Annotated in this window: 53 protein-coding genes, 1 tRNA gene and 1 riboswitch (2 of these 55 running past the window's edge); of the genes, 35 read left to right on the top strand and 19 right to left on the bottom strand. The window is 68.0% G+C overall.

Translation table 11 applies throughout. The features are described from left to right. The 5 genes from MKK54_RS04860 to carA all read right to left on the bottom strand — a co-directional run. Positions 1-24, bottom strand: partial view of a hypothetical protein gene (locus tag MKK54_RS04860; RefSeq protein WP_244009556.1) — the beginning only. It extends 492 nt beyond the left edge of the window; the window shows 24 of its 516 coding nt (coding positions 1-24); its start codon is at positions 22-24; the stop codon falls past the left edge of the window. A gap of 7 nt (positions 25-31) precedes the next feature. Continuing rightward, positions 32-508, bottom strand: a complete 477-nt coding sequence (gene greA, locus MKK54_RS04855) for a transcription elongation factor GreA (protein WP_244009608.1) — start codon at positions 506-508, stop codon at positions 32-34. A 125-nt stretch (positions 509-633) separates the two neighbouring features. Next, on the bottom strand, positions 634-4,119 hold the full coding sequence (gene carB, locus MKK54_RS04850) for a carbamoyl-phosphate synthase large subunit (RefSeq protein WP_244009555.1): 3,486 nt from the start codon (positions 4,117-4,119) through the stop codon (positions 634-636). A gap of 165 nt (positions 4,120-4,284) precedes the next feature. Further along, positions 4,285-4,662, bottom strand: a complete 378-nt coding sequence (locus tag MKK54_RS04845; RefSeq protein ID WP_244009554.1) for a hypothetical protein — start codon at positions 4,660-4,662, stop codon at positions 4,285-4,287. 222 nt (positions 4,663-4,884) lie between these two features. Next, entirely contained in the window at positions 4,885-6,138 is a 1,254-nt protein-coding gene (carA, locus tag MKK54_RS04840) for a glutamine-hydrolyzing carbamoyl-phosphate synthase small subunit (RefSeq protein ID WP_244009553.1), read from the bottom strand. A 225-nt stretch (positions 6,139-6,363) separates the two neighbouring features. Here carA and MKK54_RS04835 point away from each other — a divergent pair, with 225 nt between their 5' ends. From MKK54_RS04835 to rpoD, 3 genes are all read left to right on the top strand, one after another. After that, complete coding sequence (locus MKK54_RS04835) at positions 6,364-6,825, top strand: GatB/YqeY domain-containing protein (protein WP_244009552.1); 462 nt, start codon at positions 6,364-6,366, stop codon at positions 6,823-6,825. A 102-nt stretch (positions 6,826-6,927) separates the two neighbouring features. Continuing rightward, the gene (gene dnaG / locus MKK54_RS04830; protein WP_244009551.1) at positions 6,928-8,847 is read left to right on the top strand and encodes a DNA primase; all 1,920 of its coding nucleotides are present in this window, start codon (positions 6,928-6,930) and stop codon (positions 8,845-8,847) included. Positions 8,848-9,046: 199 nt separating this feature from the next. Beyond that, positions 9,047-11,041: an RNA polymerase sigma factor RpoD gene (gene rpoD, locus MKK54_RS04825; protein WP_244009549.1), complete on the top strand. Its 1,995-nt coding sequence runs from the start codon at positions 9,047-9,049 to the stop codon at positions 11,039-11,041. A gap of 149 nt (positions 11,042-11,190) precedes the next feature. Here rpoD and MKK54_RS04820 read toward each other — a convergent pair whose 3' ends face one another. Beyond that, on the bottom strand, positions 11,191-11,994 hold the full coding sequence (locus tag MKK54_RS04820) for a hypothetical protein (RefSeq protein ID WP_244009548.1): 804 nt from the start codon (positions 11,992-11,994) through the stop codon (positions 11,191-11,193). A gap of 150 nt (positions 11,995-12,144) precedes the next feature. On the opposite strand from MKK54_RS04820, the gene MKK54_RS04815 reads away from it, so the two are divergent. From MKK54_RS04815 to MKK54_RS04795, 5 genes are all read left to right on the top strand, one after another. After that, on the top strand, positions 12,145-13,398 hold the full coding sequence (locus MKK54_RS04815; RefSeq protein WP_244009546.1) for an adenylate/guanylate cyclase domain-containing protein: 1,254 nt from the start codon (positions 12,145-12,147) through the stop codon (positions 13,396-13,398). Between the two features lie 48 nt (positions 13,399-13,446). After that, a riboswitch (TPP riboswitch) is annotated at positions 13,447-13,575 on the top strand. 78 nt (positions 13,576-13,653) lie between these two features. Continuing rightward, positions 13,654-14,862 (top strand): glycine oxidase ThiO, encoded by a 1,209-nt coding sequence (gene thiO / locus MKK54_RS04810; protein WP_409564128.1) that lies wholly within the window; start codon positions 13,654-13,656, stop codon positions 14,860-14,862. Next, complete coding sequence (thiS, locus tag MKK54_RS04805) at positions 14,859-15,071, top strand: sulfur carrier protein ThiS (protein WP_244009544.1); 213 nt, start codon at positions 14,859-14,861, stop codon at positions 15,069-15,071. Before thiO ends, thiS begins: the two co-directional genes overlap by 4 nt. Positions 15,072-15,075: 4 nt before the next feature. Continuing rightward, positions 15,076-15,855 carry a thiazole synthase gene (locus MKK54_RS04800; protein ID WP_244009542.1) on the top strand — a complete coding sequence of 260 codons (780 nt, stop codon included), beginning with the start codon at positions 15,076-15,078 and terminating at the stop codon, positions 15,853-15,855. Between the two features lie 25 nt (positions 15,856-15,880). After that, positions 15,881-16,528, top strand: coding sequence for a thiamine phosphate synthase (locus tag MKK54_RS04795; protein WP_244009540.1), 648 nt, complete (start codon positions 15,881-15,883; stop codon positions 16,526-16,528). A gap of 7 nt (positions 16,529-16,535) precedes the next feature. Here the strand turns inward: MKK54_RS04795 and MKK54_RS04790 are convergent, their stop codons facing one another. The 6 genes from MKK54_RS04790 to map all read right to left on the bottom strand — a co-directional run bounded on the left by MKK54_RS04790 (position 16,536) and on the right by map (position 22,414). After that, a complete protein-coding gene (locus MKK54_RS04790) occupies positions 16,536-17,288 on the bottom strand; it encodes a peptidase (RefSeq protein WP_244009538.1) in 753 nt (250 codons plus the stop codon). 28 nt (positions 17,289-17,316) lie between these two features. Continuing rightward, a complete protein-coding gene (locus MKK54_RS04785; RefSeq protein ID WP_244009536.1) occupies positions 17,317-18,144 on the bottom strand; it encodes a transglutaminase family protein in 828 nt (275 codons plus the stop codon). A gap of 37 nt (positions 18,145-18,181) precedes the next feature. Next, a complete protein-coding gene (locus MKK54_RS04780; protein WP_244009534.1) occupies positions 18,182-19,126 on the bottom strand; it encodes an alpha-E domain-containing protein in 945 nt (314 codons plus the stop codon). Between the two features lie 129 nt (positions 19,127-19,255). Further along, a complete protein-coding gene (locus MKK54_RS04775; RefSeq protein ID WP_244009532.1) occupies positions 19,256-20,695 on the bottom strand; it encodes a circularly permuted type 2 ATP-grasp protein in 1,440 nt (479 codons plus the stop codon). Between the two features lie 101 nt (positions 20,696-20,796). Continuing rightward, positions 20,797-21,456 carry a RadC family protein gene (gene radC, locus MKK54_RS04770; protein ID WP_244009603.1) on the bottom strand — a complete coding sequence of 220 codons (660 nt, stop codon included), beginning with the start codon at positions 21,454-21,456 and terminating at the stop codon, positions 20,797-20,799. 127 nt (positions 21,457-21,583) lie between these two features. Then, positions 21,584-22,414: a type I methionyl aminopeptidase gene (gene map / locus MKK54_RS04765; RefSeq protein ID WP_244009530.1), complete on the bottom strand. Its 831-nt coding sequence runs from the start codon at positions 22,412-22,414 to the stop codon at positions 21,584-21,586. Positions 22,415-22,640: 226 nt separating this feature from the next. Between map and MKK54_RS04760 the strand changes: the two genes are divergently transcribed. From MKK54_RS04760 to MKK54_RS04750, 3 genes are all read left to right on the top strand, one after another. Continuing rightward, positions 22,641-22,895 carry a zinc-finger domain-containing protein gene (locus MKK54_RS04760; RefSeq protein ID WP_244009528.1) on the top strand — a complete coding sequence of 85 codons (255 nt, stop codon included), beginning with the start codon at positions 22,641-22,643 and terminating at the stop codon, positions 22,893-22,895. A 22-nt stretch (positions 22,896-22,917) separates the two neighbouring features. Then, positions 22,918-24,108, top strand: coding sequence for an FAD-dependent monooxygenase (locus tag MKK54_RS04755; RefSeq protein WP_244009526.1), 1,191 nt, complete (start codon positions 22,918-22,920; stop codon positions 24,106-24,108). A 37-nt stretch (positions 24,109-24,145) separates the two neighbouring features. Further along, positions 24,146-24,232: transfer RNA gene (locus tag MKK54_RS04750), tRNA-Leu, on the top strand. 31 nt (positions 24,233-24,263) lie between these two features. Here MKK54_RS04750 and MKK54_RS04745 read toward each other — a convergent pair. Beyond that, entirely contained in the window at positions 24,264-24,497 is a 234-nt protein-coding gene (locus MKK54_RS04745) for a hypothetical protein (RefSeq protein WP_244009524.1), read from the bottom strand. 186 nt (positions 24,498-24,683) lie between these two features. After that, positions 24,684-24,995: a hypothetical protein gene (locus MKK54_RS04740; RefSeq protein WP_244009522.1), complete on the bottom strand. Its 312-nt coding sequence runs from the start codon at positions 24,993-24,995 to the stop codon at positions 24,684-24,686. 462 nt (positions 24,996-25,457) lie between these two features. Between MKK54_RS04740 and MKK54_RS04735 the strand changes: the two genes are divergently transcribed. Next, positions 25,458-26,519: a helix-turn-helix domain-containing protein gene (locus tag MKK54_RS04735; protein WP_244009520.1), complete on the top strand. Its 1,062-nt coding sequence runs from the start codon at positions 25,458-25,460 to the stop codon at positions 26,517-26,519. Here MKK54_RS04735 and MKK54_RS04730 read toward each other — a convergent pair. Next, on the bottom strand, positions 26,455-27,861 hold the full coding sequence (locus MKK54_RS04730; RefSeq protein ID WP_244009518.1) for a GGDEF domain-containing protein: 1,407 nt from the start codon (positions 27,859-27,861) through the stop codon (positions 26,455-26,457). The genes MKK54_RS04735 and MKK54_RS04730 overlap by 65 nt on opposite strands. Before the next feature lie 332 nt (positions 27,862-28,193). Between MKK54_RS04730 and MKK54_RS04725 the strand changes: the two genes are divergently transcribed. From MKK54_RS04725 to coaA, 18 genes are all read left to right on the top strand, one after another. Next, entirely contained in the window at positions 28,194-29,672 is a 1,479-nt protein-coding gene (locus MKK54_RS04725; protein WP_244009516.1) for a SulP family inorganic anion transporter, read from the top strand. Positions 29,673-29,872: 200 nt separating this feature from the next. Next, positions 29,873-31,696, top strand: coding sequence for a phosphogluconate dehydratase (gene edd, locus MKK54_RS04720; protein WP_244009514.1), 1,824 nt, complete (start codon positions 29,873-29,875; stop codon positions 31,694-31,696). A gap of 32 nt (positions 31,697-31,728) precedes the next feature. Next, complete coding sequence (eda, locus tag MKK54_RS04715; protein WP_244009512.1) at positions 31,729-32,346, top strand: bifunctional 4-hydroxy-2-oxoglutarate aldolase/2-dehydro-3-deoxy-phosphogluconate aldolase; 618 nt, start codon at positions 31,729-31,731, stop codon at positions 32,344-32,346. 306 nt (positions 32,347-32,652) lie between these two features. Further along, positions 32,653-33,930 carry a dicarboxylate/amino acid:cation symporter gene (locus MKK54_RS04710; protein WP_244009510.1) on the top strand — a complete coding sequence of 426 codons (1,278 nt, stop codon included), beginning with the start codon at positions 32,653-32,655 and terminating at the stop codon, positions 33,928-33,930. A gap of 34 nt (positions 33,931-33,964) precedes the next feature. Then, on the top strand, positions 33,965-34,867 hold the full coding sequence (locus MKK54_RS04705) for an amino acid ABC transporter substrate-binding protein (protein WP_244009509.1): 903 nt from the start codon (positions 33,965-33,967) through the stop codon (positions 34,865-34,867). Between the two features lie 639 nt (positions 34,868-35,506). Then, positions 35,507-37,132, top strand: a complete 1,626-nt coding sequence (locus MKK54_RS04700) for a porin (RefSeq protein WP_244009508.1) — start codon at positions 35,507-35,509, stop codon at positions 37,130-37,132. A 335-nt stretch (positions 37,133-37,467) separates the two neighbouring features. Continuing rightward, on the top strand, positions 37,468-38,397 hold the full coding sequence (locus MKK54_RS04695) for an amino acid ABC transporter substrate-binding protein (protein WP_244009507.1): 930 nt from the start codon (positions 37,468-37,470) through the stop codon (positions 38,395-38,397). Positions 38,398-38,952: 555 nt separating this feature from the next. Continuing rightward, positions 38,953-39,504: a ubiquinol-cytochrome c reductase iron-sulfur subunit gene (gene petA, locus MKK54_RS04690; RefSeq protein ID WP_279597163.1), complete on the top strand. Its 552-nt coding sequence runs from the start codon at positions 38,953-38,955 to the stop codon at positions 39,502-39,504. A 33-nt stretch (positions 39,505-39,537) separates the two neighbouring features. Then, a complete protein-coding gene (locus MKK54_RS04685; protein ID WP_244009505.1) occupies positions 39,538-40,824 on the top strand; it encodes a cytochrome b in 1,287 nt (428 codons plus the stop codon). 22 nt (positions 40,825-40,846) lie between these two features. After that, the gene (locus MKK54_RS04680) at positions 40,847-41,737 is read left to right on the top strand and encodes a cytochrome c1 (protein WP_244009503.1); all 891 of its coding nucleotides are present in this window, start codon (positions 40,847-40,849) and stop codon (positions 41,735-41,737) included. A 101-nt stretch (positions 41,738-41,838) separates the two neighbouring features. Further along, positions 41,839-42,714 carry an S-methyl-5'-thioadenosine phosphorylase gene (locus MKK54_RS04675; protein WP_244009501.1) on the top strand — a complete coding sequence of 292 codons (876 nt, stop codon included), beginning with the start codon at positions 41,839-41,841 and terminating at the stop codon, positions 42,712-42,714. 88 nt (positions 42,715-42,802) lie between these two features. Beyond that, positions 42,803-43,405 (top strand): imidazoleglycerol-phosphate dehydratase HisB, encoded by a 603-nt coding sequence (hisB, locus tag MKK54_RS04670; RefSeq protein ID WP_244009499.1) that lies wholly within the window; start codon positions 42,803-42,805, stop codon positions 43,403-43,405. A gap of 37 nt (positions 43,406-43,442) precedes the next feature. After that, on the top strand, positions 43,443-43,928 hold the full coding sequence (locus tag MKK54_RS04665) for a DUF2628 domain-containing protein (RefSeq protein WP_244009498.1): 486 nt from the start codon (positions 43,443-43,445) through the stop codon (positions 43,926-43,928). Next, positions 43,925-44,587, top strand: coding sequence for an imidazole glycerol phosphate synthase subunit HisH (gene hisH / locus MKK54_RS04660; RefSeq protein WP_244009497.1), 663 nt, complete (start codon positions 43,925-43,927; stop codon positions 44,585-44,587). The genes MKK54_RS04665 and hisH overlap by 4 nt, the downstream gene beginning before the upstream one ends. 46 nt (positions 44,588-44,633) lie before the next feature. Further along, positions 44,634-45,383, top strand: coding sequence for a 1-(5-phosphoribosyl)-5-[(5-phosphoribosylamino)methylideneamino]imidazole-4-carboxamide isomerase (gene hisA, locus MKK54_RS04655; protein WP_244009602.1), 750 nt, complete (start codon positions 44,634-44,636; stop codon positions 45,381-45,383). Positions 45,384-45,400: 17 nt separating this feature from the next. Beyond that, positions 45,401-46,177 (top strand): imidazole glycerol phosphate synthase subunit HisF, encoded by a 777-nt coding sequence (gene hisF, locus MKK54_RS04650; protein ID WP_244009496.1) that lies wholly within the window; start codon positions 45,401-45,403, stop codon positions 46,175-46,177. A gap of 95 nt (positions 46,178-46,272) precedes the next feature. Beyond that, on the top strand, positions 46,273-46,596 hold the full coding sequence (locus MKK54_RS04645; RefSeq protein WP_244009495.1) for a phosphoribosyl-ATP diphosphatase: 324 nt from the start codon (positions 46,273-46,275) through the stop codon (positions 46,594-46,596). A gap of 23 nt (positions 46,597-46,619) precedes the next feature. Continuing rightward, positions 46,620-47,609: a type I pantothenate kinase gene (coaA, locus tag MKK54_RS04640; protein ID WP_244009601.1), complete on the top strand. Its 990-nt coding sequence runs from the start codon at positions 46,620-46,622 to the stop codon at positions 47,607-47,609. 18 nt (positions 47,610-47,627) lie between these two features. Here coaA and thpR read toward each other — a convergent pair whose 3' ends face one another. Beyond that, positions 47,628-48,167: an RNA 2',3'-cyclic phosphodiesterase gene (gene thpR / locus MKK54_RS04635; RefSeq protein WP_244009494.1), complete on the bottom strand. Its 540-nt coding sequence runs from the start codon at positions 48,165-48,167 to the stop codon at positions 47,628-47,630. 4 nt (positions 48,168-48,171) lie between these two features. After that, positions 48,172-48,789, bottom strand: coding sequence for an arylesterase (locus MKK54_RS04630; RefSeq protein WP_244009493.1), 618 nt, complete (start codon positions 48,787-48,789; stop codon positions 48,172-48,174). Between the two features lie 178 nt (positions 48,790-48,967). Here MKK54_RS04630 and MKK54_RS04625 point away from each other — a divergent pair, with 178 nt between their 5' ends. Continuing rightward, the gene (locus MKK54_RS04625; protein ID WP_409564127.1) at positions 48,968-49,663 is read left to right on the top strand and encodes an ABC transporter ATP-binding protein; all 696 of its coding nucleotides are present in this window, start codon (positions 48,968-48,970) and stop codon (positions 49,661-49,663) included. Between the two features lie 3 nt (positions 49,664-49,666). Beyond that, positions 49,667-52,243: an ABC transporter permease gene (locus MKK54_RS04620; protein ID WP_244009489.1), complete on the top strand. Its 2,577-nt coding sequence runs from the start codon at positions 49,667-49,669 to the stop codon at positions 52,241-52,243. A 71-nt stretch (positions 52,244-52,314) separates the two neighbouring features. Here MKK54_RS04620 and MKK54_RS04615 read toward each other — a convergent pair whose 3' ends face one another. Next, positions 52,315-53,490, bottom strand: a complete 1,176-nt coding sequence (locus MKK54_RS04615) for a hypothetical protein (protein ID WP_244009487.1) — start codon at positions 53,488-53,490, stop codon at positions 52,315-52,317. A gap of 117 nt (positions 53,491-53,607) precedes the next feature. Between MKK54_RS04615 and MKK54_RS04610 the strand changes: the two genes are divergently transcribed. The 3 genes from MKK54_RS04610 to der all read left to right on the top strand — a co-directional run bounded on the left by MKK54_RS04610 (position 53,608) and on the right by der (position 56,439). Continuing rightward, a complete protein-coding gene (locus MKK54_RS04610) occupies positions 53,608-54,213 on the top strand; it encodes an NnrU family protein (protein ID WP_244009486.1) in 606 nt (201 codons plus the stop codon). A gap of 109 nt (positions 54,214-54,322) precedes the next feature. Next, entirely contained in the window at positions 54,323-55,036 is a 714-nt protein-coding gene (locus tag MKK54_RS04605; RefSeq protein ID WP_244009484.1) for a tetratricopeptide repeat protein, read from the top strand. A gap of 44 nt (positions 55,037-55,080) precedes the next feature. Continuing rightward, the gene (gene der, locus MKK54_RS04600; RefSeq protein ID WP_244009482.1) at positions 55,081-56,439 is read left to right on the top strand and encodes a ribosome biogenesis GTPase Der; all 1,359 of its coding nucleotides are present in this window, start codon (positions 55,081-55,083) and stop codon (positions 56,437-56,439) included. A 556-nt stretch (positions 56,440-56,995) separates the two neighbouring features. Here the strand turns inward: der and MKK54_RS04595 are convergent. Then, positions 56,996-57,288, bottom strand: partial view of a hypothetical protein gene (locus tag MKK54_RS04595; RefSeq protein WP_244009480.1) — the end only. Its footprint extends 649 nt past the window's final position; the window shows 293 of its 942 coding nt (coding positions 650-942); the start codon falls outside the window, past its right edge — the gene reads right to left on this strand; its stop codon occupies positions 56,996-56,998.

Raw genomic sequence — 57,288 nt, 5'->3', positions numbered from 1 at the left:
GATCCGCAGGACCCGTGACGGCATGGTGCCGTCAGACGCCGTACTGGACGGCGACGACCTCGTAGGACTTGCCGCCACCCGGCGTCGTCACCTCGACGGTGTCGCCGACGCCCTTGCCGATGAGGGCGCGGGCGATGGGGGAGGTGATCGAGACCAGGCCCGAGCGCACGTCCGCCTCCGGCTCGCCGACGAGCTGGTAGGTCTTCTCCTCCTCAGTGTCCTCGTCGAGGAGCTTCACCGTGGCGCCGAACTTGATCTTCGTGCCCGAGAGCTTCGTCACGTCGATCACCTCGGCGCGCGAGATCATGCTCTCCAGTTCGAGCACGCGGCCCTCGTTGTGGGACTGCGCCTCCTTGGCCGCATGGTACTCGGCGTTCTCCGACAGGTCGCCGAGGGCGCGGGCCTCGGCGATGGCCTGGATGATGCGCTGGCGCTCCACCTGCTGGCGGTGCCTCAACTCCTCTTCCAGCGCTGCGTAACCGCGCACCGTCATCGGAACCTTGTCTATCGTCATCGTCTCGCGCCACAATGAATAGGCCCGGCCAGGAGCACGTCGCTCCTTCCGGGCCAGAGTAAGAAAGTCCTGAACCGCAAACGACACGGCCTCCGATCAAGACGGAAGCCGCGCCATCTTCAGGCCGCGAAGTATTCCTGCAAGGCGCGGACCTCGAGATCGCCTCCGAGATAGGCCTTGATCCCCTCGGCCGCCGCCATCGCCCCGGCAAGAGTGGTGTAGTACGGGACTTTATGCAAGAGGGCAGCGCGCCGGAGCGAGCGCGAGTCCGAGAGGGCGCCGGCCCCCTCGGTGGTGTTGAACACCAGCTGGATGTCGCCGTTCTTGATCGAGTCGACCACGTGCGGCCGGCCTTCCAGCACCTTGTTCACCCGCTCGGTCGGCACGCCCTGGTCGGCGAGGTAGCGCTGCGTGCCGCCGGTGGCGACGATGGTGAAGCCGAGTTCCGAGAGCAGGCGGATGGCCGGCAGGATGCGCGCCTTGTCGGCGTCCCGCACCGAGACGAACACCGCCCCGCTCTTCGGCACCAGGGTGCCCGAGCCGAGCTGGCTCTTGGCGAAGGCGACGCCGAAGCTCGAATCGAGGCCGATGACCTCGCCGGTGGAGCGCATCTCGGGCCCGAGCAGCACATCGACGCCGGGGAAGCGCGCGAAGGGGAACACCGCCTCCTTGACGGCGATGTGGTCGAGCACCTTCGTCCGCAGGCCGAAGCTCGCGAGCGACTCGCCGGCCATGATGCGGGCGGCGATCTTGGCGATGGGATCGCCGATCACCTTGGCGACGAAGGGCACCGTGCGCGAAGCGCGGGGGTTCACCTCCAGGACGTAGATCATGCCGTCCTTGATCGCGTACTGCACGTTCATCAGGCCGCCGACCTTGAGGGCCAGCGCCATCGCCTTGGTCTGGCGCTCCAGCTCGGCGATGATCTCGGGCGAGAGCGAGCGCGAGGGCAGCGAGCAGGCGGAATCGCCCGAATGGATGCCCGCCTCTTCGATGTGCTCCATGATGCCGGCGATGAACACGTCGGTGCCGTCGCAGAGTGCATCGACGTCGATCTCGATGGCGTCCGACAGGTAGCGGTCGAACAGGAGCGGGTTCTTGCCCAACACCGTGTTGATCTGCCCCGTCTTGTCGTTGGGGTAGCGCGCCTTCACGTCGGAGGGGATCAGGCTCGGCAGGGTGTCGAGGAGGTAGTCGGCGAACTGGACTTCGTCGCGGATGATCGCCATGGCGCGCCCGCCGAGCACGTAGCTTGGACGCACCACGAAGGGCAGGCCGAGATCGGCGGCGACGAGGCGGCTCTGCTCGACCGAATAGGCGATGCCGTTCTTCGGCTGCTTCATCCCGAGCTTGTCGAGGAGGCGCTTGAACTGGTCGCGGTCCTCGGCGAGGTCGATGGCGTCGGGCGAAGTGCCGAGGATCGGCACGCCGGCGGCCTCGAGGGCGCGGGCGAGCTTCAGGGGGGTCTGGCCGCCGAACTGGACGATGACGCCGTGGAGCGTCCCGGCCTGACGTTCGGTCTCGATGATTTCGAGCACATCCTCCTGCGTCAGCGGCTCGAAGTAGAGCCGGTCGGAGGTGTCGTAGTCGGTCGAGACCGTCTCGGGGTTGCAGTTGACCATGATGGTCTCGTACCCGGCCTCGGACAGCGCGAAGCAGGCGTGACAGCAGCAATAGTCGAACTCGATGCCCTGGCCGATCCGGTTCGGGCCGCCGCCGAGGATGATGACCTTCTTGGCCTCGGAGGGGCGCGCCTCGTCCACCACGGTGCCGGCGAAGGGCGCCACGTAGGTCGAGTACATGTAGGCGGTGGGCGCCTGGAACTCGGCCGCACAGGTGTCGATGCGCTTGAAGACCGGGCGCACGTTCAGGGTCCGGCGGGCGGCGCGGACGCTGTCCTCGTCGGTCTTTGCCAGTACGGCGAGACGCGCGTCGGAGAAACCGGCGGCCTTGAGCTGGCGAAGGGCCCCGGGGGTGTTCGGAATGCCGTGCGCCTTGACCCGGTTCTCCAGGTCGATGATCGCCTGAAGCTGCTCCAGGAACCACGGATCGATCTTGCAGGAGGCGTGGACCTCCTCGTGGCTGACGCCGAGGCGGAGCGCCTGACCGACCTTGAGCAGCCGGTCCGGCGTCGGGGTGCCGAGCGCGGCCTTGATCGCGTTGTGGTCGTCGCCCTTGCCGAGGCCCTCGATCTCGATCTCGTCGAGGCCGGTCAGCCCGGTCTCCAGGGAACGCAGGGCCTTCTGGAGCGATTCGGCGAAGCAGCGCCCGATCGCCATGGCCTCGCCCACCGACTTCATGGCGGTGGTTAGCGTCGGTTCGGCGCCGGGGAATTTCTCGAAGGCGAAGCGCGGGATCTTGGTGACGACGTAATCGATCGACGGCTCGAACGAGGCCGGGGTCGCGCCGCCCGTGATGTCGTTGGCGATCTCGTCGAGGGTGTAGCCCACGGCCAGCTTGGCCGCGACCTTGGCGATGGGGAAGCCCGTGGCCTTCGAGGCGAGCGCCGACGAGCGCGAGACGCGCGGGTTCATCTCGATGACGATCATCCGGCCGGTGGCCGGGTCGATGGCGAACTGCACGTTCGAGCCGCCGGTCTCGACGCCGATCTCGCGCAGAACCGCCAGCGAGGCGTCGCGCATCACCTGGTATTCCTTGTCGGTCAGCGTGAGCGCCGGCGCGACCGTGATGGAATCGCCGGTGTGGACGCCCATCGGATCGATGTTCTCGATGGAGCAGACGATGATGCAGTTGTCGTTCTTGTCGCGAACGACCTCCATCTCGTACTCCTTCCAACCGAGGACGCTCTCCTCGATCAGGACCTCGTTGGTCGGCGAGGCGTCAATGCCGCGCTCGACGATGTCGAGGAACTCCTCCCGGTTGTAGGCGATGCCGCCACCGGTGCCGCCCATGGTGAAGGAGGGGCGGATGATGGCCGGCAGGCCGACCTCGGCCAGCGCGATCAGCGCCTGGCCGATGGCGTGCTCGCCGTAGCGCTTGCGTCGTTCGGATTCACCCCTGTGCCACGTCTTCTCGAAGGCGGCGAGTGCGGCGGTCCGCGCCTCGCCCTCGTTCGCGGCCTCGATGCGGGCGATCTCGGCGAGGTACTTCTGGCGGTCGGCCTTCTTGGCGGCGGAGGCGTTGGCGAGCGCCGATTTCGGCGTCTCCAGGCCGATCTTGGTCATCGCGTCGCGGAAGAGGTGGCGATCCTCGGCCTTGTCGATCGCCTCGGTGGTGGCGCCGATCATCTGGACGTCGAACTTCTCCAGCACGCCCATCTTCTTGAGCGAGAGGGCGCAGTTCAGCGCGGTCTGACCGCCCATGGTCGGCAGAAGCGCGAAGCCGCCCGGAATCGCGTGGCGCTCCTTCTCGATGATCTTGGCGACGATCTCGGGCGTGATCGGCTCGACATAGGTCGCGTCCGCCATGTCCGGGTCGGTCATGATCGTGGCGGGGTTCGAATTCACCAGCACGATCCGGTAGCCCTCCTCGCGGAGGGCCTTGCAGGCCTGGGTGCCGGAATAATCGAACTCGCAGGCCTGACCGATGACGATCGGTCCCGCACCGATGATCAGGATCGAGGAGATGTCGGTGCGTTTCGGCATCGGGCGCCTTGGCTGCAAGCACGCGCGCCCGGCCTCGCACGGTGCCGGAAGAGCGGCACGAGCGAGGGGGCGCAAGCGGCGTGGATTGTCGTTGATCCCGGCACTTACACGCAGCCGGCTTCCTTTGGAAGGGCGCGCGGGCCGGGAGGTGGGGGCGAGATGCCCTCAGAGACCGAGATAGAGCGCCGAGACCGCGCGATCGATCGCGAAGTAGAACACCCCGAAGGCCACGAAGCCGGCGGCGGCGAATTCCAGGGCGGCGTTCGAGAGGGTCTGGCTCCGGCGCAGCATCTCGCGCCCGAAATAAAGGCCGATCCAGGCCAGGGTCATCACCACGGGCAGGGCGAACAGGAACGACCAGGTGCTCTCGACGCGGTCGAGGCCGGTGGCGGGGTCGATCAGCGCGCGGATGTTGCGGACCCAGGGCGCGTAGCACGCGGAGGTGAGGGCGGTCATCCAGGCGAGGCTGACCGCGATCCCGAGATGGAACGTGAAGAGGCGATGCAGGCGCGAGAAGTCGTCGCGCGCGTCGTCGAACGTCATGTGGAAAAACCCCGACCGAGATACGGATGCACCCTTGCGTCGATCCTCGCCGGATCGTCGTAAGCGCGCCGTTGACGCCGGGATGCGGGGGAATGCCGAGTTTTTTATGACGCCACGGGAACCATTCTGTGATTCCCGTCCCACGTGTTCATGCTGCGGCAGGCGCAACCGGATCGTGCGCGTGCCCGAAGCCGGAGGCGCGAACGCCTCCGGCTCACGGTCTCACTCGGCGGTGGTGACCAGCGTCTCGGGCTTGCCCGCCTTCATCAGGGCGACGAAGCGCTCGAACAGGTAGTGGCTGTCGCGCGGGCCGGGTGAGGCCTCGGGGTGGTGCTGCACCGAGAAGGCCGGCCGGTCGGTGAGCGTCAGCCCGCAATTCGAGCCGTCGAACAGCGAGACGTGGGTCTCCAGGGCGGTCTCGGGCAGGCTTTCCGGGTCCACCGCGAAGCCGTGGTTCATCGAGACGATCTCGACCTTGCCGGTGGTCTTGTCCTTCACCGGGTGGTTCGCGCCGTGGTGCCCCTGCGCCATCTTCACGGTGCGGCCGCCGAGCGCCAACCCCATGAGCTGGTGCCCGAGGCAGATGCCGAAGGTCGGCACCTTCTCGGCGAGCAGCGCCCGGATCACCGGGACGGCATATTCGCCGGTGGCGGCCGGATCGCCGGGGCCGTTCGACAGGAACACGCCGTCGGGCTTCATCGCCATGATCTCCTCGGCGGTGGTGGTGGCCGGCACCACGGTCACGTCGCAGCCCGCTTCCGCCAGGAGGCGCAGGATGTTGCGCTTCACGCCGTAATCGATGGCCACGACCCTGAGGCCGGTGCCGGGCTTGCGGTCGCCGTAGCCGGTCTTCACGCCCCAGGTGGTCTGCGACCATTCCGAGTGCGCGCGGCTCGTCACCGGCGGCACGAGGTCGAGACCTTCCATCGGCGCCAGGGCGGCGGCGCGCGCCTTCAGCGCGTCGCGGTCGAAGCGGCCCTCCGGGTCGTTGGCGATGACGGCGTTCGGCATGCCGTGGTCGCGGATCAGGGCGGTCAGCGCGCGGGTGTCGACGCCGGTGATGCCCACGATGCCGCGCGCCTTCAGCCAGGCGTCGAGGTGGCTCGACGAGCGCCAGTTCGACGGGTTGGTGACCGCCGAGGCGATCACGGTGCCGCGGATGCCGGAGGCCGGCGCCGCGTCCAGGCTCTCGAGGTCCTCGTCGTTGGTGCCGGTGTTGCCGATATGCGGAAAGGTGAAGGTAACGATCTGTCCCGCGTAGGACGGATCGGTCAGGATCTCCTGGTAGCCCGTCATCGCGGTGTTGAAGCAGACCTCGCCGTCGGCGATCCCGATGTGCCCGATGCCGAAGCCCTCCAGCACCGTGCCGTCGGCGAGGACGAGGAGGGCGGTGGCGAGGGGCTCGGCCCAGGGCGCGGGTGCTTGGCTTGAGGGCGCGAGGGTTAAGGACGTCTTGGCGCCTTCGTCTTGCAGCATCGGCGTGATCTCGCTTATGTCCGGCCGATCCCGGCGCCGTGGAGCGGCGCGTGCGGGCGGCTTGTCGTGCGGCGCTCATAGCGAGCGTGCCGCGTTTGGGTCAATGTGGCCCTCGCGCCGGCGCGTCTCAAGAACCGAAGTTCACGCAGCCATTCGCCCGCGCAGCAATTCGCAGACCACGCCATCGATCCGCCGCCTCGGGTTCACCGTTTCAGGAGTCACACCATGCTGCGCGCCCGTCTCACCACCGAGATGAAGGAGGCCATGAAGGCCGGCGACAAGGCGAAGCTCGCCACCGTCCGGATGATCCAGGCCGCCCTGAAGGACAAGGACATCGAGGCGCGCGGCCTCGGCAAGGAGCCCGCCTCCGAGGAGGAAATCCTGGCGCTCCTCCAGAAGATGATCAAGCAGCGCAACGAATCGGCCGCCGTCTACGATCAGGGCGGCCGCCCCGAACTCGCCGAGAACGAGCGCAACGAGGTCGCGATCATCGCGGGCTTCCTGCCGCAGCAGATGGACGAGGCCGAGACCCGCGCGGCGATCGACAAGGCCGTGGCCGAGACGGGCGCGGCCGGCCCGAAGGACATGGGCCGGGTCATCGCCGCCCTGAAGGGCGCCTATGCGGGCCGGATGGACTTCGCCAAGGCGAGCGGGCTGGTGAAGGACGCGCTGAACGCCAAGGCGTGAAGCGCGAAGGCTGGATGGGGGCCCCGATGTCGCGGAGCGGCATTGGGGACTCCTTAAGCCATCGCGGCTAGTATGGACGGCCGCAGAGGTCCGGTTCCCGCCGTGCGATACCCGCCCCACATCCTCGAAGAGATCCGCGCCCGCCTGCCCGCATCGGACATCGTGGGGCGCCGCGTCCGGCTGAAGAAGGCGGGGCGCGAATGGCGCGGCCTGTCGCCGTTCAACGCCGAGAAGTCGCCCTCGTTCTACGTGAACGACCAGAAGCAGTTCTACCACTGCTTCTCCTCCGGCAAGCACGGCGACGTCTTCACCTTCCTGATGGAGACGGAGGGCCTGAGCTTTCCCGAGGCCGTCGAGCGGCTGGCGGCCGAGGCGGGCGTCTCCCTGCCCGCGCCCAGCGCCGATGCCCGCGAGCAGGAGACCAAGCGCGCCGGCGCCTTCGAGGTCATGGAGCTGGCCGCGACCTTCTTCGAGGAGCAGCTGAAGGGCCGCGCCGGCATCGAGGCCCGCGCCTATCTCGACCGGCGCCAGCTCGGCCCCGAGACCCGGACCCGCTTCCGCCTCGGCTACGCGCCGGGCGACCGCTACGCTCTGCGGGACTTCCTCGCCGCCAAGGATGTGGACCGGGACCTCATGGTCGAGCTCGGCCTCCTCGTCGCGGGCGAGGACATCCGCGTTCCTTACGACAAATTCCGCGACCGGGTGATGTTTCCAATCTGCGATTCGCGCGGCCGCGTCATCGCCTTCGGCGGCCGGGCGATGCAGAAGGACGCCAAGGCGAAGTACATGAACTCGCCGGAGACGCCGCTCTTCCACAAGGGTCAGCTGCTCTACAACCTGCATCAGGCCCGCAAACCCGCCCATGACCGCGGCGTGATCATCGCGGTGGAAGGCTACGTCGACGTCATCGCCATGACGCTGGCGGGCCATCCCAACGCGGTGGCGGGCCTCGGCACGGCGCTCACCGAGGAGCAGATCGGCCTCCTCTGGCGCAATGCCGACGAGCCGATCCTGTGCTTCGACGGCGACGGCGCCGGCCAGCGCGCGGCCTTCAAGGCCCTCGACGTCGCGCTGCCGGGCCTCACGCCGGGCAAATCCCTGCGCTTCGCCATGCTGCCCGAGGGCCAGGACCCCGACGATCTCCTGCGCTCCGAGGGCAAGGCGGCCATCGACCGCGTGCTCGACGCGGCGCGGCCGCTCGTCGAGGTGTTGTGGTCGCGCGCCACCGACGGCGCGCCGCTCGACACGCCCGAGCGCCGGGCCGGCCTCGCCAAGTCGCTGCGCGAGATGGTCGCCTCCATCCGTGACGAGACCGTGCGGGGGTTCTACCGCGACGAGATCGAGGGCCGGCTGCGGGCGCTCTCGCCCCAGGCGAGCCAGGGCCGACGCGGCCCCTGGGAGCCGCGGAGCGGCGGGGGCCAGCGCCCGGCGTTCCAGCGCGCCCCTCGCCCCGGCGATCCGCCGCCCTCGCCGGTTTTCCACGGCAAAGCTAGCAATCATTTGGCGCAATCGGCTGGCTTCAATGGCGCTCAAACGCTTCGGGAGGGGATGATAGTCGGCACTCTGTTGACGCATCCCTCCTTGCTGGATGATTGGGCGGAGGAATTTTCCAATCTCGACTTCGAGAACGAAGACGCGCGTTTGATCCAGACGTTTCTCCTAGATGCTATCGCGGAGGCTATCGATCTAGAGCAGACAGTTCTGAAGGGACGCCTGACACGAGCGAACTTGGAGGACGCTGCGAAACGTGTCTGCGCGCTAGGTCGGAAGAAGGATCCAAAAGCTCTTGACGCGCATGCCGATCCTGTGCGTCTCGAAGACGCATTGCGTCAGGCCGTGATCTTGCACCGGAAGTCCGGAGCGCTAAATAGCGAACTCCGCTTGGCTGAGCGGGCCCTGGTCGAGGACGAGACGGAGGCGAACTTCGCGTGGCTGTGCGACGTGAAGGCCCGGATGGCGGTCATCGCCGGGGCGGAGGCGGAGGAAGAGGTGCCGGGCGCGGATGAGACGTCGGTGCCGTGAGCCGCCGCGACGAACGAATTTGGCCGCCATCGGCGGCTCATGGTTAACAATCGGTCAAGCGTCACGCTTGCATACCGGGATCTGACATCGACGCGGCCGCCATCTCGACGGTCCGCACATCACATGCATTGCGGCGTCGACGACGCGGAGTGAGCGAGACGCTCCCCCACGACGCTGCCACGACAACCATAGGCGGACCATGGCGACGAAGGCAACGGAACGGGACGAGACGGATGCTGCGCCGGAGCAACAGACCGACGGGCCGCTCCTCGATCTGACGGATGCCTCCGTCAAGCGGATGGTGAAGCTCGCCAAGAAGCGCGGCTACATCACCTACGAGGAGATCAACGAGGTTCTGCCCGACGGCCAGTCCGACCCCGATCAGATCGAGGACGTGCTGTCCCAGCTCTCCGAGATGGGCATCAACGTCGTCGAGGCGGAGGAGACCGAGGAGACGACGGAGGCCAAGGCCAGCGGCGAGGCCGACGACGAGGAGGGCGCGGAGGGGACGGAGGTCGCCGAGATCGCGCCGGCCAAGCCCGTCGCCCTGCGCGAGACGACCGCCAAGGAGCCGACCGACCGCACGGACGATCCCGTGCGCATGTACCTGCGCGAGATGGGCTCGGTGGAGCTTCTCTCCCGCGAGGGCGAGATCGCGATCGCCAAGCGCATCGAGGCCGGCCGCGAGGCGATGATCGCGGGCCTGTGCGAGAGCCCGCTGACCTTCCAGGCCATCATCATCTGGCGCGACGAACTCGTCGACGGCCGTGTGCTCCTGCGCGAGATCATCGACCTCGAAGCCACCTATGCGGGCCCCGACGCCAAGAACGCGATGCAGATCGCGGACGGGGCCGAGGAGGGCGAGGAGGGCGAAGCCGACGCGCCCGCGCCGCCCGAGGGCGACGACGAGGACGACATGGAGAACAACGTCTCCCTGGCGGCCATGGAGACCGAGATCAAGCCGCGCGTCCTCGAGACGTTCGACAACATCGCCAACAACTACCGCAAGCTGCGCAAGCAGCAGATCGAGCATGCCGAGCTCAAGGCCTCGGGCGGCACCCGCACCGCCGCGCAGGAGCGCAAGCAGGAGGAGTTGAAGGACGCCGTCATCACCGACGTGAAGTCGCTCTCCCTCAACGCCAACCGCATCGAGGCGCTGGTCGAGCAGCTCTATGACATCAACAAGCGCCTCATCTCCCATGAGGGCCGCCTGATGCGCTACGCCGAGAGCCACGGCGTCGCCCGCGACGAGTTCCTGCGCCACTACCAGGGTTGGGAACTCGACCCGAACTGGATGGAGCGCGTCGGCAGCCTCGGCGGCCGCGGCTGGAAGAACCTCGTCGAGAAGGGCTCGAACGAGGTGGCGCGGCTGCGCGAGCAGATCCTGACGCTCGCCTCCGAGACGGGCCTGGAGATCGGCGAGTACCGCAAGATCGTCAACATGGTCCAGAAGGGCGAGCGCGAAGCCCGTCAGGCCAAGAAGGAGATGATCGAGGCCAACCTGCGCCTCGTGATCTCGATCGCCAAGAAGTACACCAATCGCGGCCTGCAGTTCCTGGACCTGATCCAGGAGGGCAATATCGGCTTGATGAAGGCCGTCGATAAGTTCGAGTATCGGCGCGGCTACAAGTTCTCGACCTACGCGACCTGGTGGATCCGGCAGGCGATCACCCGCTCCATCGCCGATCAGGCCCGCACCATCCGCATCCCGGTGCACATGATCGAGACGATCAACAAGATCGTCCGCACCTCGCGCCAGATGCTGCATGAGATCGGCCGCGAGCCGACTCCGGAAGAGCTGGCCGAGAAACTGGCCATGCCGCTGGAGAAGGTGCGCAAGGTCCTGAAGATCGCCAAGGAGCCGATCTCGCTGGAGACGCCCATCGGCGACGAGGAGGACAGCCATCTCGGCGACTTCATCGAGGACAAGAACGTCGTCCTGCCCATCGACGCGGCGATCCAGTCGAACTTGCGCGAGACCACCACGCGCGTGCTCGCCTCGCTCACACCGCGCGAGGAGCGTGTGCTTCGCATGCGCTTCGGCATCGGCATGAACACCGACCACACCCTGGAGGAAGTCGGCCAGCAATTCTCGGTGACCCGCGAGCGCATCCGCCAGATCGAGGCGAAGGCCCTGCGCAAGCTCAAGCACCCGAGCCGCTCACGCAAGCTGCGCAGTTTCCTCGACAATTGAGGCGTGCGCTGGACTGGACGTCTCAGGTCCGGCGCTCGTCGAATGCTTGCCTCGATCAGGCGGCGTCTTTCATCACGACACCAAGCCGATCCCGTCTCGGCGGGATCGGCGTTGCGCTTTCCTCTCCTCGCACGCAGCGTCCGAGCGTTCTATAGGAAGGATGCTGCTGCGCCGGTCTTGACGATCGTGAACGCCCGGCCGAAATGGCGATGCAGTTCGGGAATGTAGAGCTGCGAGACGGTCGCATCCTGGATCGGCGTATACTTCGCACCTCCGTCTCGCGGGTCTTGTTTGTCCAGATAAGCGGTCAGGCCGCGACCCCGAAACGCGTCGAGGCGCGCGTCGAGCCGTGCGACGACGATGGTGCCGCAATCGCCCCATTCGTAGGGAATGGCGAAGTAGAGCTTCGCGGCGTAACTGAGCGCGGACTGACCTTGACGCGCGGCGTAGTCCTGCATCGTGCCCGATGTGCGGGCCGCCGCCGCCACCTTCGAGAAGATTTCGTAGTCTGCCCACCAGCCCCCGGCCGCCGCGCGGTTCGGGTCTTGCGCGAATCGATCGCTATCGCAGAACCGGAAGTAGTTCTGCCCGAGGCTCAGATGCACGCGCTGGATATGCGACATTCCTCCGCTCTGCCCATGGGCCGAGAAGCCGCGCGCGGTCTGCTCATGGACATGAAGCTTCGGCGGAAAGAAACAATCTCGGTTGAGCGGGTCGGAAAGCACGACGCGGACCTCCTCGGAACGCTGGATCTGGGTCGCCCGCCGGATCTCTCGAAAAATATTCGGCTTCGCCCGACCCGGCACCGTCCGTGCTCGATCCTGCGCGTATCCTCGGTCCCGCGTGATATCAAGCGAACCGGATCCGTCGATGTCAATATCCAGCACCACGTCACGGTCGCGGGGCAGCGCTGTTGATTTGCATTCGACTTGGATAATCTGGTGCCGGGTCATGCGCGAACGTACTCATAATCGCGATATCACGGGGCATTCGGCAGGCCCGACATGCACCGGAGACGAAGTTTCGGTGGGAAAACGGCACTCGGTCCGTTCGATCGGCGGCCTGCCGTTGATGCGCGTGCCATGATGACCCACCTATGCAGCATGCTTGACCGCGGTCCGCCCCAGCCCCCGCCGCCTACTGCCGAGGCCGATGGGTCGGAGGCGGCCGACGTTCCGTTCGGTGCGCTCCAGCAATGCGTGGCTTTGCGCGACTGGCTGCTGAGCGAGGGCGCGCGGATGCCGAAGGCCGAGGATCTGCTCTCCGGCCTCGCCCAGCATCTCATCGATCTCGGCGTCCCCGTGGACCGCGCGACCACGGCGATCGACACCCTGCATTCCGAGTATTCCGGCGTCGGCCGGTTCTGGACGCGCGAGGCCGGCTCCACGGTGCGGCTGTTCCCGCACGGGGAGGCTTCCGAGAAGGCCTATCGCGAGAGCCCGTTCTTCCGGGTCCACGAAACCGGCGAGTGGTTGTTTCTCGACCTCGCCGAGACGCCGGACGATGCCTACGCGGTGATTCCCGACCTCAAGGCGGAGAGCTATCGGCACTACATCGTCGCGCCGCTGTTCTTCACCAACGGCACGCGCAACGGCATCTCCTTCGCCACGCGCTCCGATGCCGGCTTCCGCGACGAGGACGTGGCGATCATGCGTTTCGTCATGCCGACGCTCGCCGCCGTGATGGAGATGCGCAGCGTCAACAAGCAGCTCGACCACGTCCTGCGGATCTATGTTGGCGACGAGCCGCACAAGGCGATTCTCGGCGGCTCTATCCGGCGCGGCCACGTGCAGCGCATCCGCTCGGCGATCCTGTTCGCCGACATGCGCGACTACACCCGCATCTCCGCCGACATGACGCCCGAGGAGGCGGTGGACCTCCTCAACATCTTTTTCGACTGCCTCGTGCCGGCCATCGAGCGCGAGGGCGGCGAAGTGCTGAAGTATCTCGGCGACGGTCTCCTGGCGATCTTTCGCGAGCCGGGGGACGATCTGGGGGGCGCCGCCAAGGGCGCGCTCACGGCCGCGCAGAGCGCCATGCAGGCCCTGGACGAAGCCAACGCTTTGGGCCGCTTCGCCAACCCGGTGGCGGCCGGCATCGCGCTCCACCATGGGGAGGCGGCCTACGGGAATGTCGGCTCCGGCGCCCGCCTCGATTTCACGGTGATCGGCCGCGACGTGAACCTCGCGAGCCGCGTCGCGCGCCTGAACCGGACGCTGGGCGAACCGATCCTGATGTCGAAGCCCTTCGTCGACTTCCTCTGGGACATGCCCGAGCCGCTCGGCGAGCACGTGCTCGACGGGTTCGCCGAGCCGATGGGCGTCTATCGTCCCGCGCGAGCCCCGTCCGCCGCCTGAACCCGAGTGGCGGGGGATTGACCGGAGCGCGCGCGCGGCCCACATCAGGAGCGTTCCAGGGAGATCCCCGGCAAGGGGCTGAGAAACCGATGGTCGTCCGTTCGCGGATGGCGGCGCGGAAATCCTTCGAACCTGACCCGGTTCATACCGGCGTAGGGATTGGACCGCGGGTTTCCTCGACGAGCCCGGCACGCTTCGCTCGCTGAAGCTGCAGCCCCACCAATCTCGGCGTCGCTCGCGGAGATTGCGTTGGACGTGCCCCTGAATCCCTTCCTCAATCTGCGGCGAACGCAGCGCCATGCGCCGGTCGCCGCCGCGATGCCGGCGCGCAGCGACGTGGTCGTGGTCGGTGCGGGCCTGATCGGCCTGTCGGCGGCCTGGCGCCTCGCTGAAGGTGGCCGGACCGTTACCGTGCTGGAGCGCGAGACGGTCGGGGCCGGCGCGAGCCTCGCCGCCACCGGCATGTTGGCGCCCGCCGCCGAGCACGAGCCCGGCTCCGACCCGCTGCTGCCCCTGGCCCTCGACAGCCTGGCGCGCTGGCCCGGCTTCCGGGACGCGCTTCAGGCCGCGTCCGGCATCGGCATCGACTATCGGGAGGAGGGCACGCTCGTCCTCGCCATCGGCCGCGACGAGGTCGAGCGCCTGCGCTTCCGCCACGATCTCCAGATCCGCTCCGGCCTTCGGGCGCAGTGGCTCTCCGGTCCGGAGGTGCGGGCGCGCGAACCCGGCCTGCGTCCGGGCATTACCGCCGGGCTCCATTGCGCGGCCGACCATCAGGTCGACCCGAGCCTCGTCATGGCCGCCCTCGTCCGGGCTTGCCTGAACGCCGGCGTCACCATCGTCGAGGGCTGCCCCGTGGAGGCCCTGGACTGGAGCGGCGATCGCGTCACCGGCGTTCGGACAAACCTCGGCGCGGTGACGGCGGACCTCGTCCTGCTCGCCTCGGGCGCCTGGAGCGGGGAGGCGGGCCTGCTGCCCGAAGCACTCAGCCTTCCGGTTCGCCCCTTGCGCGGCCAGTCGCTCGCCCTGCGCACTACGGCCCGTACGGGCACGCTCGGTCATATGGTCTGGACCGAGCAGGTCCACATGGCACCGAAGGGCGACGGCCACCTCATCGTCGGCGCCACGGTGGAGGATTGCGGCTTCGTGCCCGGCGTGACGGCGGGCGGAATTTACGCTCTGCTGGAGGGCGCGCGCCGCGTCCTGCCCGGCATCGAGGAGATGGCGGTGGAGGCGGTCTGGAGCGGCTTTCGCCCGACCTCCGACGACGACGCGCCGATCATCGACGTCCTGGCGCCGGGCCTCATCGTGGCCACCGGCCACCACCGCAACGGCTATCTGCTGGCCCCGGCGACCGCCGACGCCGTCGCCGACCTCGCGGCGAATGGTGCCCTGCCGGATTACGCCCGCGCCTTCGGCCTCGCCCGCTTCCGGCGGGCGCCCGCGCTGAGGGCCTCGGCATGAAACTGACCGTCAACGGCGAGGCCCGCGAGAGCGCGGCCGGAGATCTCGACGCCCTGTTCCGGGAAGAGGCCGCGGAGACCGGCCTCGACAGCCCGCAGGGCATCGCCATCGCGCTCAACGGCTCGGTCGTTCGCCGCCGCGACTGGGGGGCGACCCCGATCGCGGAGGGCGACCGAGTCGAGATCGTCCGCGCCATGCAGGGAGGCTAGAGGTATGACCGACACCGCACACGATCCGCTCGTCATCGCGGGCATCACCTTGGGCTCGCGCCTGTTCATCGGCACGGCCGGCTACCCCACCCAGAGCATCCTGTTCGACGCGGTGGCGGCCTCCGGCGCCGAGGTGGTCACGGCCTCGATCCGCCGCGTCTCGCTCCAGGGGCACGGCTCGGACACCCTGCGCCGGCTGAAGGGGCATCGCTTCCTGCCCAACACCGCCGGCTGTGAGACCGCGCGGGACGCCATCATGACGGCGGAACTCGCCCGCGAGGCCCTCGACACGAACTGGATCAAGGTGGAGGTGATCGGCGACCGCGAGACGCTCTATCCGGACGTCGCCGAGTTGCTGGAGGCCTGCCGCCACCTCGTCGATGACGGCTTCACGGTGCTGCCCTATTGCAACGACGATCCGGTCGTCTGCCAGCGCCTGGCCGATCTCGGCTGCGCCGCCGTGATGCCGATGGGCTCGCTGATCGGTTCCGGCATGGGCGTGGCGAACCCCGCCAATCTCGAACTGATCTGCCGGCGCTCGCCCGTGCCGGTCATCGTCGATGCGGGCATCGGCACGGCTTCCGACGCGGTGATCGCGATGGAACTCGGCGCCGCCGGCTGCCTCCTCAACACCGCCGTGGCGAAGGCGGACGATCCCGTGCGGATGGCGCGGGCCATGCGCCACGCGGTCCAGGCCGGGCGCGACGCCCATTGCGCCGGCCGCATCCCGAAGCGCGGCCGCGCCGAGCCGTCGAGCCCGCAACTCGGGCTTGTCGGCTCGTGAGCGGACGGGCCGGATCGGGCCTCCGGTGACGCCCCTGCCGTCGCCTCTGCTCGTCGTGACGGAGCGCTCGCCGCGTCACGCGCCCGAGGAGGCCGCACAGCGACTGTTGGGAACGCTGCACGTCATCCTGGCGGCCGGTGTCCGCTGGGTCTGGTTTCGCGAACGCGATCTGCCGGAGGAGAGGCGGGAGCCCTTGGCCGAGGCGACGGCGCGGGTGGTGCGCGCGGGGCGCGGCGTCCTCACCATCGGCGGGGACGCGGCCCTGGCGGCGCGCCTCGGCGCGGACGGCGTCCACTTGGCCGGTGACAGCACCGGGGCCGATCTCGCCCGCGCGCGGGCATTCTTGCCGGACGGCTTGCTGGGCCTGTCGGCCCACGGTCTCGGCGACGTCGAGCGGGCAGCGCGCGGCGGCGCCGATTATGTCACCCTGAGCCCGATCTTCGCCAGCGCGAGCAAGCCCGGCTATGGACCTGCGCTCGGCCTCGACGCCTTGCGCGACGCGACCCGCTTCGGCCTGCCGATCCTTGCTCTCGGCGGCATGGACCCGGGAACGATCCGGGCGAGCCGGGCCGCGGGCGCGGCCGGCGTCGCCGTGATGGGCGGGATCATGCGGGCGGATGACGCTCACAGCGCCGCCCGCGATCACCTGATCGCCGCCGAGGCAACCGCCTGAGTGTCGCCTATTTCGCGGCCGCCGGCCCGTAGGGCGGGCGCGGAATCGCGCGGTGCGCCGCGCGCAGGGCCGCCGACCAGCGCTCGCGCAGGTCGTGAAAGTAGCTCTCGCCGGCCTCGATCCGGTGGTTCACCTCGAGGTCGAGGGCGTTGCGCCGCGCCACCGCGATGTCGATAGGCAGGCCGACGCCGAGGTTCGAGCGCATGGTCGAATCCATCGAGACGAGGCCGACCTTCAGAGCGTCGTAGAGCTCGGTCTCGTACTTCACAGCCCGGTCGAGGATCGGCTTGCCGTATTTGTGCTCGCCGATCTGCAGGAAGGGGGCGTCGCCGCTGCACTCGATGAAGTTGCCGGCCGAATAGATCAGATAGAGCTTCATCGGCTCCGTGCCGATCTGGCCGCCGAACAGCAGCGAGACCGAGAACCGGAGGTTGGCCGCCTCGAAGCCGGCCTTCTCGATCTCGCGCACGCGGCGGATCGCCCGGCCCACGAGCTGCGCCGCCTGGAACATCGTCGGCGCCTCGACGAGCCTCATCTTCGGCTCTCCGGCATCCCCCTCGACGCCTTCGGCCAGCAGGCTGAGGACGGATTGGGTGATCGAGAGGTTGCCGGCCGAGGCCAGCATCATCACGCGCTCGCCGGGCACGTTGAAGTGGTGGAGCTTGCGATAGGTCGAGATGTCGTCGAGCCCGGCATTGGTCCGGGTGTCGGCGATCATCACGAGGCCCTCCTCCACGAGGACGCCGACGCAATAGGTCATGATCTCGGTCTTTCTCGACAGTCCGCGTTCAGGACTGGACGTTCGCATGTGCCTGCTCGACGCGGAGCGTCACGTCGAGCGTCTCTGTTCCGCCGCCCATGCGGCTGCCCCGGATCGGTGCCGCGCCGAGATAGTCGAGGGCGACCGCCACGCGGATATGCGCCTCGGAGGTGGCGATCCCGTTGGCGGCATCGAAGCCGACCCAGCCGAGCCCCGGCACCAGGGCTTCCGCCCAGGCATGGCCGGAGCCCTGATCCGTCTCGCCGTCGGAATGGTGGAAGTAGCCCGAGATGTACCGGGTCGGGATCTCGAGGTGGCGCGCCGCCGCGATGAACAGGTGGGTCAGGTCCTGGCAGACGCCCTTCTCCTGGGCGAAGCACTGGGCCGCGTTGGTGCTGGCGCTGGCCGGCCCCGGCACGAAGGCGACCCGGTCGTGTACCGCCGCCAAGAGCCGGTGCAGGCAGGGCAGGGGGGCCGGATCACCGGCCGCCGCGACCTCGCGGGCGAAGGCCTGGATGGCGTCATTGGCCAGGGCGAGATCCGAGTCGCGCAGGTAGAATACGTCCGGCAGTCTCTCGACGGTGCCGCGCACGATGCCGTTCATTTCCAGGGTGTCGACCTCGCCGGTGACCCGGATCGAGAGCGATTCGGCCGGCTCGTCGGCGGTGAACCAATGCACCACGTTGCCGAAGCCGTCCTCGCGCTCGCTCACGCGCCCGTCCACGGAGGGCTCGATGCGCCAGCGCCGGACATACTGGCCGTCATGGTCGCGCGGGCGCAAACGCAGGACCTGGATCAGGCCACGGGCCGGCTGCTCGTAGGTGTAGTTGGTCTCGTGGAAGACGCGGATTCGCATGCGGCGACCTTTGCGCGGCGTCGGGCTCGGGCCGGCCCTATACCAGATATTGCTCGATGACCGCGGCGCCGAGGCGATTGTTCTCGACGATGAACTCCGTCACGAATTCGTGGAGGCCGGACGAGAAGATGCGGTCGATGTTCTCGCCCTCCAGCCGCGCCAGAGTGTTGCTCGCCACCCGCTGGCTCGCCCCGCGCCGCCCGTAGGCGTCGGCGATCAGGTCGAGGTGCTCCACCAGCATGCCGTAGCAGTTGGCGAAGGAGCGCGGCATCTGCCGGTTGAGGATGAGCAGGTCGGCCACCAGCAGCGGCTTCACGCTCTCTCGGTAGACCCAGTGATAGGCGTTGAAGGCCGAGACCTCGCGCAGGATCGTGGTCCACTGGAAGTAGTCGAGGCTGCCGCCGACCTTCTCCGTCGCCGGGAGCAGGATGCGATACTTCACGTCGAGGATGCGGGCGGTGTTGTCGGCCCGCTCGATCGCGGTGCCGAGGCGGGTGAACCAGTAGGCGTCGTTGCGCAGCATCGTCCGGTAGGCCGAGCCGTCGAAGGCGAGGGACACGCTCTTCACCCAGTCGAGGAAACGGGTGAACTCGTCGCGGTTGAGGTCGCGGCCCTCGTAATTGCGCAGTTCGAGCCAAGCGCCGTTGATTGCGTCCCACATCTCGGTGGTGAGCGCGGTGCGCACGCTGCGAGCGTTCTCGCGTGCGGTCTCGATGCAGGAGCGGATCGAGGACGGGTTGTGCGGGCTGAAGGCGAGGAAGTTGCAGACGGTCGCTTCCGTCACGCTGTCGTAGAGCGGCTTGAACACCTCGGGATCGCCGGCCGAGGCCAGGGCGGAAGCCCACTCGTTGGTCTCGCCGCCGCCGTAGCTCGACGGCAGGGCGGCGAGGCGCAGGGCGGCATCGAGGATGCGGGCAACGAACTCCGCTCGCTCGGCGTAGCGCGAGAGCCAGTACAGGTTGTCGGCGGTCCGGGACAGCATGGGGTTCCGTTGAGACGCCGGCCGGGCGCTGAGCGCGGCGACCGCTGGGCTGAAGGGACTATGCGTTGGGCGGTGGGCGGTTGGGAAGGTCCCCGGCGCGCGCGGACGCGCCGAGGCCCCGGGGGTGTCTCACGCGTCGAGAACCCAGGTGTCCTTGGTGCCGCCGCCCTGGCTCGAATTCACGACGAGCGAGCCCTCCTTGAGGGCGACGCGGGTCAGGCCGCCGGGCACGATTCGGATCTCGTCCGAGCCGCAGAGCACGAAGGGGCGCAGATCCACGTGCCGGGGCGCGACCCCGGAGGCGACGAAGGTCGGGCAGGTGGAGAGAGCGAGCGTCGGCTGGGCGATGAACCCGTCCGGCGCGTGGCGGAGTTTGCGCCCGAACTCCTCGATCTCGCGCTTGGTGGCGTGCGGCCCCACGAGCATGCCGTAGCCGCCCGAGCCGTTGACCTCCTTCACCACCAGGTCCTTGAGGTTGTCCATGACGTAGGCGAAGGCGTCCTTCTCGCGGCAGCGATAGGTCGGCACGTTGTGCAGGATCGGCTCCTCGCCGGTGAAGAACCGCACGATCTCCGGCATGTAGCTGTAGACCGCCTTGTCGTCGGCGATGCCGGTGCCCACGGCATTGGCGAGGGTCACGGTTCCGCGCTCGTAGGCGTTCATCAACCCCGGCACGCCCAGCACCGAATCGGGGCGGAACACCAGGGGGTCGAGGAAGTCGTCGTCGAGGCGGCGATAGAGCACGTCGATCCGGCGCGGCCCCTCGGTGGTGCGCATGTAGACCACGTCGTCCTTGGTGAAGAGGTCGGAGGCCTCCACGAGATCGACGCCGAGCTTGTCGGCCAGGAACGAGTGCTCGTAGAAGGCCGAATTGTAGCGGCCCGGCGTCAGCAGGGCGACGGTTGGGTCACGCGTCGCGCTCGCGGGCGCCAGGGACCGCAGGGTGGCGAGCAGGGCATCGGGATAGTTCTCGACGGGCGCCACGCGGTGGCGCGAGAACAGTTCCGGGAAGAGGCGCAGCATCACCTCGCGGTTCTCCAGCATGTAGGAGACGCCCGACGGCGTGCGGGCATTGTCCTCCAGCACGAAGAAGTCGTTCTCGCCGGTGCGGACGATGTCGATCCCGGCGATGTGGACGTAGAGGTCGTGCGGCACCCGGAAGGCGCGCATCTCCATGCGGTAATGCGGGTTGCGATAGACGAGGTCGGCCGGGATGATGCCGGCCTTGATGCAGTCCTGCGCGCCGTAGATGTCCTTCAGGAACGCGTTGATGGCGGTGACGCGCTGCTTCAGGCCGCGCTCCAGGAAACCCCATTCGGGCTTGGTGATGACGCGGGGAATGATGTCGAACGGGATCAGCCGCTCGGTGGATTCGTTGGCCCCGTAGACCGCGAAGGTGATGCCGATGCGCCGGAACAGCATCTCGGCCTGACTGCGGCGGGTATTGAAATGCTCGGGCGGGGTGGTGTCGAGCCAGGTCTTCAGGCTGTTGTAGGCCTCGCGCACGGCCGGATCGCTCAGCGCCCCGTCGGGCAGCCCGGTCATCTCGTCGAATGCAGCGAGCGCCATTCGCGCCTCCCCCTTGAAACGCCTCGAACTAGGCAAGAGGCGCGCCAGCGACCCGTGACCGGACCCAGGCGACCGCCGCCCCTGCCCGCACCGTAGCACGATCAGATCAACTTCAAGCCCTTGAAGCTGGCATGTCCCTCGCGGCCCAGGATGACGTGGTCGTGGACGACGATGCCGAGGGGATCGAGCACCGCGACGATCTCGCGGGTCATGCGGATATCCGCCGCCGAGGGGGTCGGATCGCCGGACGGGTGGTTGTGGGCGAGCAGGATCGCGGTGGCGGAGAGTTCGAGCGCCCGGCGCGCGACCTCGCGCGGGTAGACGGGGGTGTGATCCACGGTGCCGCGCCCCTGGACCTCGTCGGCGATGAGGTGGTTGCGCCGGTCGAGGAACAGGATCCGGAACTGCTCGCGCGGGGCGAAGGCCATGGTGGCGCGGCAATATTCGAGCACGGCGCTCCAGGACGAGAGCAGTGGCCGGTCCGCGATGGCGCCGCGCGCGAGGCGATGGCCTGCCGCTTCGATGAGCTTCAGGTCGGCGATGACCCCGGCGCCGATGCCTTCGATTTCAGCAAGTCGGGCGGGCTCGGCGCTCACCACCTCGGCAAAACTGCCGAAGCGGCGGATCAGCGCCTTTGCGAGCGGCTTCACGTCCCGGCGCGGAATCGCCCGGAACAGCGCGAGTTCGAGGAGTTCGGAATCGGGCAGCGCGTCGGCGCCCCCTTGTGCGAAGCGGGCGCGCAGGCGGTCGCGATGCCCCAGGTAATGCGGCTCGGGCTCCTTGAGACCGGAATCCTCAAGGCCGGAATCTTCGAGGCCGGAACCCTGCGGCCCGCCTCCTGGACGATCGGCTCGGAGGGGCGGGCGGCTGCTCACGGGCGGCGTCGCGTCAGGCGTTCGTGCCGACAGGCTGGTGCAGGCCCTTGGGAGAGAGGGTGAAGATCTCCGCCCCCGTCTCCGTCACCGCCACGGTGTGCTCGAACTGGGCCGAGAGCGAACGGTCGCGCGTCACCGCCGTCCAACCGTCCGAGAGCACCTTCACGGCGGGGCGGCCGAGATTGATCATGGGCTCGACCGTGAAGAATTGTCCGGGCTGGAACTTCACGTCGTAGCTCGGCTCGACGTAGTGCAGGATGGTCGGGGCGTCGTGGTAGGTGCGCCCGAGGCCGTGGCCGCAGAAGTCGCGCACCACCGAGCAGCGCTCCGCCTCGGCATAGGCCTGGATCGCCCGGCCGATATCGGTGGTGGAGCCGCCGGGCCGTATCGCCGCGATGCCGCGCATCAGGCATTCATGCGTGATCTCGCACAGGCGCTGCGCCTTGCGCGGGACCTCGCCCACATAGGCCATCCGGCTCGAATCCCCGTGCCAGCCGTCGACGATGAGGCAGATGTCGAGGTTGACGATGTCGCCCTCGCGCAGCGGCTTGTCGTTGGGGATGCCGTGGCAGACCACGTGGTTGATCGAGGTGCAGATCGATTTGGGGTAGCCGCGATAGAGCAGCGAGGCCGGATAGGCGCCGTGATCCATGGCGAAGGTGTAGGCGAGCTTGTCGAGGTGCTCCGTGGTGACGCCGGGACCGGTCGCCTCCATCAGCACGTCGAGGGCCTCGGCCGTCAGGCGGCCGGCCCGGCGCATGCCCGCGAAGGCCTCCGGGCCGTGGATCGGCGGCTGGGGTGCGCGGCGGCCGCTCTCGGAGACGGCCTGTTCGTTCTGGGTCATGGGAGCGGTTTCAAGCAGATGCCGGATCGGGTCGGTTCCTATGTACGGTGGCGCGCGCACGAGGCAAACCCCCGGACGCACCGCGCGGGCCCGGAATGCGTAAGGCTCGGCACTAGGCTTGCGCCGGGCGAGCGGCTAGAGACGGGTCTCGGCAGACCCTTCAACACGGTAGAGCCCGCACCGGACGTCTGGGACGTCCCGCCGGGCCGGCAGGCAGGACGAGGCGATGGCTGACAATGCGGTCCCGCATTTCCACAACGAGCCCGGCGTGGCGGTGATCCATGTCGGCTCGAAGGAGTTCATGTGCATCGGGGCCAAGCCCCCGTTCGACCATCCCCACATCTTCCTCGACATGGGCGCGGACGACGAGACCATCTGCCAGTACTGCTCGACCCTTTTCCGCTATCGGCCGACGCTGGCTGCCGGCACCGCCGACCCATCGGTCTGCGTCTGGGACAACCTGAGCGCGGCCGCCGCCTGACGCGCCGGACCGGATCGGCCCCGTGCCGGGATTGACCATCGCCATCGTGGGGGCCGGGATCGGTGGCCTGACGGCCGCGCTCGCCCTCGATGGCGCCGGCCATTCCGTGACGCTGATCGAGCGCCGCACCGGCTTCAGCGAGGTCGGGGCCGGCATCCAGGTCTCGCCGAACGCGAGCCGGGTGCTGATCGGCCTCGGTCTCGGCGCCGCGCTCCGCCGGGCGGCGAGCGAGCCGCCGCGCGTGGTCGTGCGCGCGCTCAAGGGCGGGCAGCCCATCGGTGGCGTCGCCTTGGGTGCCAGTCACCGCGAGGCCTTCGGCGCACCCTATTACGTCATCCACCGGGCCGATCTGCAGACGCTGCTCCTCGACGCGGTGCGGGGGCGCCCGAACATCCGCCTTCTGATGGGGCGCGACGTGACGGGCTACGCCGAGCGGGCCGATGGTGCCGACCTCACCCTGGAGAGCGGCAGCGGCGCGCGGGCCGAGACCTTCCCGGCCGATCTCGTCGTGGGCGCCGACGGCGTCCGCTCGCGCCTGCGCGGCCATCTCGACGGCCAGGCCCTGCAATCCTGCCGGGCGGCCGCGTGGCGGGCGATCGTGCCGCGCGAGGCGCTGCCGCCGGACCTCGACGCGGAGGCCACCGGCCTCTGGCTCGGCTCCGGACGCCACGTGGTGCATTATCCGCTGCGGGGTGGCCAGCACGTCAACGTCGTGGCGGTGATACCCGAGCGCACGGGCAGCGAGGGCTGGGGCCAGCTCGGCGAGCCCGCCGTGCTCCGGGCGCGCTTCCGCGATGCCGCGCCACCCCTGGCGAGCCTCCTCGCGGTCCCGGATTCCTGGCTGGTCTGGTCCCTGGTGGACCGCCCGGCCGCCCGGCCGATGGCACGCGGGCGCCTCGTTCTCCTCGGCGACGCCGCCCACCCGATCCTGCCCTTCCTGGCACAGGGGGCGGCGCTCGCCATCGAGGACGCGGCGGTTCTCGCGGATCTCCTCGGCCCGGCCGAGGCGCCGCTCGATCTGCCAGCGGCTCTCGCCCGGTACGGTACCGCCCGGACGCAACGCGTGCGGCGGGTGCGCCGGGCCGCGCGCGCCAACGGCCGGACCTACCATGCGGGCGTCCTGGTGGCGGGACTGCGCAACGTCGTGATGCGCCGCCTCGGCGAGGACGGAATGAACCGCCGCTACGCCTGGCTCTACGGCTGGGCGCCTTGATCTCCCGAGCCCGCCCCGCTACCGCTGATGCCGGCATGCGGACGTGGCGAAACCGGTAGACGCACGAGACTTAAAATCTTGCGGCTGTAAGGCTGTGCGGGTTCGAGTCCCGCCGTCCGCACCATCCCGATCGTTTGGTCACCGCGCCTGTGCCGTCACTCAGGTTTCGAGCCTGCGCGCGCGCCGCGCCGCGCTGCGCGGGCCATGCTGATCAACTCACGGGCCGTCAGTCCTTGAGCGGGCAGGGGGCCGGATTCCGGCGCTGCGGCGAGGGGCGGCCGCCCCTGGGCGATGCCGCTCGATCGGATGCTGGTGTCGCGCGTGCGCCACAGGCGCCGGAGCCGCGCCGCCTTCGTATTCGTTGCCAGAGCCGTTGCCTCGCCCGCCATGTTCACCTGTCCGTTTCCAACCTGGCACGGGCGATAGCAAAGCGTAGCCGTTCGCGACATTCTTGACGTGGCCGATGGTTGCCCTAAGGCGCGCTTCACCGGAGGAACATGTCTCGTCGGAAAGGCGCCCTGGGGGGCGGGTTGGCTGCGATGGTGCCACGATCTGTGGTGCGTCGTGTCGGGGTCTCATTCGCCCGCGATAGCGGGAAGCGCCCCGGTGTCGGACGACGCGTCGTCGGGCAAGTTGCCGGACAGGTCGCAAGGCGTCCGCTTGGCCACCGCGATGCTGCCATCGGCCAGAACCAGGAACCGGATGCCTGCCCGGCTGAGGGCCGTGATGGCCTTTCGCCGCGAACGCGTCCCGTGGCTGTCCCGATCGTCCTCGAGGCGCTTGACCGTGGAGAGCGACAGGGCGCTGCACTCGGCCAGGATCGGCATCGGCCAGTCGAGCAGGGCGCGGGCCGCACGCAAGTGGAAGCCCTGGATGGTCCTCTGCAACGATACGAGATCAGCCTCGCCGTCGGCGAGCCTCCCCTGGACCACGCGCCGCGACCAGAGGGGGGCAGCGGGGGGCGTCCGGTCCTGCTCGGCTTGCCTTGTGTCCGGTCGCCAGTAATCCGCTCGCCGGCGAACGGATCGATTGAAATCGGACTCTGGTTCGGCAATATAATTCTCGACCATTTCAGTCAGTGCTGACTCGATCATCGTTCTCGTTGATATTAAGGGGTTCGATCGATCGACACATCGTTGTGCGAGCGACCATGGGGTTGATGACAGCGCCGGCTAACATAACTTCAAGTTGCGAATGCAGCTTCAAGCGATGACTCGGCGAACGATACACCGTACTTATTGCGACTCAATCCATGACACTTGACTGTGCGTGCGCGAATGCTTGCCTTAGGACGCGGCTGAACCGGCTCGGCGCGTAGTCGCAGTCGACAGGACGATTCACTGCGCCAAATGGGACGCGTCTGCCAAGGAGCCCACGGATGCATTCATCCAGGCAGTTTCGAAAGAGGCGGTGTCGGCGCAACCGCTGGGAAGGATTGGAGTAGGATCCGGGTGCAGACGCTCTTTTCGACGGCCGGTCTCGATGAGCCGGTCCGTTTCCCAAAGTGGAGGGAATTTCTCGACGACCGAATCGGTCCCGTCGATCAGCGTTACATCGGAGAAGGGCCGTTCGACGGTCTGATCGAGGCCTCCGACGTCGGGGGCCTGCGCGTCACCCGGATTGCGGAAGCCTCCCTGCGGACCTGCGTGACGCCCGAGACCCTCCGGCGGCGCGACGAACCCGATGTGCTTTTCGCCCTGATCCAGCTCGCCGGACAATCGATCACCGTTCAGGACGGTCGTGAGGCGATCCAGCGCGCCGGGGACGTCGTCGTGCTCGGGGGCAGGCCCAATGTCCACGTGTCGAGCCAGCGCGACCAATCCTTCGTCATCGAACTGCCGGCCGAGCGACTGGAAGGGCTGCTGGGGTCGAGCCGGCTCTACACGGCCCTGACGTTCGAGGCGGCCAAGCCGGCCACCGCGATGTTCACGACCTACTTCCAGGAACTCATGCGCCTACGGGATCGCCTCGCCCCCGACACGGCCGCCCGCGTGGCCTCGATCGGCGTGGATCTCCTCGTGGCCGGCATCGCCGAGCGTCTCGCGCAAGAGGTGCCTGGCCCACTGAACGGGACCGTCGTGGTCCAGCGGGCCAAGGCCCATGTCGAGGCACGTCTCGGCGATGCCAGCCTCGATCCGCAGCAGGTCGCGGCGGCGGCCGGCGTCTCCCTTCGCCGGCTGCAGGAACTGTTCCGGGAGCGCGGGCGCAACATCGACGCCTGGATCTGGCAGCGCCGCCTGGAGACGTCGGCCCGGCGCCTCGCCGATCCGGGAAGTCGGCACCTCACGATCGAGACATTGGCCTATGGCTGCGGCTTCGCGAGTCCGGCCCATTTCTCCCGGCGTTTCAAGGACCGCTACGGGATGACGCCGCGGGAATATCGCGAGGTGACGCACCACCCGCCCGCTTGATGGGCGGCCGCTGGTCCGAATTGGCGGGATCAGGGGTCAGACTGAGCGCCTCGACGCGGTTCCGGCCGCCCCGCTTGGCGCGATAGAGCGCGTCGTCGGCGGATTTGAGGAGGTCGCTCGCGCCGATCCCGAGGGCGCCGACGCCGCCATGCGCGGCGGCGACACCGACGCTGACGGTCACGTAGGCGCCTGCGGGCGAGCCCTCATCGGGCCGGCCTCGACGAGGCGCATTCCCGGCTGGCAGAACCCCGGCTGGCAAGTCCCCGATAGGCAAGTCCCCGATAGGCAAGTCCCTGATGGGCAGGTCGGGATGCGGGTAGGCCATGTCCGCCACCGCCGCGCGCAGGCGCTCGCCGATGGCCCGTGCCGTGTCCGGTTCGGCGCCGGGCATATGGACGATGAATTCTTCCCCACCATAGCGGGCCACGTGGGCGCCGCTCGCCTCCGCGACGATCTTCAACGCGTCCGCGACGCACTGGAGGCAGCGGTCGCCCTCGAGGTGGCCCGCGCTGTCGTTCAGGCGCTTGAAGTTGTCGATGTCGATCAGCGCCACGGCGGCCCAGCCGCCCGCATCGCGGGCGCGCGCCCAGCCCGCCTGTAACGCAGCCGTCGCCGCGCGCCGATTGGCGAGCCCCGTGAGCGGATCGGTCTCCGACAGGATGGTCAGGCGGGCATTCGCGTCGGCGAGATCCGCGTCCCGGCGCGCCTTCTCCAGGGTGAGCAGGAAGGTCTCCTTCGAGGTCCACTCGCGGGAATAAGCCAGCTTCAAGGGCACGAGGACGAGGCTGGCGATCAGGAGCGGCAGCCCCGTCGGCTCGTTCTGCGGAAGAACGAAACCGATCACGTAGCCGACATAGAGCACGAAGGCGCTGCCGCAGAAGACGAGGCAGTGGCGGAACGAGAGCGGGGCGATCATGCCGACGACCAGCGGCACGATCACGGCCAGGATCCGGTAGGTGTCGGCATGGATCGGCGGCGCGATCTCCGCACTGTTCAGGACCACGATCATGTCCACCAGTGCCGTCACCGTCACGACCGTGGCCTGCCGGGTCGCGGTCGGGGTTCCGTGCAGGGCGATGATCGCGATGAGCCCGACGGGCACGAAGACGCCGAGCGTCAGGAGCGCGGGAACCGCGAAGCGCTCCGGACCGAACACGTCGAAGTCCAGTTTCAGCGACAGCACATTGAAGACGAGGAAAACCAGCAGCCAGGATTGGAGATAGGCCCCCGAGGACGTGCGGGTCGTCTCCGTGAACCGAGCTTCCAGCGTGCCGGGCAGTGCCAGACGAAACCACGGCCTGCACCGGGCCGCTTCGATCAGGCTGGGATTCGGATCTGGCATCGCGTTCGTTCGCAGGGATCACGGCACCGTGCGTGTTACATCGTTGCGGAGTGGTAAACAGGCGCGCATCCTGATCCCTTTCAGCTCATCCGGGCGGGGGTTGCGCCGCGTGGCGGAACCGTACGTTGCGTCGCAGTCCGATCCTGCTAAGACGAGCGCCATGCTGAAGGATCGAGCCAGATTGTACGCGCGGCCCACGCCGCCGTAGCCGCCGCTCTCCCGCCGCCGTTTCATTTCCCCGACGACGCTCGCGGCCATGCCGCGCGTCCCGGTACGCATCTTTCATAAGTCCTTGCCGGCGCCTAAGCGCGGGGGGACGATCGGATCATTTCATGTCTTTCACGAATTTCCGGAGCGAGTGGGCTCCCAACGTCACGCGCGAAATCCTCGCCGGCACCGTGGTGGCCCTGGCGCTGATTCCGGAGGCGATCGCCTTCTCGCTCATCGCCGGCGTCGACCCCAAGGTCGGGCTCTACGCCTCGTTCTGCATCGCCTGCATCACGGCCTTCGCGGGCGGGCGTCCGGCGATGATCTCGGCCGCCACCGGCGCCATGGCCTTGGTCATGGTGACCCTGGTGAAGGAACACGGCCTCGGCCATCTGTTCGCCGCAACCATCCTGACCGGCCTGCTCCAGATCGGGGCCGGCCTGCTCCGCCTCGGCAACCTCATGCGCTTCGTCTCGCGCTCGGTGGTGACGGGGTTCGTCAACGCGCTGGCGATCCTCATCTTCCTGGCGCAGATGCCGGAACTGATCGGGCAGGGGACGACCGTCTACCTCATGACGGCGATCGGCCTCGGGCTGATCTACGGACTGCCCTACCTGACGAAGGCGGTGCCCTCGCCGCTGGTCACCATCGTGCTGCTTACCGCCGTCTCGATGGCGCTCGGCCTGCCGATTCACAAGGTCGGCGACATGGGCGCCCTGCCGACGGAACTCCCCCGGTTCGCGCTGCCGCAGGTGCCCTTCACCCTGGAGACCCTGCGGATCGTCCTGCCCTATGCCCTGACGCTGACCATGGTGGGCTTGCTCGAGAGCCTGATGACGGCCGCGATCCTCGACGAGATGACCGATACGGGCTCGAACAAGAACCGCGAATGCGTGGGCCAGGGGCTCGCCAATATCGGCGCGGGCCTCTTCGGTGGCATGGCCGGCTGCGCCATGATCGGGCAATCGGTGATCAACGTCTCGTCGGGCGGGCGCGGCCGGCTCTCGACGCTCTGGGCCGGAGCGTTCCTCCTGTTCCTCATCGTGGTGCTCGGCCCCTACGTGGCGCGCATCCCCATGGCGGCCCTGGTCGCGGTGATGATCATGGTCTCGATCAACACCTTCCAGTGGAACTCGGTGCGCACCCTGCTGACCAACCCGAAGAGCTCCAGCATCGTCATGCTGGGCACGGTGGCGGTGGTGGTGGCGACGCACGACCTCGCCAGGGGCGTGCTGTTCGGCGTGGTGCTGAGCGGCCTGTTCTTCGCCCACAAGGTGACACGCTTCTTCGCGGTCGCCTCCGGGCGGACCGGCACGGTGCGGACCTACGGGGTGACGGGGCAGATCTTCTTCGCCACGGCGGAAGCCTTCCACGCCGCCTTCGATTTCCGCGAGGCGAACCTCACCGGCATCGTCATCGACCTGAGCGCCGCCCATTTCTGGGACATCACCGGGGTCAACGCTCTCGACCGCGTGGTGCTGAAATTTCGCCACCACGGTATCGCGGTGGAGATCGCCGGCATGAACGTCGCCACCGCCACCATGGTGGAGCGCCTCGGCACGCATCACCGGCCGGGCGCCGCCCTGCCGGTCGGCGGCCACTGAGGTCGGGTCGGCCCGCAACCTGAAGCGGTCCGGGCCCGGGAATACACCGGCGCACCATTGACGCGGCGCATTGCCGGACCGAGATGGCCCGACGCGTGCGAACGCGTGTCATGCCTTCGCGCGAAGATGACGCTGGCACCCATCCCCGCACCTGTCGCATGGTGCCCCGGGCTTCGCCGGAATTCGAGGAGAGACTGGCCATGAGCGCGCTTCACCCCGAGATCGCCGCCGTCACGGCCCGCGTCGTCGAACGCTCGGCGCCATCGCGGAAGGCCTATCTCGACCTGATCGCCCGGGAGCGGGACTCGGGCGTCCACCGGCCGATGCTGAATTGCGGCAACCTCGCCCACGGCTTCGCGGCCTCGGGCGAGGACAAGGCGGCGATCAAGTCCGGCCGGGCGATGAACATGGCCATCGTCACCGCCTACAACGACATGCTCTCGGCGCATCAGCCCTACGGCCGCTACCCGGAGCAGATGAAGCTGTTCGCCCGCGAGGTCGGCGCGACCGCGCAGGTCGCGGGCGGTGTGCCTGCGATGTGCGACGGGGTCACGCAAGGCCAACGCGGCATGGAGCTGTCGCTGTTCTCGCGCGACACCATCGCGCTCTCCACGGCGGTGGCGCTCAGCCACGGCATGTTCGACGGCGCGGCCCTCCTCGGCATCTGCGACAAGATCGTGCCGGGCCTGCTCATCGGGGCTTTGCGCTTCGGGCACCTGCCGATGATCCTGGTGCCGGCCGGCCCGATGCCCTCGGGGTTGGCCAACAAGGAGAAGCAGCGTATCCGCCAGCTCTACGCCGAGGGCAAGGTCGGGCGCGACGAATTGCTGGAGAGCGAGTCCGCCTCCTATCACGGGGCCGGCACCTGCACCTTCTACGGCACCGCCAATTCCAACCAGATGATGATGGACGTGATGGGCCTGCACATGCCCGGCGCCTCGTTCATCAATCCGGGCACGAAGCTGCGCCAGGCCGTGACGCGCGCCGCCGTTCACCGGCTCGCCGAGATCGGCGCCAACGGCAACGATTATCGCCCCCTCGGGCACTGCGTCGACGAGAAGGCGATCGTGAACGCCGTGGTCGGGCTGCTGGCCACGGGCGGCTCGACCAACCACGCCATTCACCTGCCGGCGATCGCGCGCGCAGCCGGTATCGTGCTCGACTGGACGGATTTCGACCGGCTCTCGGCGGTGGTGCCCCAGGTCGCCAAGGTCTACCCGAACGGTTCGGGCGACGTGAACCACTTCCACGCGGCGGGCGGCATGAGCTTCGTCATCGCGAGCCTGATCGACGCCGGTCTGCTGCACGACGACATCCTCACCGTGGCGGGCACGCGGTTGCGGGACCATGCGCGCGACCCGAAGCTGATCGACGACACGCTGGTCTTCGAGGACGCGCCGGAGCGCTCGCACGACGAGAGCATCCTGCGCGGACCCGCGAGCGCGTTCCAGCCGGATGGCGGCATGCGGCTGGTTCAGGGCAATCTCGGCCGCGCCACCTTCAAGACCAGCGCCGTAGACCCTTCGCGCTACACGATCGAGGCCCCCGCCCGCGTCTTCGACGACCAGGACGACGTCATGGCGGCCTTCAAGGCCGGCGAACTCGAGCGCGACGTGGTCGTCGTGGTGCGCTTCCAGGGGCCGCGCGCCAACGGGATGCCGGAACTGCACAAGCTGACGCCGCAGCTGGGCGTGCTGCAGGATCGCGGGTTTCGCGTCGCCCTCGTCACCGACGGGCGCATGTCGGGCGCCTCCGGCAAGGTCCCGGCCGCCATCCACCTGAGCCCGGAGGCTCTCGGCGGCGGCCCTCTGGCGCGGCTGCGCGATGGCGACCTCGTCCGCCTCAGCGCCGAGGATGGCACCCTGGAGGCCCATGTGGACCCCGCCGAGTGGGCGAGCCGGGTGGAGGCGACGCCGCCTGCACCGGCCTTCGGCACCGGTCGCGAACTCTTCGCCTTCATGCGCCACGGAGCGGACGGGGCGGAGCAGGGCGCATCCGCCATGCTGGCCGCCGCCGGCCTCTAGAAACTCATACCTCGCTGCGAAGGACGCTGCCCATGACGAATATCGACACCCTGATGCGCTCTGTCCCCGTCATCCCCGTCCTGGTGGTGGAGGACGTCGCCCAGGCCGAGACCATTGCTGCCGCCCTGGTGGCGGGTGGCCTCACGGCTCTCGAGGTCACCCTGCGCACGCCGGCCGCCCTCGACGTCATCCGTGCGATGGCGCGGGTGGAGAGCGCCGTGGTGGGCGCCGGCACGGTCCTGAACCCGCGCGATCTCGACGCCGCTCTGGAGGCCGGCGCCCGCTTTATCGTCAGCCCAGGCCTCACCGACCCGCTGACCAAGGCGGCGTTGGCGCGCGGCGTGCCCTATCTGCCGGGGGTCGCCAACGCGGCCGACATCATGCGCGGCCTCGACCACGGCCTCGACCGGTTCAAATTCTTTCCCGCTGAGGCGGCCGGCGGCATCAAGGCCCTGAAGGCCCTCGCGGGTCCCTTCGGGCAGGTCCGCTTCTGCCCGACAGGCGGCATCTCCGAGGCCACGGCTCCGGACTGGCTCGCCCTCGCGCCCGTGCTTTGCGTCGGTGGGAGCTGGGTCGTTCCCCCCGGTGCACCGGATGCCGGCCTGATCCGCCGCGCGGCCGAGGCGGCGAGCCGCCTGCGCGCCGGGTGAGGAAGCGGGCGAACGCCCGGCGGGTTGCGGCGCGGCGACGACTCACGAGGCCGCGCTCGGGCGCTTCCCATCGTCGACTGGCACGGCCGTCGATCCCAGACTTGATTGTGGCCGGAAAGTGGCTAGCCTCGTGTCGCGTGAGAGCCACGAACGGCTCCGGAGATTAATCCTTGTCGGTTCATCCGGGCCAGAACGCTTGGTGCGCCCCATAATACTTGGCACGCCACGTGCAGGCTCTTTCAGGGCGAGCCCGAGGCTTGGAGTGGTCGAGGACGCTTCGTCTGGCGGTGGCGGTGGGGTTAAGCGATGCAGTCCAGGCTCACCACGTACATCTTCATCGGCATGTTGCTTGGTATCGCCGTGGGCTACCTATGTAACATCACTTGGCCGGATCCTCAGACATCCAAGGAGATTTCCGGCTACATTGCGCTGATCAGCGATGTTTTCTTGCGCCTGATCAAGATGATCATCGCGCCGCTGGTGTTCTCGACCCTGGTGGTCGGCATCGCCCATATGGGCGACACGGCCTCGGTGGGCCGGGTCGGCGGAAAGGCGATGCTCTGGTTCGTGGGGGCCTCGCTCTGCTCGCTGCTCCTCGGCCTCGTCATGGTCAACATCCTGCGGCCCGGCGACAACCTCAACCTGCCGCTCCCCGATGCCGGCGCCACCACCAACCTGAAGGCCGCCTCGCTTTCTCTGAAGGAGTTCGTCACGCACCTCGTGCCGAAGAGCCCCGTCGAGGCGATGGCCAACAACGAGATCCTGCAGATCGTGGTGTTCTCGATCTTCTTCGGCGTGGCGCTGGCGGCCCTGGGCGAGAAGGGCAAGCTGCTCGCGCAGGGCATCGAAGGCCTGGCCGACGTGATGCTGAAGATCACCGGCTACGTCATGGGCTTCGCGCCGATCGCAGTGTTCGCCGCCATCGCGGCCACGATCACCACGCAGGGCATCGGCGTGCTGGTGACCTACGGCAAGTTCATGCTGGAATTCTACTTCAGCCTGGCCCTGCTCTGGTGCCTGCTCGCCGCCGTGGGCTTCCTCCTGGTCGGCGCGGCGATGCGGCGCCTCCTCGACCTGATCAAGGAGCCGTTCCTGCTGGCCTTCTCCACCGCGTCGAGCGAGGCGGCCTACCCGAAGACCTTGACCAACCTCGAGCGCTTCGGTGTGCCGAACAAGATCACCTCGTTCGTGCTGCCGATGGGCTACTCGTTCAACCTCGACGGCTCGATGATGTATTGCACCTTCGCGGTGATGTTCATCGCGCAGGCCTACAACATCCCGCTCACCCTCGGGCAGCAATTGACCATGCTGCTCCTGCTGATGGTGACCTCGAAGGGCATGGCCGGCGTGCCGCGCGCCTCTCTGGTGGTGATCTCCGCGACCCTGACCACCTTCCAGATCCCCGAGGCCGGCCTGCTTCTCATCATCGGCATCGACCAGTTCCTCGACATGGGCCGCTCCGCCACCAACGTGCTCGGCAACAGCGTGGCGACGGTGGCGGTGGCGAAGTGGGAAGGGCAACTCGCGCTGACCGACCAGCGCCTCGACCGCGACGTGAGTCCGCTGCCCGAGCCGGCCGAGTAGACCTCCCAGACCTTCGGACGAGACGAGGATGGACATGACCCGCAATCGTCTCGCGACCGGATTCTTGACAGGCCTCGCCATGCTGGCCTCGACCGCTCCTTCGTGGGCGATCGACGTTCTCACCGGAACCCTCAAGTCGATCGCCGACAAGGGCAGCGTCACGCTCGGCTATCGCGAGAGTTCGCTGCCCTTCTCGTTCAAGGACGCCGCCGGCCAACCGGTCGGCTACGCTCTCGACCTCTGCCTGGAGATCGTCGACGACATCGGCAAGGAGCTTGGCCGTAGCGACCTGAAGGTTCGCTACGAGCCGGTGACCTCCGAGACCCGGATCGAGGCCGTGACCACGGGCCGGATCGACCTCGAATGCGGCTCGACCACGGCCAATGCCGAGCGCCGCAAGCGCGTGGCCTTTTCTCCCGTCACCTATTTCAGCGCGACCAAACTGCTGGTGAAGCGCGGCGCGCCGGTGGGCTCCTACCGCGACCTTGCCGGCCGCACCGTGGCGGTGACCGCCGGCACCACCAACGAGGGTGTCCTTCGGGCTCTGTTCGCCCGCCTCGACATCCCGGCGACCATCGCGACCGGTCACGACCACGCCGAATCGTTCGCCATGGTGCGCGACGGCCGCGCAGACGCCCTCGGGCTCGACGATGTCCTACTCTACGGCCTCATCGCGGCGGCGGGATCCGAGGGCGGCGCCTACACCGTCCTGCCCGACAAGCTCTCCTTCGAGCCCTACGGCCTCATGTTCCGGAAGGACGATGCCCAATTCGCCGGCCTCGTCACCGGTACCTTCCAGCGACTCGCGGAAACCCGGGAACTTCGCTGGATCTACGAGCGCTGGTTTCTCAAACGCCTGTCAAATGGGGTCCGCCTCAACGTGCCGATGTCGGACGAACTCCACACCAACTTCCAGGTCATCGGACTTCAGGATTGAGCGTGCGCGGAGCGCCGCTCGACTTCGGGCCTCCGCGGAACCGAGACCGGATGTCATGCGGCCGCGCATCAAATAGAACATTCTTCCTTCTGTGGGGGATGCCCCGGACCTGATTCGGCGTCACGCGCGGGATATCGCCTGACGATCCGCTCGCAGGAATCACACTTATCCCCTGAACGCCTCCCGCTGGCATGCCAGCGGCGGAGAAGGTCCTTCCCGTCGAGAAAAGCTCGTCGACGCGAATCCGCGGACTCGCCCCCCGATCACGATAACGTGTCGGCGATGGCGGATTATTCCATCATTCCCGCGACTTGCTGGAAAAGCCCAGCTTTGGAATCGCTGAGATCTCCGTGTCCCACAGCCGAAAAGCTGAGGCTCCGACAGGCACTTAGCCACCTGAACATCGTTGCAACGCCGCAACAGGGGCGGGGAACCGCCGCCACGGTCACGATTCCGAGTTGCCGCCGAGAACAGGCTCGCACAGAGTAAAACGGCGGTGGGGACAACGCCACCGCACAAGCCAATTTCCAGCGATCAACGCTCGGTCATTAAGAACAAGGGGCGACGCGACATCGAGATCCTCGAAGATCTCGGGCGTAGTATGCCTTCCCTCGGGTCTCGAAGCTTTTGGAGATATCAATGAAGCTCTTGAAGAGCTCGCTTCTCGCCTCCGCTGCAGGATTTGCCGCGGTCGCCGGAGCACAGGCAGCTGACCTTCCGGCGAAGAAGGTTGTTCCGATCGAGTACGTTCGCGTCTGCTCCGCCTACGGCGCCGGCTTCTTCTACATCCCCGGCACGGACACCTGCATTCGTCTCTCGGGTCGCGCCCGCCTCGACGTCGGCTACCAGCCGACCTCGGCCCGCACCTCGAACGGCTCGCAAGGTGACACGACCGGTTACATCGGCCTTGCCCGCATCAACGTCGATGCCCGCACCCAGACCGCCTACGGCACCCTGCGTGCCTTCGTGCGTCTCCAGTTCGCCTCCCGCACCGGCGCCACCGGCGGCCTCCGCTCCGGCACCCAGGAGCGTATCGGCAACGCCTTCGCCGCAACGGGCCAGGATCAGGCCGGTCGCGTTCAGCAGTTCGTGAACACCGACAAGGCGTTCATCCAGTTCGCGGGTCTCACCGCCGGTCGCGCCTCTTCGTTCTTCGACTTCTACGCCCACGATTTCGAGTTCGCCGGCGCCACCGCCAACTCGGATCTCCAGTCGACCAACCTGCTCGCCTACACGAGCAAGCTCGGCGACAGCGGTCTCTCGGCGACGGTCTCGCTGGAAGATCCGTCCTTCCGCCGCAACACGATCTTCTCCCAGGAGTCGCAGACCGTCGGTGCACCGTCTCGCGTTCTGATCACGACGAATGCCCTCGGCGTTCCGACCTTCTCGACGCTCGACGTCTCCCAGCGCAACCGGATGCCCGACTTCGTGGGCGTTCTGCGCTACGACGCCGCCTGGGGCTCCGCTCAGCTCTCGGCCGCCGTCAAGGAGCTGAACACCAGCAGCATCATCGGCAACCCGCTTGTCGTGGGTGCGGCGAACGGTTTTGCCGCCAACACGGTCGGCAACGGCCTCGCTCCCTCCAGCGAGTACGGCTGGGCCGTCCAGGGCGGCGTGAAGATCAACATGCCCTTCATCGCCCCCGGCGACACCCTGTATCTGCAGGGCGCTTACGGCGAAGGCGCGACCCTCTACACCGGGTACTCCTCGTACAACGGCAGCTACACCTCGCGCGCCAGCACCATCAACGGTGCTCCGTTCGACCCCTATATGGCTGACGCGACCCTCAACCCGCTCACGGGCAAGATCGAACTGTCCACCAGCTTCACGGCGGTCGCCTCGTTCCTGCACTACTGGTCGCCCGAGTGGCGCTCGGCCGTGTTCGGCAGCTACGGCGAGATGTCGTTCGCTCGTGGCGCGCGTGAGGCGAATGCCGCTGCTTATGCCGGCTCCGCCTTCGCCGGAAACGCCAACTCGGCTCTGTTCGTGGGCGCACCGGGCACCCGCTCCTTCGCGCTCAGCCCCGTGCTGCGCGACAACTACCAGTTCGTCGCGGGCGGCAGCTTGATCTGGTCGCCGGTGAAGGACCTCGATATCGGTCTGGAAGGTTTCTACACCAAGATCGGCGCTCAGAACGGCCGCATCATCGATCAGACCAACAACGGTACCCTGACCGCTGCGGCGATCAATGCCGGTGCCGCGGTTCGCACCGTCTCCTCCCAGGACACCTTCCAGGTCCGCGCCCGCGTCCAGCGCGACTTCTAAGTCGATCTGAACGCATCGCCCGGGCTTCCCGTGAGCCCGGGTTTCCAAGACTCGGAATCTTCGACACCTGCGAACTGGCCCGGCTGCAAAGTCGGGCCTTTTTGCGTTCGGCATGCAAGGCGCCGGCACCCACGCGTCCGAAGCTTGACGCCGAAACGTGTTGCGCGCGGTTGGTCGTAATCTTCTCGCGGCACGCAGTTTGCCTTGGAAGTAAGCTCTTCCACGTCGGAAAGCGTAAAAACAGCGATTGCAGCAGGAGCATCCGCTGCTACGTTGCCTCGGTAAGCCTCAGCGGCCGCCAGAACGGTGGCCGACCTTCGGGAGTCAGCCTACAGATGCGTTCGAGTCATCAGAGATCCACCCTGTCCGCCGTAGCACTCAGCGTCGCGCTCTCGGTGCTCGCGGGAGGGAGCGCCCAGGCGCAAGACCTCACGGGAACCCTGAAGAAGATCAAGGAAACCAATCAGATCAACATCGGCTACCGGGACGCCTCTGTCCCGTTCTCGTATCTCGACGGCGATCAGAAGCCGGTCGGTTACGCCTTCGAGATCTGTCAGAAGATCGCCGAGGCGGTGAAGACCAATCTCAAGCTGCCGAACCTCGAGGTGAAGCTGAACCCGGTTACCTCGGCCACCCGGATCCCGCTGATCGCCAACGGCACCATCGATCTCGAGTGCGGCTCGACCACGAACAATGCCGACCGGCAGAAGCAGGCATCGTTCACGAATACCCACTTCCTGACCGCGACCCGATTCGTCGCCAAGAAATCGGCCAAGCTCGACAAGATCGAGGATCTGAAGGGCAAGACGGTCGTCTCGACCTCGGGCACCACCAACATCCGGCAGATCAACGAGGCCAACACGGCACGAAACCTCGGCCTGACGATCCTGCCGGCCAAGGATCATGCCGAGGCGTTCCTGATGGTCGAGACTGGCCGCGCCGTGGCCTTCGTCATGGACGACGTTCTGCTGGCTTCCCTGGCGGCCAGTTCGAAGGATCCGGGCGCCTACGCGATTTCCAGCGAAGCGCTGTCGAAGCCCGAGCCCTACGGAATCATGCTGCGCAAGGACGACGCACCGTTCAAGGCCGTCGTCGATGAGGCCACTGCCAAGCTCTACAAGAGCCCGGAAGGCAAGGTGCTGTACGACAAGTGGTTCACGAAGCCGATTCCGCCGCGCGGCATCAACCTCAACCTGCCGATGAGCGAAGCGATGGTGAAGACCTTCGCATCGCCGAGCGACAGTCCCGATCCGGCAGCCTACTGAGCGCCGTTCCTTCAGCGTCCGGTTCTTGAACTGAAAACAACGCCTCGCCCCTGATCGGGCGGGGCGTTTCGCATTCGATACGTCTCGATCGTGCGCGTTATGAAGGGAATGCCGGCCCTATGAGCGCGGCCAAGCCTGATCCATCGCAGGATGATGTTCGCCGATGGTCTGGAGCGCGCGTGAACAGCGGACGCCACGAGGTCGGTGCAGCATGCAATATCGTGACGCGCCGTGTCCTTGAACAATCGGAGGCGTCCCGCCCCTTCGCGCATGGCAAAGCTTAGAGTCAATCTCATCTCTGACCCGGGCGCATACCCCTGGGTAGCCTCGCGCGGCACCGTCGCAACGGGGACGATCCTTGAAAGGAAAGCACGTGTTTCGAAGGGGTTCGCGCCTTGACTTCGGGTGACGCGGGGTCGCATTGCACAACCCGGTGGGATGGTGCTTCCGTCCCGCCGGGCTGACATTCCTTTGAAAGCCTCTAAGGTCCCTGCTAGCCCTCACCGCACGGTAGGGCGAAGGTCAACCGGCGAAATCATGCTTGGAGTTTGACACTTGGCGAACCCTGATGGCCCCGACGGGAATCGGCGCGATTTCATGTTTCTCGCGACAGGCGCGGGCCTTGCGGTCGGCGCTGGTGCGCTCGCCTGGCCGTTCGTCGCATCGATGGCGCCGGATGCCGAGACCATCGCGGCCGGTGCTCCCCTGGAAGTCGATCTGACGCCGATCCAGGAAGGCCAGATCGTCAATGTGTTCTGGCGCGGCAAGCTGATCTTCGTCCGGAACCGCACCGAGAAGGAGGTCAAGGAGGCCTCCGAGGTGAAGATGGCCGACCTCATCGATCCGCAGGCCGACTCGGCCCGCGTGAAGCAGGGTCACGCTAAGTGGCTCGTCGTCTACGGCAATTGCACCCATCTCGGCTGCGTGCCGATCGGGCACCAGGGGCAGTACGAAGGCTGGTCCTGCCCCTGTCACGGCTCGCTCTACGATACGTCCGGCCGAGTGCGCCGGGGTCCCGCCCCGACGAACCTGCCTATCCCGCCCTACGTCTTTGAGTCGGATTCCAAGATCCGGATCGGCGAAGAAGGTGGCAAGGCGGTCGCCTGACACAGTGAAACAGGATTTGGAGCGGGTCGCCCCATGAGCGCACACGGCAATACCTACGTTCCCAAGAGCGCCCTGGCGAAGTGGTTCGAATCGCGTCTGCCCCTTATCGGGCTGGTGCATTCGTCCTTCGTGTCGTTTCCGGTGCCGCGGAACCTGAACTATTTCTGGACCTTCGGCGCGATCCTGATCGCCATGCTGGTCTCGCAGATCGTCACCGGCATCTGGCTGGCGATGCACTACGATCCCTCCGCCGCCAATGCCTTCAACTCCGTCGAGCACATCATGCGCGACGTGAATTACGGCTGGCTGCTGCGCTACATGCACGCCAACGGAGCGTCCATGTTCTTCGTGGCGGTCTACGTCCACATCTTCCGGGCGCTGTATTACGGCTCGTACAAGGCGCCGCGCGAGGTGCTCTACATCCTCGGCGTGATCATCTACCTGCTGATGATGGCCACCGCCTTCCTCGGCTACACCTTGCCGTGGGGCCAGATGAGCTTCTGGGGCGCCACTGTCATCACCAATATCCTGGCCGCGATCCCGGTCGTGGGCGACACCATCCAGAGCCTGCTCTGGGGCGGCTACTCGGTCGGTAATCCGACCCTGAACCGCTTCTTCTCGCTGCACTACCTGCTTCCGTTCATGATCACCGGCGTGGTGGTCCTGCACGTCTGGGCGCTGCACGTGACGGGACAGAACAATCCGGCCGGCATCCCGATCAAGTCGGGCAAGGACGCGGTGGCCTTCACGCCCTACGCCACCATCAAGGACGTGTTCGCCTCGGTCGTGTTCTTCGCCTTCTTCGCCTACTGGATCTTCTATCAGCCGAACTACCTCGGCCATGCCGATAACTACGTGCCGGCCAATCCGGCCGTGACGCCGGCTCACATCGTGCCGGAATGGTACTTCCTGCCGTTCTACGCGATCCTGCGCGCAGTCCCCGACAAGCTCGGTGGCGTCATCCTGATGTTCAGCGCGGTTCTGATCCTGGCGCTGGCCCCTTGGCTCGACACCTCGCGCGTGCGTTCGTGCAACTACCGCCCGATCTACCGGCAGTTCTTCTGGCTCTTCGTGGTGGTCTGCATCGTGCTCGGCTGGCTGGGTGCCAAGCCACCGGAGGGCGGCTACGTCCTCGCGGCTCGGATCTGCACCGCCTATTACTTCCTGCACTTTCTGCTCGTGATGCCCCTCGTCGGCCTCTTCGAGACGCCGAAGGCGCTGCCGGGCTCGATCCTCGAGACCGTGACGGGGCCGGGCAAACAGGTGAGCGGGTCCGGCATGCCGGTGGGTGCCGCCGCCGCACCGTCGTCCAAGGGTTGAGGGCAGGGGACTTTTGAGCACCATGAAAACGACCCGCGTCCTTGCCGCGTCCCTGCTCGCGGCCGTCATGAGCGTCACCGCCACGTCGGCGGATGAGGGCACGCCTCATCCGCCCCGCGAAAAGTGGAGCTTCGCCGGCATCTTCGGCCGCTTCGACCAGGCCCAGCTGCAGCGGGGCTTCCAAGTCTACAAGGAAGTCTGCTCGAGCTGCCACAGCATGAGCCTCGTGCGCTTCCGCAACCTGTCCGAAGCCGGTGGTCCCGGCTTCAGCACCGGGCAGGTCAAGGAGCTGGCGAGCCAGTACAAGGTGAAGGAACAGAACGATGCGGGCGAGGACGTCGAACGTCCCGCGCGTGCCGCCGACGCCTTCCCGTCGCCCTTCCCGAACGAGAAGGCCGCCGCTGCCGCCAATGGCGGTAAGGCTCCACCGGATTTCTCGGTGCTCGCGAAGGCTCGCACCTACGAGCGCGGCTTTCCGCTCTTCGTCGTGGATGCACTGCCCTTCGTCGGCTTTTCCGAACAGGGCGTGGACTACATCCATGCACTCCTGAATGGCTACGAGGATCCGCCGGGCGGCAAAGAGATCCCGTCCGGTACCTACTACAACAAGTACTATGCCGGTCACCTGATCGCTATGCCCAAGCCGATCAGCGACGGGCAGGTAACCTATGCCAAGAACGACAAGGGCGAGCCTGTAGTGCCGGAGACGGTGGATCAGTATTCCAAGGACGTCGCCGCGTTTATGGCCTGGGCTGCCGAGCCTCACATGATGGCGCGCAAGGCCCTTGGCCTGCGGGTGATCCTGTTCCTTCTCGTGCTGTCAGGGTTGCTCTACTACGTGAAGAAGAAGATCTGGGCGAAGGTCGGCGGCGAAGTCCACGGCCTGCAGCCAGAGCTGCACAAGACCTACTGACCGGGTTCGGGCGGCGCCAACGCGTCGTCCTCCCTTCGTTGACATGTCCCGCGCCGGCGCTCCAAGGAAGGGCGACCGGCGCGAATTTTATGGAGACCAGGATGACGGCAGCGGTGCTCGGTGTGATGGGCGGCTCCGGGGTCTACGACTTGCCCGGCCTGGAAGATGTCCGGGAGGAGCAGGTCCGGTCGCCTTGGGGCGAACCGTCGGACGCGCTGCGCATCGGGCGTATCGGTGAGACGAAAGTGGTGTTCCTGGCTCGCCACGGGCGCGGTCACCGGTTCTCGCCCTCCGGCATCAATTATCGCGCCAACATCGACGTCCTGAAGCGGGTCGGTGTCACCGACCTCGTTTCACTCTCCGCCTGCGGCTCGTTCAAGGCCGAGCTTCACCCTGGCCTCTTCGTGCTCGTCGATCAGTTCGTGGATCGGACTCACGGCCGCGCGTCATCGTTCTTCGGCAATGGCTGCGTCGCTCACGTTTCGCTCGCACATCCGGTCGGACCGGCATTACAGACGCGTATCGTGGCGGCGGCCGAGGCCGAGGCGATCACGGTCCATCGGGGAGGGACCTACGTGTGCATGGAGGGACCGCAATTCTCGACCTACGCCGAGTCCCTCACCTACAAGGCACAGGGTTTCGCCGTCATTGGCATGACCAACATGCCTGAGGCCAAACTAGCCAGAGAGGCCGAGATCACCTACGCGACGATCGCGATGGTGACGGACTTCGATTGCTGGCACCCGACGCACGATGCCGTCGATGTCGCTGCGGTCGTGGCGGTAGCCCGCGCCAATGCCGACAAGGCTGCTCGTCTCGTCGCCCGTCTTGCCCGCGACTTTCCTCGTGAGCGGGAGACCTGCCCGATCGGCACCGATCGCGCGCTCGATCACGCGATCATGACGGCCCCGGCGCAGCGTGATCCTGATCTCGTCGCCAAGCTCGACGCGATCGCCGGACGCGTCCTGGCGATCTGACCCCCCAGTGAATACGGCGTGCGTTGCCCTTCACGGAGTTCCCGCTTCGCACTAGAAGGCGGACTCGTCCTAGAACCGGAAATGATCAGTGACCCAAGAGGCCCAGCGCGCCGCCAGCATCAGCCGAAAGACCGCGGAGACGGACGTGCACGTCGCGATCGCGCTCGATGGGACGGGACGCGCCAAGATTTCGACCGGAGTCGGCTTCTTCGATCACATGCTCGAATTGTTCGCGCGTCACGGCCTCTTCGACGTCGAGGTCAAGGTTACGGGCGACCTTCATGTCGATCAACATCATACGGTGGAGGATACCGGCATTGCGCTCGGGCAGGCCTTCGCTCAGGCGTTGGCGGACAAGCGTGGAATCGCTCGGTATGCCGACATCCACCTTCCCATGGACGAGGCGTTGACGCGCGTTGCGATCGATATCTCGGGTCGTCCATACTTGGTTTTCCGAACGCAGTTCCGGGTCGAGAAGATCGGTCAGTTCGACACGGAGCTGGTGCGTGAATGGTTTCAGGCGTTCGCCATGAATGCGGGCCTCACGCTACATGTCGAAACCCTGTACGGCGACAATGCGCATCACATCGCGGAGAGCTGCTTCAAGGGTTTGGCCCGCGCATTGCGGCAGGCCGTGACGATCGACCCGCGCGAGGGTGGACGCGTTCCCTCGACGAAAGGATCGCTCTGATCCGGGAAGCGGATTGGACGAGGAGAGGCGGTATCTCATGCGCACCTACACATTGCATCCAGAGCGAGGCGCCCTCGTCGGTGAAGCGCACGGCCTCGAGCGCGCGCACCTCGTGCCGGACGGCTTTTCGTGGAGCGCCTTCGCGTTCGGACCGCTGTGGTTCTTCTTTCATCGCCTCTGGTTGGCGGGGCTCGGCGTTTTGGTTCTCCTCGCAGGCATGGCGTTCGGTGGCCGCTTCCTCGGGCTCACGCCGCTCGCCGCCTTCGTCATGACGCTGCTGATCTCAGTTCTGATCGGGTTGGAAGCCTCGTCCTTACGGCGCTGGACTTATGCACGCGCGGGGCGCCCGGTGCGTGATGCGGTGATGGCCGCATCCCCTGAGGAGGCCGAAATGAAGGCGGCGACGCGCTGGCTCGCCACCGTGCCCAATCTGCGTCCGGCCACCCCTGTGTTCGAGAACGTCGCCGTTTCGCCGAGCGATCTCGCGATCGGCATGTTCCCATTCAGCGAGGGCCGCGGGTGAGCGCGCAAACAGTTGCGATCATCGATTACGGTTCGGGCAACCTGCACTCCGCCGCCAAGGCGTTCGAGCGCGCGGCGCGCGAGGCTGGACTGGACGATACGCGCATCGTCCTCACCAACGATGCGGAATTGGTGTCCAAGGCTGATCGCGTCGTGCTGCCCGGCGTCGGTGCCTATGCGGATTGCCGTCGGGGTCTCGATGCTGTGCCGGGGATGGTCGATGCCATGACCCACGCGGCGCACACGCGCGCGCGACCATTCCTCGGCATCTGCGTCGGCATGCAACTTCTCGCGACGCGCGGTCTCGAACACGAGATCACTCCGGGACTCGATTGGATCCCTGGCGATGTGGGCCCGATCGATCCACGCGATGCTGGATTGAAGGTGCCACACATGGGATGGAACACCCTTCAGGTCGATCGCGAACATGCGCTGCTCGCGGGCATTCCGGTCGGCGAAGGAGGCCTGCACGCCTATTTCGTCCACAGCTTCGCCTTGAGCCCGAAGCGGTCCGAGGATCGGGTCGCGCATAGCGAGTATGGTGGCGCGGTGACCGCGATGGTGGCGCACGACAACATCGCCGGGACGCAATTTCATCCGGAGAAGAGCCAACGCCTCGGCCTCGTGCTTCTCGCCAACTTCCTGCGCTGGCGCCCGTGACTTGCGCGCCCACCCTGCAACGATTGACCTGAAAGCGAATCGACGCGTGATCCTATTTCCGGCCATCGATCTCAAGGAAGGGCGCTGCGTCCGCCTCGTGCAGGGCGACATGGCCCAGGCCATCGTGTTCAGCGATGATCCGGCGGCACAGGCTGCCGTCTTCGAGGAGCAGGGTTTCTCCTGGCTGCACGTGGTCGATCTCGACGGGGCCTTTGCGGGCGCGCCGATGAATGCCGACGCCGTGGATGCCATCCTGGCCCGGACCAAGCTGCCGGTGCAGCTCGGCGGTGGCATTCGAGAGATGCGCACCTTGGAAGCGTGGATCGCCAAGGGCGTCAGCCGCGTGATCATCGGGACGGCCGCCGTTCGCGATCCCGCCTTCGTGCGCGAAGCCGCTCGGCTTTATCCCGGCAAGATTGCGGTTGGAATCGATGCCAAGGATGGCCGCGTCGCGGTCGAGGGTTGGGCCACGACGTCCAGCATGACGGCGGAGGAACTCGGTCGTCGCTTCGAAGATGCCGGGGTGGCCGCCATCATCTACACCGACATCGCGCGCGACGGCATCCTGAAGGGGCTGAACATCGAGATGACTCTGGCGCTGGCTCGGGCCGTGAACATCCCGGTGATCGCATCCGGTGGTCTGGCCTCCATCGACGACGTTCATCGCCTCCTCGAGCCGGATTGCGCCGTACTGGCTGGTGCCATCACGGGACGCGCCCTCTACGATGGTCGTATCGATCCTCGCGAGGCGCTGGCGGCAATCCAGAGAGCGGCCAGCGCTGCTCCGTCCGCTTGACCGAAAGACGGACACCTGTGCTCAAGACCCGCATCATCCCCTGTCTCGACGTCAAGGACGGCCGCGTCGTCAAGGGCGTTCAGTTTCTCGAACTACGTGATGCCGGTGATCCGGTGGAAGCGGCGAAGGCCTACGACGCGGCCGGGGCGGACGAACTCTGCTTCCTCGACATAACCGCGAGCCATGAGGATCGCGGCACTCTTCTCGACGTGGTGAGCCGTACGGCAGAGGCCTGCTTCATGCCCCTGACCGTTGGCGGAGGTATCCGCATGGTCACGGATATCCGGACCTTGCTTCTAGCGGGTGCCGACAAGGTTTCGATCAACACGGCGGCCGTGAACGACCCGGACTTCGTCGCGCGCGGCGCCGAGAAATTCGGTAGCCAATGCATCGTCGTGGCGATCGACGCAAAGCGTACCTCCGGGCCGGGCGAGCCGGCGTCCTGGCAGATTTTCACCCATGGCGGGCGCAAACCCACCGGTCTCGACGCCATCGCGTTCGCCCGTGCCGTCACGGAGCGTGGCGCCGGCGAACTCCTGGTCACGTCGATGGATCGTGATGGCATGCGCTCCGGCTACGATATCGCCCTGACGCGCGCCATCTCGGACGCTGTGTCCGTTCCCGTCATCGCGTCGGGGGGGGTCGGCGAACTCGACGATCTGGTTGCCGGGGTGCGTGACGGTGGAGCGAGTGCGGTCCTCGCGGCATCGATCTTCCACTTCGGGCAGCACACCGTCTCCGAGGCCAAGGCCCATATGGCGGCCGCGGGCCTTGCCATGCGCCTCGATCTGTAAAAGCTTGCCGCCGCTCGCCCTTGCGTCATGATCCATCGTGCCGCACGCTCGGGTGTACGGCACGATAAGCCCGGTTCGCCGGGGCCTAGGATTGTATGACCCAGTTTACTCTCGACGACCTTGAGGCTCTCGTTGCGGAACGCGCGACGGCTTCGCCGGACATGTCCTACACGGCAAAGCTTCTTTTGGGCGGGCCGGCGAAGTCCGCCAAGAAGCTCGGTGAAGAAGCCGTGGAGGCCGCTATTGCCGCCGTCCTGGGCGACCGGGACGGGCTGATCGGCGAGGCGGCGGATGTTCTGTATCATCTCCTCGTCGTGCTGCGCGGCGCAGGTATTGGGCTCGGCGAAGTCTTGGCCGAACTGGAGCGGCGGACGGCGCAGAGCGGGATCGCCGAAAAGGCGTCGCGGGGACCGGCGTGAACGCCGAATCGCCCCGTCCAGGCGTGCCGAGGGCGTCGGCGGAGGGACATGATCCGGTGACGGGGCAGGGCTCCGAGCGGCTCTCGCCCTACCGTGTCTTCAGCCGCGAGGAATGGGCTCAGTTGCGTGCCGACACGCCCCTGACCTTGGCGGCGGAAGAAGTGGCGCGCCTGCAATCGTTGAACGACCCGATCTCGGTGGAGGAAGTCGAGGCGATCTACTTGCCGCTCTCGCGCCTGTTGTCGCTCTATGTCGCGGCGACGCAGGGGCTGTTCAAGGCGACGCAGCGCTTCCTCTTGGCCGAACACGAGACCAAGGTTCCCTATATCATCGGGTTGGCCGGTTCCGTGGCGGTCGGCAAGTCGACTTCGGCCCGAGTGCTCGCCGCACTCCTGGCCCGCTGGCCCAATACACCGAAGGTCGATCTCGTCACCACCGATGGTTTCCTGCTGCCGAACGCAGAATTGCGGCGCATGGACGCGATGGAGCGCAAGGGTTTCCCGGAGAGTTACGACACCGCTGCTTTGCTGCGATTCCTCACCGATATCAAGGCCGGCAAGAAGCGGGTCGCGGCGCCGCTCTATTCTCACCTCGTCTACGACGTCATGCCGGGTGAGGAGCGGATCATCGAGTCGCCCGACATCCTGATCGTGGAGGGCCTGAACGTGCTCCAGCCCGCGCGCCTGCCGCGTGACGGCACCGCGATCCCGTTCGTGTCCGATTTCTTCGACTTCTCGATCTACCTCGATGGGCACGAGGACGATCTGCATCGCTGGTACGTCAACCGGTTCATGCGCCTGCGGCAGACAGCGTTCCGCGATCCACTCTCCTACTTTCGCAAGTATGCGGAGGTCACGGAGACCGAAGCCATCGAGATCGCCGATATGCTCTGGACCACGATCAACTTGCCGAACCTGCGCGAAAACATCCTTCCGACGCGTCAGAGGGCCGGTCTCATCTTGGCCAAGGGTGCAAGCCACCGCATCGAGACCGTGGCGTTGCGTCGGCTCTAGGCTTTTCGGACCGATCGATCAGCCGAGCGGATAGGCCGCTTCGACGACGTAGGGGCCTCCGCCTCGCGATTCCCGCGCCGAGTAGAGCACCACGCGTTCCACAGTATAGTTCAGTGGAGCGAAGAGGCCGCATTCGCCCAGGTAGCGCGCGACGTTCTTCGCGCTCGCTTCGCGCCGAAGGCGCGCGAGCGTCACGTGCGGCGCGAATTTGCGCGCTTCGGGCGGGGCGCCGGCGTGCCGCGCGATCCGCTCGTGCTCGGCCTGAAGGTCGGAGAGGTCCGCATTCGGCGCCACGGTGGCGAGCACGGCGCGCGGCCTGTCGCCGCCGAAGCTCGACAGGCCGTCGAGCGTCACGCCGAACGGGGCGCGCGGGCGGGCCGTCGCCAGTCCCTCGTGCAGGGCCTCGGCGACCTCCATCTCGACATCGCCGAGGAAGCGCAGGGTGATATGATAATCCGAGGGCTCGATCCAGCGGCTGCCGGGGAGCGCGCCGCGCTTCAGGGCCAGCGCCTGCGCGACCGCGGCCGGGATTTCGAGCCCGGTGAACAGGCGGGGCATCGGCTCAGCGCACCGAGGGTTTCAGGCGGTCGAGGAAGGTCTCGACGGTCGGCAGGATGCCGCCCACGATGGCCTCGACGCCCTTCGCGTTCGGATGCAGGCCATCCTCCAGATGCAGGGAACGGGCGCCGACGATGCCGTCGAGGAAGAAGGGATAGAGGACGAGGTCGTAGGTCTTGGCCAGATCCGGGTAGATCGCGTCGAAGCGCGCCACGTAGTCAGGCCCGAGATTCGGCGAGGCCCGCATGCCGGCCAGCAGGACCGGGATGCCGCGCGCCTTGAGCCGGGCGATCATGGCGTCGAGGGCTTTCCGGGTCACGGCCGGGTCGGTGCCCCGGAGCATGTCGTTGGCGCCGAGTTCCAGGATGACGCCGTCGGTGCCGTCGGGAATCGACCAGTCGAGCCGGTCGAGACCGCCGGTGGTGGTGTCGCCCGAGACGCCCGCATTGGCGATGGAGACCGTCCGGCCGCGCGCCGCCAGGGCCCGCTCCAGCACGGCGGGGAAGGCCGCGTCGGCCGGCAGGCGGTAGCCGGCCGTCAGGCTGTCGCCGAAGGCCACGAGCTTGAGGGGGGCCGCCTGCGCGACGGCGCCCCCGAGGGTGAGTGCGGCAAAGAGCGCCATCAGCGCGCCGAGCCCGAAACGCCGATGGCGCCCGGCGCGGGCGCGGACCATATCGACGCGAGGTGAGACTCCACACAGACCCATTCGATCACAACTCCGACCCTCGACGCACCATGATGTCCGTCCAGCACAGATCGGCCTCCCGTTGAACTCCGGCAAGCCCACAGAGACGAAGCCCATTCCGGCGACGGGGCAGACGATCGCCCTGACCGACATCGATCTCAGCCTGGGACGCGGCGCGGCGCGCGTTCACGTCCTGCGCGGCATCTCACTGGCGGTGGCGCCGGGCGAGGCGGTCGGGCTCGTCGGGCCGTCCGGCTCCGGCAAGTCGACCCTGCTGATGGTGATGGCCGGGCTCGAACGTCCGGATGCCGGCCGCATCCTGGTCGAGGGCACGGATCTCGGCACCCTGGACGAGGACGCTCTGGCGCGGTTTCGCGGCCGGCGCATCGGAATCGTGTTCCAGGCCTTCCACCTCGTGCCGACGATGACGGCCCTGGAGAACGTGGCTCTGCCCCTGGAACTCGCGGACAAGCCGGACGCCCATCGACGGGCGCAGGCCGAACTCGAGGCGGTCGGCCTCGGGCACCGGCTGCACCATTACCCGGCGCAGCTCTCCGGGGGCGAGCAGCAGCGCGTCGCCATCGCGCGGGCCATCGCGCCCGATCCGGCGATCCTCGTGGCCGACGAGCCCACCGGGAACCTCGACGAGGCGACCGGGCGCCAGATCGTCGACCTGCTCTTCGCCCTGAAGCGGGATCGCGGCGCGACCCTGGTCCTCGTGACCCACGATCCCGGCCTGGCCCGGCTCTGCGACCGCACGGTCCGCCTGCGCTCCGGCCGGGTGGAAGAACCCGTCCCGGCCCGGGCCTGACCGATGCACGGAACCCTGCCCGGACCCCTTGGGAGGCCGTCGGGTCCCCGCATTCCGCTCACCCTGCGGCTGGCCTTGCGCGAGTTGCGCGGGGGTCTGGCCGGCTTCACGGTCTTCCTCGCCTGCATCGCCCTCGGCGTCGCGGCGATCGCGGGCGTCGCCTCGATCTCGCGCTCCCTCACGGACGGGCTCGGCCGCGAGGGCGCCCGCATCCTCGGCGGTGATCTCACCTACAGCCTGATCAACCGCGCGGCGACGCCGGAGGAGCGCGCGGCCCTCGACGCGCAGGGCCGGGTCTCCGTGGTGACGACCCTGCGGGCGATGGCGCTCGCGACCGAGGGCGCCGCCGCCCTGGTGGAATTGAAGGCCGTCGGCGCCGATTACCCCACCGCCGGAGACCTCGTCACCGACCCGGCGCGGCCGCTGCCCGAACTCCTGGCCGAACGCGACGGCGCGGCGGGCGCGGTGGCCGACCCGGTGCTGCTGACGCGCCTCGACCTCAAGGTCGGCGACCGCATCACCATCGCGGGCAAGCCCTTCGCGATCCGCGCGACCCTGGTCTCCGAGCCCGACCGCATCGCCAACGGCATCGGCTTCGGTCCCCGGGTGCTGATCTCCCACGAGGCGCTGGCCGAATCCGGCCTGATCCGCCCCGGCAGCCTCAACCGCTGGAGCTACCGCCTGCGGATTCCGGACGCGCGCGACGCCGACCTCGAGACCCGCGCCGCCGCCATCGCCAAGGCCGCACCGGATGCGGGCTGGGAGATGCGGGCGCGGACCAATGCCGACCCGCGCTTTGCCAAGAGCATCGAGCGCTTCACGCAGTTCCTCACCCTGGTGGGGCTCACCGCCCTGATCGTCGGCGGCGTCGGCGTCGCGAACGCCGTGGCGGCCTTCGTGGAGCGCAAGCGCGGCTCCATCGCCACGCTGAAGAGCGTCGGCGCGCCGGGCGGGCAGGTCGTTCTCCTCTACCTGAGCCAAGTCCTGCTCATCGCGGCCCTGGGCATCGCCATCGGGCTCGGCATCGGGGCGCTCCTGCCCTTCGGCCTCGACGCGCTCTTCCACGATGCGCTGCCGCTTCCGCTCAACCCGACGCTCGCGCCGGGCGAGCTCGCGCTCGCCGCCGCCTACGGCTTCCTCACGGCGCTGGCCTTCGCGATCCTGCCCCTCGGGCGCGCCCACGACATCCCGGTCTCGGGCCTGTTCCGCGATGTGGTCGATCCCGGCTCGGCGCGGACCCGCCCGGTCTATCGCCTGATCCTGGCCGCCGCCCTGGCGGGCCTCGTGGGTCTGGCGCTGATCACCGCCTTCGACCGGCGCCTCGCCCTCATCTTCATCGTCGCGGCGGGACTCGCCTTCGGCCTGCTTCGTCTCGTGGCGGCCGGGCTGATGGCGGTGGCGCGCCGCCTGCCGCGCCCGCGTGCCGCCGCGCCCCGGATGGCGCTGGCCAACCTGCACCGGCCGGGCGCGCTCACGCCGGCCATCGTGCTCTCCCTCGGGCTCGGCGTCACGCTCCTCGTCACCCTGAGCCTGATCGACGCCAACGTGCGCCGGACCCTGACGAATTCGCTGCCCGCGAAAGCCCCGAACCTGTTCTTCCTCGACATCCCGTCGAGCGACGCCGACGCCTTCCACGCCTTCCTCGGAACCCAGGCGCCGGGCGCGAAGATCGAGCGGGTGCCGATGATGCGCGGGCGCATCACTGCCCTCGACGGCACGCCCGCCGGCGAGATCCGGCCGCCCGAGGATGCCGCCTGGGTTCTCGACGGCGACCGGGGCATCACCTACGCGGACGACATGCCCGAGGGCTCCAGCCTCGTCGCCGGCACGTGGTGGAACGCCGATGAGGCGCGGACGCCCCTGGTCTCGTTCGACGCCGAACTGGCGGGCAAGCTCGGCCTCAAGGTCGGCGGCAGCGTGACGGTCAACGTCCTCGGTCGCACCCTGACGGCGAAGATCGCCAACCTGCGCAAGGTCGAGTGGCGCTCGCTCGGCATCAACTTCGTGATGGTGTTCTCGCCGGGCACCTTCCGGGGCGCGCCCCATTCCGACCTCGCCACCCTGACCCTGCCGAACGGGCCCGACGCGAAGACCGAGGCCACCATCTTGCGCGACGTGGCGCGGGCCTATCCCTCCGTCACCAGCGTGCGGGTGAAGGAGGCCCTGGAGGCGGTGAGCGACATCGTCGGCAAGCTCGTCCTGGCGATTCGCGGCGCCAGCGGCATCGCCGTGGTGGCGAGCCTGTTCGTGCTGGCCGGGGCGCTCGCCGCCGGCCACCGCGCCCGGCTCTACGACGCCGTGGTGCTCAAGACCCTGGGCGCCACCCGCGGCCGGCTGCTGGCCGCCTACACCCTCGAATACGGCGTGCTCGGGCTCGCCACCGCGATCTTCGGCCTCGCGGCCGGCACGCTCGCCGGCTGGGTCATCGTCACGCGGGTGATGAAGCTCGAATTCACTCTCGATCTGTCGGGCGCGGTCCTCGCGGCGGCCCTCGCGGTGGCCTTCGCGATCGCCCTGGGGCTCGCCGGAACCTGGCGCATCCTCGGCCAGAAGCCGGCGCCGTACCTGCGCCAGTTCTGAGGAAACGGTCAGGCGCGCCCCCTCGGCATCGACCCTGGACGGTCCTCACCTGGGCGATCGCCTCGAGGCCCTCACGGCCAGACCTTGATCGCCAGCGCGCGCCGCACGAGGTCGCGGTCGGAGGTGATGGCGCAGCCCTCGGTGCGGAGCGTGACGTAGGTCAGGAGCGCGCTGTCGCCGGCATCGTCGAAGTTGCGCCCCGTCGCGGCCGGATCGAGGATCGACGGATAGGCGATGAGGCCGCCGGGCGCCCCGCAGGGATCGTCGTAGAGAGTGGCGCCGGCGAGCAGCAGGCGCGGCTGGTCCCAGGCCAGGAGATCGCGCGAGGTCGTCCAGTAGAAGCCCGATTGCGGAAAATTCGCGTCCGCCTTGGCCATGAACACCGCGATCCAGGCGCCCGTCGCCCGGTGCCGCACCACCGCGCCGACGGGGGTCGGGAACGGCGCGATGGGCGCGCAGGTGGCCGGCACTTTCGCGGGCCGGGCGTAGGGATCGGGAAAGGCGGCGGCGAAGGCGGTTCCGGTCCAGGCGCGCCAGCGCGTCGGATCGGCCGGATCGTCGGACCGGAACAGGCAGACGCCGGCCGATTGGTCGCTGCCCGGCACGCGCCAGCCCGTGGTGGAGGCGAAAAAGTAGCGCCACTTGCCGTCCGCGACGATGTTCGACGGGTTGAAGAAGCCGCGATGGCGGCCCTGGTCGACCTCCTGGCGGAACGGCGCGCCGGCCACCACCACCGGGGGCGCCGCGCGGGTGAAGCCGCGCCCGTCATCCGTCGAGGTGGCCGCCACCACGCTGTTGTACCAGCACGCCATGTAGACCGTGGAGCGGCAGCGGCCGGGATGCTCGTTGGCGCGGTACTCGTGGTGGACGAGCGCGGCGACCTTGCGCCCGTCCTCCGTCCAGGTCGCGGTGATCCAGGAGGCGTCGTCGTAGGCGGCCGGATCGGCGTTGCCGCCCGATTCGAGCACGACCGCGCAATCGACCTTGAGCGCGTCGAGGCTCGGCCCGCGCAGGGCGCGGTTGCGGTAATGCATCCCGAACAGCGCGACGGCCCCGGAGGCCTCGCGGAAGGCGCGGGCCGAGGCATCGGGCACGTCGACCCCGTCGCAGGCGTCGCGGGTGGCCTTGAACATGGTGACGGGCGGGCCGACCAGGGTGAGGGCGGAGAGCGGCGGGTCCGGCGCGGCCCGGGCCGGGCCCAGGGCGAGCCAGACCCCGAATGCGGCGAGACGGAAGGGGCGCGTCATCGGGGAAGCCTGGACATCGGTGCAGGTTTGCGTTTTGAACCGTTACAGTTTGATTGTCCGGCCGCGCTCGCGGGCGGGCTTATCCACACCGACTCCCGCTTCGCCTGAAAGCCCACCATGCTGATCCTCATCCTCGGCCTCGTGCTGTTCCTCGGCACGCACGCCTTCTCCATGGCCCGGGCCAGGCGGGCGCAGGTGGTCAACGAGGTCGGGGAGGGGCGCTACAAGCTCGCCTACACCCTGGCCTCCGTCCTCGGGCTGGTGCTCATCGCCTACGGATTCCACCTCTACCGCCAGTCGGGCTACATCGCCGTGTGGGACCCGCCGGTCTGGACGCGCCACCTCGCCCTGCTGCTGACGGCGCTCGCCTTCATCGCGCTGGCCTCCGCCTACCTGCCGGGCCACATCCGCGCCCGGGCGAAGCACCCGATGCTGCTCGCGGTGAAGATCTGGGCCACCGCGCACCTGCTGGCCAACGGCGATCTCGGCTCGATCCTGCTGTTCGGCAGCTTCCTCGCCTGGGCGGTGGTGGCGCGCATCAGCGCCAAGCGCCGGGCGCTCTCGGCCGGCGCCGTCGCGGCGCAGCACGGCGCCGTGGCGGCCCCCGCCGGGTGGCGCAACGACGCGCTCGCGGTGGTGATCGGCCTCGGAATCTGGTTCGTGTTCGGGCGCTACCTGCATCCGCTGCTGATCGGCGTCGCCGCCTGGCCCGGTCAGGCCTGAGGGTCGGATACGGCCCGTCGAAGCCGGTCGCCAACGGCCCGCGCCTGTGATAGGCGCAAGGCCCCACTACACGCAGCGGCCGGTCGGTTCCCGATCGGCGTGAGACGACATGGCCGAGAACAACGAGTTTATCCGCGAGGTCAACGAGGATTATCGCCGCGATCAGGTCGCCGAGATCTGGCGCCGCTACAGCGGCGTGATCATCGCGGTGGCGATCCTCGTGGTGGCGGGCGTGGGCGGCTGGCGCTACTGGCAGCACGACCAGGCCGTGCGCGCCCAGGCGGCCTCCGAGCGCTTCGAGGTCGCCAACCGCCTCGCCCGCGAGGGCAAGAACGCCGAGGCTGACAAGGCCTTCGAGGCGATCGAGGCCGACGCGCCGGCCGGCTACGCGCTCCTCGCCCGCTTCCGCTCGGCCACCGAGACGGGCAAGCGCGACGCCAAGGCCGGGGCGGCCGAGTTCGACGCGCTCGCCAACGACACCCGGATCAGCACCGGCCTGCGCGATCTCGCGCGCCTGCGCTCGGCGCTTCTGCGCGTCGACGGACCCGAGCCGGACCCGGCGCTCGCGACCCTTCAGGGGCTGGCCGCGCCGAACGGCCCCTTCCGCCACACCGCCCGCGAGATGCTGGGCCTCGTGGCGCTCAAGCGCGGCGACTACGAGGGCGCGGGCCGCTGGTTCGACCAGATCAACGCCGACCCCCAGACGCCGCAGAACCTGCGCCAGCGCATCGAGGTCTACGCGGCCCTGGTGGCCGGCGGCCCCGTCACGGTGACGGCGGCGGCGCCCGCCGCGCCGGCCGCTCCCCCACCCGTAACGCGTTGAGCAGACCCAGCGTCTTCCGTACGCCTGACCGAAACGAGCACACCATGGATATGCCGACCGTCGCGATCGTCGGACGGCCGAACGTCGGCAAGTCGACCCTGTTCAACCGCCTCGTGGGCAAGAAGCTCGCCCTGGTGGACGACCGTCCGGGCGTGACCCGCGACCGGCGCGAGGGCGACGTCAATTTCGGTGGCCTCGTCTTCCGCATCATCGACACCGCCGGCCTCGAGGAGGCCGATCCCGGTTCGCTGCTCGGACGCATGCGCGCCCAGACCGAGGCGGCGATCCTCGAAGCGGACGTTGTGCTGTTCGTCATCGACGCGCGGGCGGGCGTGCTGCCCGCCGACCAGCCCTTCGCCGACATGGTGCGCCGCGCCGGCTGCCCCGTCATCCTCATCGCCAACAAGGCTGAGGGCGGAGCCGGCATGTCTGGCGCCTACGAGGCGTTCTCGCTCGGCCTCGGCGACCCGATCCCGTTCTCGGCAGAGCACGGCGAGGGCATCGGCGAGTTGCACGACGCGCTGATCGAGAACCTGCCCAAGCTCGACGACGAGGACGAGGATTACGACGACGACCCGTCGAACCGCTCCCTCAAGGTCGCCATCGTCGGTCGTCCGAACGCCGGCAAGTCGACCCTGATCAACCGGATGCTCGGCGAGGACCGCCTCCTCGTCGGCCCCGAGGCGGGCATCACCCGCGATTCGATCTCCCTCGACTGGGAGTGGCGCGGCCGCCGGATCAAGCTCCACGACACCGCCGGCATGCGCCGCAAGGCTCGCATCGACGACAAGCTGGAGAAGCTCGCGGTCTCGGACGGTCTGCGCGCCGTGCGCTTCGCCGAGGTGGTGGTGGTGCTCCTCGACGCCACGATCCCGTTCGAGAAGCAGGACCTGACCATCGTCGACCTGATCGAGAGCGAGGGCCGCGCCCTCGTCATCGGCCTCAACAAGTGGGACCTCGTCGCCGACCAGAACGGTCTCCTGAAGAAGCTGCGCGAGGATTGCACCCGCCTGCTGCCGCAGGTGCGCGGCGTCGCCGTGGTGCCGCTCTCGGGGCTGGCCGGCGAAGGCATCGACAAGCTGATGCAGGCGGTCACGAACGCGGAAGGGATCTGGAGCACCCGCGTCTCGACCTCGCGCATCAACGACTGGCTCAGTGCCGCGACCCAGCGCAACCCGCCCCCGGCGGTGTCCGGCCGGCGCATCAAGATCCGCTACGCCACCCAGGTGAAGAGCCGCCCGCCGCACTTCGCCCTGTTCGGCAACCAGCTCGACGGCCTGCCGAAATCCTACACCCGCTACCTCGTCAACGGCCTGCGCGAATCGTTCGAACTGCCGGGCACGCCGATCCGGCTCTCGCTGCGCACCTCGAAGAACCCCTTCGACCGCGAGAACAAGGGCTGACGCCGAGGGTCGCGCGCGCCGGACGGAGCCACGCCCTCCGTCCGGGCCGGTTTTCGACCCGGTGCCCGCCGGGGCGAGGGACATCCGACGTTCACCGTCCGTGAGGGGCGGGGGTCTGCCTGTTCGGTCCGGGGCAGCAGGGCCACGAGACCGGATATTCGCTCGAATCGCGGCGCTCGACCACCTCTCGCCCATTCCAGCGTCGGAACGAGAATCCGCCGGTTCCGAAAGCGGTCGTCAGGCCATGGACCGCAGCCCGTCCTCCTGAGCCATACCGGTCGATCCCTTCGGGATGGCGCAGTTCGGCTTCGCTCAGGCGCCGCGCGGGCCGGGCGAGACCGCCATCGCTTCGATCGACCGGCGCCGGTCTCATACTGTTTCCGCCTGATCCGTTCGGTGACGGGGTGACTCGCGGGTCCCCTCTCCTGGACGGAGAGGGACAGGGTGAGGTGCGTGACCTTTCCGGAGATGGACCACACCTCCCCCCAACCCTCTCCTTCCAGGAGAGGGAGCCCGTCGCGTCTGATCGTCCCGAAGGGATCAAGCGGAACCGGTCTCAGATCTCGGCCACGAGGCGGTCCGGCCGGCGTAAGACCCGGTCGAGCACCCGGCTCGCCTGCAGCGTCCTGCGCTTGCGCCGGAACATGGTCTCGTAGTCGCGCAGGAACTGGGTCATGTCCGCCGCCTTGCCGACGCGATCGGCGAGGAAGCTCTTGTCGGACGGAAGGTGAAGGATCGCGCAGGCCGCCGCGTCGGTCAGGGAGACCTGGCGGTGATAGGTCTTGCTCGACCACCACCGCACGATCTGCGCGCTCTCCCCGAGATCGTCGACGGTCAGGCCCTCCCGCA

This window comes from Methylobacterium sp. J-068, from assembly GCF_022829445.1.
In the GTDB taxonomy this organism is placed as follows: Bacteria; Pseudomonadota; Alphaproteobacteria; order Rhizobiales; family Beijerinckiaceae; genus Methylobacterium.
This window is presented reverse-complemented; position numbering and strand designations above follow the sequence as displayed.

Bases quoted from the DNA above. Each gene is read 5' to 3' on its own strand.
- eda (WP_244009512.1), top strand. From the start codon at position 31,729: ATGACGAATATCGACACCCTGATGCGCTCTGTCCCCGTCATCCCCGTC.
- MKK54_RS04695 (WP_244009507.1), top strand. From the start codon at position 37,468: ATGCGTTCGAGTCATCAGAGATCCACCCTGTCCGCCGTAGCACTCAGC.
- MKK54_RS04730 (WP_244009518.1), bottom strand. From the start codon at position 27,861: ATGCCAGATCCGAATCCCAGCCTGATCGAAGCGGCCCGGTGCAGGCCG.
- MKK54_RS04835 (WP_244009552.1), top strand. From the start codon at position 6,364: ATGCTGCGCGCCCGTCTCACCACCGAGATGAAGGAGGCCATGAAGGCC.
- MKK54_RS04775 (WP_244009532.1), bottom strand. From the start codon at position 20,695: ATGGCGCTCGCTGCATTCGACGAGATGACCGGGCTGCCCGACGGGGCG.
- MKK54_RS04605 (WP_244009484.1), top strand. From the start codon at position 54,323: ATGGCCGAGAACAACGAGTTTATCCGCGAGGTCAACGAGGATTATCGC.
- MKK54_RS04845 (WP_244009554.1), bottom strand. From the start codon at position 4,662: ATGACGTTCGACGACGCGCGCGACGACTTCTCGCGCCTGCATCGCCTC.
- MKK54_RS04725 (WP_244009516.1), top strand. From the start codon at position 28,194: ATGTCTTTCACGAATTTCCGGAGCGAGTGGGCTCCCAACGTCACGCGC.
- rpoD (WP_244009549.1), top strand. From the start codon at position 9,047: ATGGCGACGAAGGCAACGGAACGGGACGAGACGGATGCTGCGCCGGAG.
- MKK54_RS04735 (WP_244009520.1), top strand. From the start codon at position 25,458: ATGGGACGCGTCTGCCAAGGAGCCCACGGATGCATTCATCCAGGCAGT.
- MKK54_RS04710 (WP_244009510.1), top strand. From the start codon at position 32,653: ATGCAGTCCAGGCTCACCACGTACATCTTCATCGGCATGTTGCTTGGT.
- MKK54_RS04615 (WP_244009487.1), bottom strand. From the start codon at position 53,490: ATGACGCGCCCCTTCCGTCTCGCCGCATTCGGGGTCTGGCTCGCCCTG.
- MKK54_RS04680 (WP_244009503.1), top strand. From the start codon at position 40,847: ATGAAAACGACCCGCGTCCTTGCCGCGTCCCTGCTCGCGGCCGTCATG.
- edd (WP_244009514.1), top strand. From the start codon at position 29,873: ATGAGCGCGCTTCACCCCGAGATCGCCGCCGTCACGGCCCGCGTCGTC.
- MKK54_RS04780 (WP_244009534.1), bottom strand. From the start codon at position 19,126: ATGCTGTCCCGGACCGCCGACAACCTGTACTGGCTCTCGCGCTACGCC.
- MKK54_RS04815 (WP_244009546.1), top strand. From the start codon at position 12,145: ATGCTTGACCGCGGTCCGCCCCAGCCCCCGCCGCCTACTGCCGAGGCC.
- MKK54_RS04790 (WP_244009538.1), bottom strand. From the start codon at position 17,288: ATGACCTATTGCGTCGGCGTCCTCGTGGAGGAGGGCCTCGTGATGATC.
- MKK54_RS04630 (WP_244009493.1), bottom strand. From the start codon at position 48,789: ATGGCGCTCTTTGCCGCACTCACCCTCGGGGGCGCCGTCGCGCAGGCG.
- MKK54_RS04645 (WP_244009495.1), top strand. From the start codon at position 46,273: ATGACCCAGTTTACTCTCGACGACCTTGAGGCTCTCGTTGCGGAACGC.
- MKK54_RS04785 (WP_244009536.1), bottom strand. From the start codon at position 18,144: ATGCGAATCCGCGTCTTCCACGAGACCAACTACACCTACGAGCAGCCG.
- carB (WP_244009555.1), bottom strand. From the start codon at position 4,119: ATGCCGAAACGCACCGACATCTCCTCGATCCTGATCATCGGTGCGGGA.
- MKK54_RS04700 (WP_244009508.1), top strand. From the start codon at position 35,507: ATGAAGCTCTTGAAGAGCTCGCTTCTCGCCTCCGCTGCAGGATTTGCC.
- MKK54_RS04620 (WP_244009489.1), top strand. From the start codon at position 49,667: ATGCACGGAACCCTGCCCGGACCCCTTGGGAGGCCGTCGGGTCCCCGC.
- thpR (WP_244009494.1), bottom strand. From the start codon at position 48,167: ATGCCCCGCCTGTTCACCGGGCTCGAAATCCCGGCCGCGGTCGCGCAG.
- thiS (WP_244009544.1), top strand. From the start codon at position 14,859: ATGAAACTGACCGTCAACGGCGAGGCCCGCGAGAGCGCGGCCGGAGAT.
- map (WP_244009530.1), bottom strand. From the start codon at position 22,414: ATGACCCAGAACGAACAGGCCGTCTCCGAGAGCGGCCGCCGCGCACCC.
- MKK54_RS04705 (WP_244009509.1), top strand. From the start codon at position 33,965: ATGACCCGCAATCGTCTCGCGACCGGATTCTTGACAGGCCTCGCCATG.
- MKK54_RS04675 (WP_244009501.1), top strand. From the start codon at position 41,839: ATGACGGCAGCGGTGCTCGGTGTGATGGGCGGCTCCGGGGTCTACGAC.
- carA (WP_244009553.1), bottom strand. From the start codon at position 6,138: ATGCTGCAAGACGAAGGCGCCAAGACGTCCTTAACCCTCGCGCCCTCA.
- MKK54_RS04800 (WP_244009542.1), top strand. From the start codon at position 15,076: ATGACCGACACCGCACACGATCCGCTCGTCATCGCGGGCATCACCTTG.
- MKK54_RS04760 (WP_244009528.1), top strand. From the start codon at position 22,641: ATGGCTGACAATGCGGTCCCGCATTTCCACAACGAGCCCGGCGTGGCG.
- MKK54_RS04685 (WP_244009505.1), top strand. From the start codon at position 39,538: ATGAGCGCACACGGCAATACCTACGTTCCCAAGAGCGCCCTGGCGAAG.
- MKK54_RS04820 (WP_244009548.1), bottom strand. From the start codon at position 11,994: ATGACCCGGCACCAGATTATCCAAGTCGAATGCAAATCAACAGCGCTG.
- MKK54_RS04610 (WP_244009486.1), top strand. From the start codon at position 53,608: ATGCTGATCCTCATCCTCGGCCTCGTGCTGTTCCTCGGCACGCACGCC.
- der (WP_244009482.1), top strand. From the start codon at position 55,081: ATGGATATGCCGACCGTCGCGATCGTCGGACGGCCGAACGTCGGCAAG.
- MKK54_RS04745 (WP_244009524.1), bottom strand. From the start codon at position 24,497: ATGGCGGGCGAGGCAACGGCTCTGGCAACGAATACGAAGGCGGCGCGG.
- MKK54_RS04665 (WP_244009498.1), top strand. From the start codon at position 43,443: ATGCGCACCTACACATTGCATCCAGAGCGAGGCGCCCTCGTCGGTGAA.